We start from the raw sequence: 57,671 nt of genomic DNA on the forward strand, positions 1-57,671 counted from the left end.
TTCTGGCTAGAATCATCTTTTTGAGCTCGAGCTTTTACCATGACGCACGGCACGGCTGACGATATCGCGACAATTAACCGGATCAGTGCCGTACCTGCAATGTTGCAGGTGATTACGGAAATGACCGGTATGCGCTTTGCTGCCGTTGCCCGTGTCACCCAGACCACCTGGACCGCCTGCGCGGTACTCGACAAGCTGGGTTTCGGTTTGCAGTCCGGTGGCGAGCTGGACCTGGTCAGCACCCTGTGCTTTGAAAGCATGAACTCGCACCTGCCGATCATCATTGATAAAGCCAGCGCCGATCCGCTGTACCAACACCATCACACGCCGCGGATTTATCGCTTCGAAAGCTACATCACGATTCCGGTATGGCGCACTGACGGTAGTTTTTTCGGCACCCTGTGCGCACTCGACCCCGAGCCTGCAAGCCTCAGGAACAGTACGATCCAGTCCACAATGGAGTCATTCGCACGCCTGCTGTCGCTGCAAATTGACGCCGAAGAAAACCTGCAACGTACAGAAACCGCGTTGGAGCAGGAGCGTGAAACCGCAGAGCTGCGCGAGCAATTTATCGCTGTTATAGGCCATGACCTGCGCAACCCGTTATTCGCCATCACCACAGCCGCAGAGCGCTTGCTACGGGTGCACCCAGACCCCTCCACCGATGTCCTGGTCAAGCATATCCTGAGCTGCGGCAACCGTGCCTCGCAGCTGGTTGAGGACGTTATGGACTTTGCCCGCGGACGGCTCGGTAGCGGCATCCCGCTGACGCTGCGCGAGTGCCCCGATCTCGACCAGGTCTTCATCCATGTCATCTCGGAACTGCAAAACGTTCATGCACAACGTTCCATCCGCTCAGACATAGGGCCACTTGAGGGCATCCGCTGTGACAGCGGCCGCCTGGCCCAACTGCTCTCCAACCTGTTGACCAATGCCATCACCCATGGCTGCCCCGACGGGCCCGTTGACATCTCAGCCCTGGTACTCAATGGGGTATTCACCCTGAGGATCTGCAACCAGGGCGAGCCCATCCCGGCCGAACAACTGCCGCATTTGTTCAAACCCTACTCACGCCCGGCCACCGACACTCCCCAGGCCGGACTTGGCCTTGGGCTGTATATTGCCAGCCAGATCGCCCTGTCCCATGGCGGCCATATGGAAGTCGCCTCGGACCAAGACCAAGGCACAGTCTTCACCTTCAGCATGACGCTGCCCTGAAGCGCTAACATCAGCACATGGTATGTGGAATGACATCTTTCTACCGCCCGGCTGCGCCGCTGGCCATATGCTGTATCGGGGCTAAGGTAGTCGCTGCAGACGTTTAAATTGCAGTTTCGCCATGTTCGAAAGGAGTCGTTCATGCACACCCAAACTGAGCTGATAAAGGGCTCCACCAGCCGCACGAAAAAACTGGCAGCGCTGCTTTTCAGCCTGTTCAGCTATCTGTCGTTTCTACTGACGTTTGTTTACCTCATTGGCTTTCTAGGTAATGTCGTCGTCCCGAAAAGTATCGATTCGGGATCTGGCCTGGCATGGCCCTGGGCGCTTGTGGTCGATGTGCTGCTGATCACCGTATTTGCCCTGCAACACAGCATCATGGCGCGCAAAAGCTTCAAGCGCAGGTGGTGTCATGTCATACCGCCAGTTATTGAACGGGCCACTTATGTCCTGGCCTCCAGTGCGGTGCTGGCGCTTATATGCTGGCTGTGGCAGCCGATCGATATCAGTGTCTGGAGTGTACAGTCGCCCTTGTTTGCGGGGTTACTTGTCACGCTGTACTGGTTCGGATGGGGGTTGGTGCTGCTGGCCTCTTTCATGATCAGCCACTTCGAATTGTTTGGCGTCAAACAGCCCTTTGACACCCTGCGCCAACCAAAACCCGTAAACAACGCATTCAGAACCCCCGCGCTCTACAAGCTCGTGCGTCACCCGTTGTATCTGGGATTCCTGATCGCTTTCTGGGTAACGCCCGAGATGAGTGTCGGGCACCTGGTGTTTGCACTGACAAGCACCCTTTACATTCTGATCGGCACCCAACTGGAAGAGAAAGATCTGGTTGAGCTGTTTGGGGACAAGTACCGGGTTTATCAAAAAAACGTCGGCATGTTGCTGCCCTCTCTACGCCGCAAGTCCGGCACCGGGCGCTGACCCACGAATAAATCTGTATTTAGAACCGTGATGGGTAGAAACTGACGCGCTGTTCAGCGGCTACTGACACTGCCTGTCAGATGCCTCCTATTGCGCCTCGACAGAAACCCGACATGAACACCCGCCTATGCGCTTATGAAGACCTGACACCCCGCCAGCGCGAGCAACTGCGCGAGATAGAAGTTCGCCCTGAGCAGATTGCCTTTTGCGGCACCATCGAGTCTGCCCTGCACTCGTTGCCGGTCCAGCCGCAGGCGGGCATCAAAGGGCTGGTGCTGCTCAACGACGAGTTGCCAGTGGCATTTTTGCTTCTCAAGCGCGAGCCGCTTCTGGCCCACTGGGCTGAGCCGGGCTGCGCCACCTTGCACGCACTACAGGTCGACAGCCGTGCTCAGGGCCAGGGATTGGGCAAGGCCTGTTTGCGCGAGCTGGCCAGGGCCATTGAACAGATATGGCCCGAGATTCGCCAATTGATGCTCTCGGTCAGCCCGTTCAATACCAGCGCCATGGCTTTTTATCTGAGCCAGGGCTGGGTCGAGCAAGGCGAGGCCTATCGTGGTGAGCGACGGTTGGTGCTGTCGCTGGCCCCCATGCCGCCCCTGCAGTTGCAGGCAAGCTAAGCAGGCTTTTTGATCGGCAGCCAGATTTCCAGCAGCCCCGTACCGGTGTCCGCATTGAAGTCTGCGCTGTAGCGCTCGAACTCGGGCGCATCAGCGGCTTGGTAGCCCGAATTTGGCAACCAGTCTTTCCAGATCGCCTGAAAGGTCTGACCAAGCGTGTCCAATGCCCCGTGATGCTCAAAGACCGCGTAAGACTGCTCCTGCAGTTCAATCCAGCGATACCGCTCAGGCAGATCATCAAGCTTGCTGATAGCCACGCCAGCAATGTATTCAAAGCCACCCTCGCCATCAGGATTACAACAAACACCGTAGGTTTCCTCGCCAATTTGGCTTGGTACCTTGCCGATTTCCGGGATGAATTTTTCCCATAACAGCGGGATTCGATCAACGCTCTCCTCAGTGAAACGGCCACCCAAACCCGCGATCAATTGAAACTGGCCTTTGGCAAATCGCGGCGCTGACAGCTCGAACTTTTTTAGTTGGTCCATGGGGCATGCTCGATGGAGGAAGTAGGAAACCTAGCATCTGAGTATAGGAACAAAACCACATACAGGTCGGATCAGCGAAAAATAGACGCTGACAGCACCTAGACAAAAGGCCATCAGCGCCCGTATTGTTTCGTCCAGACCACCGCAGTGGTCAACGTCGCTCGGACGGTTCCGGGCGCTTACGTATCAGAGGCACACATGGCAGACCAAGGTTCGCCGCGACGTTTTGCGCGCATAGATCGACTCCCCCCCTACGTTTTCAATATCACTGCCGAGCTGAAGATGGCCGCCCGTCGTCGTGGCGAAGACATCATCGACTTCAGCATGGGTAACCCTGACGGCCCGACACCTCCCCACATCGTCGAAAAACTCTGCACCGTCGCGCAGCGTGAAGACACTCACGGCTACTCGACTTCGCGGGGAATTCCACGCCTGCGCCGGGCCATTTCGCGCTGGTATGCCGACCGTTATAACGTTGAGATCGATCCCGAGCACGAAGCCATTGTCACCATCGGCTCCAAGGAAGGCCTGGCGCACTTGATGCTTGCCACCCTGGATCAGGGCGACACCGTGCTGGTGCCCAACCCCAGCTACCCGATTCATATCTACGGTGCCGTGATTGCCGGTGCCCAGGTGCGTTCGGTACCGCTGATCCCCGGCGTGGACTTTTTTGCCGAGCTGGAAAAAGCTATCCGCGGCTCCATCCCCAAACCGAAAATGATGATCCTGGGCTTCCCGTCCAACCCGACGGCGCAGTGTGTCGAACTGGATTTCTTCGAGCGCGTGGTGGCCCTGGCCAAGCAATATGATGTGCTGGTTGTGCACGATCTGGCCTACGCCGATATCGTCTATGACGGCTGGAAAGCGCCTTCGATCATGCAAGTACCGGGCGCCAAGGACATCGCCGTGGAGTTCTTCACACTGTCCAAAAGCTACAACATGGCAGGCTGGCGTATCGGTTTTATGGTGGGCAATCCTGAGCTGGTCAATGCTCTGGCGCGAATCAAGAGTTACCACGACTACGGCACCTTTACCCCGCTGCAAGTGGCGGCAATTGCTGCACTTGAGGGTGACCAGCAATGTGTGAAGGATATTGCCGAACAGTATCGTCAGCGCCGTAACGTGATCGTCAAAGGGCTGCACGAACTGGGCTGGATGGTCGAAAACCCGAAAGCTTCGATGTATATCTGGGCCAAGATTCCCGAACACTACGCCCACCTGGGCTCACTGGAATTCGCCAAGAAGCTGCTGGCAGATGCCAAGGTCTGTGTTTCACCGGGGGTAGGCTTTGGGGAATACGGTGACGACCATGTGCGCTTTGCCCTGATTGAAAATCAGGATCGCATTCGTCAGGCGCTGCGTGGAATTCGCGCTATGTTCCGCGCTGATGGCTTTAACGCTGGCTAAAACGACTGTGGGAGCTGGTAAACCAGCTCCCACAGGTTTATTGGTGCTTTAAACCACCAACGACAGCAGCAGAATAAAGATCAAACCTACAACCGAGAGGATGGTTTCCATCGCGGTCCAGGTCTTGAAGGTTTCAGCCACGGTCATATTGAAGTACTGCTTCACCAGCCAGAAACCTGCGTCGTTGACGTGAGACAGGATCAACGAGCCTGCGCCGGTTGCCAATACCAGCAGCTCACGGTTCACACCCGGAATCATGTCCACCACCGGCAACACAATCCCCGCCCCGGTAATGGTCGCTACGGTCGCAGAACCCGTCGCGATACGAATCACTGCAGCCACCAGCCAGGCCAGCAAAATCGGCGAGATTTGCGCGTTTACCGCCATATGGCCGATCACGTCACCCACACCGCTGGCTACCAGCATCTGCTTGAAACCGCCGCCCGCACCAATGATCAGAATGATCGCTGCGGTAGGAGCCAGGCTCGCGTCCAGCAGCTTGAGGATGCGTTTGGAGTCGATACCCTGGCGGGCGCCAAAGGTGTACAGCGCCAGCAGCAATGCCAGCAACAGCGCACTGATCGGGTGGCCGATCATGTCCATCCACACACGGAAGAAGTTGCCATCGGGCAGCGCCACGTCGGCGAACGTCTTGAGCAGCATCAGGAATACCGGCAACAGCACGGTGATCAGGGTGATGGAAAAACTCGGCAAGGTGCTGGATTCCGGCTCACTGGCCAGTTGATCCATGAGGTCCTGGGATGCATGGCCCGGGATGTACTTGGCGATAAACGTACCGTAAATCGGTCCGGCAATGATCGCGGTAGGCAGAGCAACAATCAGGCCGTACAGAATGGTCTTGCCGATGTCGGCACCAAACACGCCAATGGCCAGCAGCGGGCCCGGGTGCGGCGGTACCAGCCCGTGAACAGCCGACAAGCCGGCGAGCAGCGGGATACCGATCTTGATGATCGACACGCCAGTACGTCGCGCAACGATAAACACCAGCGGAATCAGCAGTACAAAGCCGATTTCGAAGAACAATGGAATACCGACCAGAAAGGCGGCAAACATCATTGCCCACTGCACCTTGTCCTTGCCGAAGGCACGGATCAAGGTACGGGCGATCTGGTCAGCACCACCGGAGTCGGCCATCATTTTGCCAAGCATGGTGCCCAGCGCCAGGATGATCCCGACAAAGCCCAACACGCCGCCAAAACCATCCTGGAACGACTTGATGATCAGGTTGGCAGGCATGCCGGCCGTCAGCCCCAGAAACGCAGAGGCGATGATCAAGGCAATAAAGGGGTGCAGTTTGAATCGGGTGATCAGTACGATCAGGCCGATAATGGTCACCACTGCATCAAGCAGCAGAAACGTATTATGGGACATGCCTAGCATGGGGCGTCTCCTGCCTTTTTGTTGTTATCAAGTACGGGGGTGCCGCTACAGCCGAGGCAGATAGCGCTATCTGTTTGAAACAACATCATGAAGTTGCCATTACCGTCTGCTCGCACCACCAGTCTCGGGCGGCGCTTGCTAATTGCTTAACGTTCATCTGGGCTGCATTCAGAGTCAGCACCAAGGATTCATTGGTCGGTGATTCAAGCGCAGCGAACTGGCTGTCGATCAGGGTCTTGGGCATAAAGTGCCCCGGACGATCGGCCACCCGGGCAGCCGCCACCTCAGGGGTCAGCTCCAGAAATACAAAACCCAGACCATCTACCGCACTGCGTAAACGCTCGCGATAACGCAGCTTGAGTGCCGAACAGGTCAGCACCGGGCGCTGACCACTGGCAACCGCACGACGCAATTCGTCGCACAGGCTGTCAAGCCAGCCGGCACGGTCTTCATCGGTCAGGGGAATACCGGCACTCATCTTGGCAATGTTGGCCGCCGGGTGAAACGCATCGCCTTCAATCGGGGTCGCGCCATTGAGCTGGCACAATGCCTGGCTAACGCTGGATTTGCCGCAGCCGGCAACACCCATGATGACCAGAGCAGTGATAGGTTGACTCATGAAACACCTCAGTCCGTAGACAGCGCTGTCTTTGTTCATGCGTTCAATACTTGAAAGCAAAGCACAAAGCTTAGGCTACCGACGTCTATTTCTCATTTTTATGGGGAGACGCGGAGACGCTCTCGACATACAAAGCTGGGGTAACTGATTTACACGCAATCAGGCAATTGCGGGTCCGCCAGGACAGCGCTACCTTAGTGACTTGTTTTTTGTTTGGCAAGCCGCCCTGATGACCACCTCCAAAAACGATAAAAACACCCGGACCACGGGTCGCCCCACCCTTAACGAAGTTGCCCGCCTTGCGGGGGTCAGCCCCATCACCGCCTCGCGAGCCCTGCGCGGTATCAGCAGCGTTGCCACGGAGCTGGCCGAAAAGGTCCGTGTTGCTGCCGACGAGCTGAACTATGTGGTCAATCCCGCCGCCCGCGCGCTAGCTTCGGCGCAGAGTCATTCTGTCGTGGTGCTGGTACCTTCGCTGTCCAACCTGCTTTTTATAGACACCCTCGAAGCCATCCATGACGTGTTGCGCCCCCGTGGCTTTGAAGTATTGATCGGCAACTTCCACTATTCCCGTGACGAAGAAGAAAATTTGCTGCGCAACTATATGGCCTACCAACCCCGAGGCCTGCTGCTGACCGGTTTTGATCGTTCGGAAAGCTCACGGCGGATGATCGAGACCAGCAATGTACCCTGCGTGTACATGATGGAGCTGGATGCCGCCGAGGGCTTGAACTGCGTCGGCTTTTCACAGCTGCAGGCCGGTGAAACAGCTGCCCGGCACTTGATCTCCCGTGGCCGCAGACATCTGGCCTATATCGGCGCCCAGCTCGATCAACGCACGTTGCTGCGCGGTGAGGGTTATCGCCGCACTTTGCAGGAAGCCGGACTGTACAACCCTGATCTTGAAGTACTGACGCCACGTCCGTCTTCGGTTGGCCTGGGGGGCGAATTGTTCCTGCAATTGCTCGCCAGCCATCCACAAGTGGATGCGATCTTTTTCGGCAACGACGACCTGGCCCAGGGCGCCTTGCTTGAGGCTGCACGCATCGGCATCAAAATCCCGGAGCAAATCGCCGTACTGGGCTTTAACGACCTCCCGTCTTCAGAGTTTATGGTGCCTCGCCTGAGCAGTATTCGTACGCCCCGGGAAGCCATTGGCCGTCGCGCAGCCGAGCAGATGCTGACACTGATGGCAGGCAATAAAGTTGCCAACCCTGTTCAGGACATGGGCTTTGAACTCATGGTGCGTGAAAGCAGTTAAAGCCCCTCACCCTCATCATGTACACAGTACAGCTTTAATGCAGTTGCAACGTCGAGTTGAACTGGCTGATGGCATCGACCACATGCCGGGAGCCTTGCTGGATTTCCAGAATCGCTTCCCCGGCCTCATTTGCCAGCTCAACACCAAGCCCTGTGCGGCTAAGGCTCGACTGCATGCTGGTCACAGCGCTCAGCGACAGATCATGATTTCGACGCACCACTTCGACAATTTCCAGGGTGGCAGCACTGGTGCGCGCCGCAAGGCTTCTGACCTCATCGGCCACCACGGCAAAGCCGCGCCCGTGCTCCCCCGCCCGCGCTGCCTCGATCGCGGCATTGAGCGCCAGTAAATTGGTTTGATCCGCAATACCACGAATGGTCTGCACGATCTTGCCGATACTGTCCGACTGTTTGCTTACCGCATCAATGCTCTGCGCTGCTTCATTAAGGTCTTTGGAAATGGCCTCGATGATTTGCACGGTTTGCTGCACCACCTGCGAGCCCTTCTGCGCGCAGGCATCGTTTTGCACCGAAGTGCTGTGGGCCGATTCGGCGGCAGTCTGCAGGTTGGTGACCTGAGCAGTGATATCACTGGCGAATTTCACCACTTTGTACAGGCGCCCCCTGGCATCGAAGATGGGGTTATAGGAGGCCTCGAGAAACACCGTATGACCGTGTTTGTCGACCCGCTCAAATCGTCTGGAATGGTACTCGCCGCGATTGAGCGAGGCCCAGAAAGCCTTGTAGCCGGCTGACTCGGCCTCGCTTCGACGACAGAACATGCCGTGATGCTGGCCGACAATTTCGCTCAGCGAGTAATGCATGGTGTCGAGGAAGTTCTGGTTGGCATTGATTACCCGCCCATCCGGTGAAAACTCGATCACCGCCATCGACCGGCTCAGGGCGTTTACGATGCTCTGGGTTTCGTGTTCTTTATTGATTCGATCTGTGACATCCGAAGCCACCTTGATGACACGCACAACGTGCTGGTCAGCGCCGACGATGGGCATGTAGCTGGCTTCCAGCCACACCTCACGCCCCGCCTTGTCGAGCCGTGAAAAGGTGCCGCTCAAAGGTTCGCCTCGGGCCAGGTCCCGCCAGAAATTGTTGTACTCACTGGATTTAACGTAAGCCGCTTCGCAAAATAGCCGATGGTGCTTGCCCCGAATCTCGTCAGCGGAATAACCCACAACCCGACAAAAATTCTCGTTGGCATCCAGAATGGTGCCGTCAGGGGCGAACTCAATAATTGCCATGGAACGGCTGATAGCCTGCACTTTAGCGGCCATGTCATTTAATAAGCCGCTAAGACGTTGATTTTCGAGCAGATCGGCTTTGCGATGCGAATTAAACATGGCTCAATCCCTGGAGGTGCTGTCTATTGATAATTCAAAAGTTTCAAGACGCAGCCAATCAGCTGGGTATCTCACTCTTAACGTTAGAGCTGTACGCACTTCGAGGGTTTGAGCACTTATGGCTACGACCCCGTAAACATGGAGCATAGCTAGCCAAATGACGCGCGCAAGCAAATGGCCATCAACCTGCGACGGAACGCTCACGCTTTAAAAATTTACCAAATGGATGATGCAGTATTAAAAGTGACAGGGCCCCGAGGAGCGAGCCCCGGTAAATCCACTTAATGACCAAACAATCCGGTGTCAGTTTTTTTGGCTTTCTTGTCAGCGCGTTTTTCATCGGCTGTTTTAGCCGGCTTTTTCTTCGCTGCTTTCTTTGAATCCATACCTTTGGACATGTTATGCACTCCAGTAACCAGGGTTGTTCACTGAGGTATAGCACTGATCCATGGTGAACTTTCATTTAAAGTCGGTTATTTCGAAATGAATGCGTATGTGTACCCTTTAATTCCGAATACAGATCACCCACACTATTCAGATAACCCGCAGAAATCTGCCTTTTAGTTATTTATACTGCGCGCCCCTCCCCCGAGCCTGTGGACTTATGACTGCCATTATTTACGCCCCGCTTGAAGCGGCTTTATGGCCACTGATGAACAAGTTTTATCGCACACATCAATCATCGATGAAGGCGGTCAGGGAAGCGCAGTTATGGGTCGCCCGCAAAGAGGGGATTATTGCCGGTTTATGTTTGCGGCCAATGGCTCACGGCCACTGGCTGACCGGGCTTTTTGTCGCGCCAGCGCTACGCGGCCAAGGGGTGGCTGGCGATCTGGTCAGCCAGGCAATAGCTGCCGTCGATGGCCCGATCTGGTTGTTCTGCGACCCGCAGTTGCAGGGGTTTTATGAAAAGCTGGGGTTTAGCCTGGACGTGGAATTGCCCCATGCCCTGCATGAGCGGCTGGTTCGCTATCAACGCAACAAAGCGATGATAGCGATGGGCCTTACTCCTTGGTGTGCGGATCCAGATCAGGAAACAGCACCTCAATAAAACCGAACTTGCTGAAGTCCTTGATCCGTGACGGATACAGACGACCGATCAAGTGATCGCACTCATGCTGCACGACCCGCGCATGAAACCCCTCTGCAATCCGTACGATTGGCTCACCCTTGGGGGTGAAACCTTCGTAGCGGATCTTGTGGAAGCGCTCGACGGCCCCACGTAGACCCGGCACCGACAGGCAACCCTCCCAGTCCTCTTCAACTGCCGGGCTCAGCGGCGTGATCAGCGGGTTGATCAGAATGGTCTGCGGCACGGCTTCGGCATCCGGGTAACGCTCGCTGTGCTCGAAACCGAACACCACCAGTTGCAGGTCAACGCCAATCTGCGGCGCTGCCAGGCCCACGCCGCCAGCGTGTTCCATGGTCTGCAACATATCGTCGAGCAGTTGCCAGAGTTCTGGCGTGTCGAACATCTCATCCGGCACCGGTTGGGCCACACGTAATAAACGCTCATCACCCATTTTCAGGATTTCACGAATCATGGTCAGGTTTCATCAGAAGTGGATTTAAGGGAGTGGTCGCGGCCAAGGCCGGAGACATGCTGCTTTGGATCAGGGTCGGCAGACTCATCGAATGTCTTCTCGCCCGGATTTTTGCCTTCAGCCGACATATGTTCGATCACAGCATTCATTTCAGCGCCCAGCAACAGCACCGCGGCCGAAATGTAGAAGTAAAGCAACAGCACGATGATTGCACCGATACTGCCATACATGGCGTTGTAGTCCGCGAAGGTTTTGACATAAAAGGCAAACCCCAAGGAAGCCACAATCCAGACCACTACCGCCAGCACCGAGCCCGGGGTAATAAAACGGAATTTCTGCTCAACATCGGGCATCACGTAATACATCAACGCCACTGCCACCATCATCAGCAAAATAATCGCCGGCCAGCGCAGGATGGTCCACAGCGTGACCACAAAGTCTTCAAGCCCCACCTGCCCCGCCAGCCAGCTCATCACCTGCGGTCCGAGCACCATCAGTGCGGCGGCGACCAGCAGCATGCCGGCAATGCCGATCGTGTAGAAAATCGACAGCGGAAAACGTTTCCAGACAGGGCGCCCTTCAACCACGTCGTAGGCAGCATTCATTGCGCTCATCATCAGGCGCACACCCGCAGAAGCCGTCCATAGCGCAATGACGATACCTACCGAAAGCAATCCGCCCTTGGATTGCTGCAACTGGTCGATCACCGGGTTGACCTGCTCCAGCGCTTGCGGCGGCAGTACCAGTTCGGACTGCAGGCGCAACCAGGTAAAGAAGTCTGGCAGATGCAAAAAACCGATCAATGCAATCAGGAACAGAATGAAAGGGAATAACGAAAACAGCATTTGATAGGCCAGCGCCGAGGCGTAGGTCGACATTTCATCGTCGATAAATTCCTTGACCGTTCGGATCAAGACTTTGCCCAAAGGCAGGCCGTTCAAGCCTGGGAATAACATAGCGTCTCCTTTCGCCGCACCGTTAATGAGGTCAACACGCCTCCAAGCGAAGGGTTTTACCTAAAAGTAGCCCAATTGGCGACTTTGAAAATACCGGATCGCCAAACCCGTAAAAAGGCCAACCCAACATTGACCTTGTGGTCCGGCATCGAGTTTCATTTATTTTCTGCCCATCATTTCGTCGATCAGCGCAGGTTGGGCTTTATGTTTGCCCGCTAACCCCCGAGAATACGCGACGTATTCAGGCTATGGCGCTGAAGATCCGCAATTGTAGGAAGGTTATGAAACTCGATAAAAAGCTGGCTATTGCCCGCAGGAACCAGGAACTCGGCGGCGCGGTACTCGGCGTCAACAACTGCCATTTCGCCGCACTGAACACCAACAAGAACATCTGGTGGTTCGATATTCCGCTGGCGCGCCTGGCCGTCGGCCAGTACGAATGGGTGCATCTGCTCCTGCACACCCCAAGCACCGACGAACTGCTGCACCTGAAGGTAACGACTGCATTCCTGCGTGAAAAACGCGAAGGCATGGTAGTACGTGCAACGCACAAGCGTACGCCGACCATGAGCCTGGAGTTGAGTGCAGACAAGGACTCCTATCTGCAGGACGTGCGTCCTACAGGTACTGGCGTCAACTTCGCACAGTTTTTACAGAAATAAACCCAAAGGCCAAAACCTGTGGCCGACCTGTAGATACTCTGTTGCAGGTCAAGCCCTATTGTGGGAGCGAGCCTGCTCGCGAACGACCTTCGCGAGCAGGCTCGCTCCCACAGTTGCAGTGTTCCTTCGGCAGCTGCTACAACAGACCTTCACCGTATCAAAACGAAAAATCCCCGCATTGCGGGGATTTTTCGTATCCAGGCCTGTTACTTCTTGAGGCCCAGCTTTTTCAGTTCTTCGTCTCGCAACTCACGACGCAGGATCTTGCCCACGTTGGTGGTCGGCAAGCTGTCGCGGAACTCGACGAACTTGGGCGCCTTGTAAGCCGTCAGGTTGGCACGCATATGCGTCATGACCTGTTCCTTGGTCAGCGTCATACCCGGCTTGACCACGATAAACACCTTGATCAGCTCACCGGTCTTCTCGTCCGGAATACCGATTGCCGCACACTGCAATACGCCCGGCAAGGAGGCCATCACGTCTTCCAGCTCGTTGGGGTAAACATTGAAGCCCGACACCAGAATCATGTCTTTTTTGCGATCAACGATACGCATGTAGCCATCAGGCTGAATCACTGCGATATCACCGGATTTCAACCAGCCTTCGCTGTCCATGATCTCGGCGGTGGCGTCAGGACGCTCCCAGTAGCCTTTCATGACCTGCGGGCCCTTGATGCACAGCTCGCCGACTTCACCCAGCGGCAGCTCTTCGCCGGCATCGTTAATCACTTTGCACAGGGTCGAAGGCACCGGAATGCCAATGGTACCGATCTGAATGCTCTGGGCCGGGTTGACCGTGGCTACCGGACTGGTCTCGGTCATGCCATAACCTTCGCAGATCGGGCAACCGGTCACGGTCTTCCAGCGCTCGGCCACCGACAGTTGCAAGGCCATGCCACCCGAGAGCGTCACTTTGAGGGCCGAGAAATCCAGCTTGCGGAACGCCTCGCTGTTGCACAGCGCCACAAACAGGGTATTGAGGCCGACAAAACCGGTGAATTTCCACTTGGACAGCTCTTTGACCATCGCCGGTAAATCACGGGGGTTACTGATCAATACGTTGTGATTGCCCAGTAGCATCATCGCCATGCAGTGAAAGGTAAAGGCGTAGATGTGATACAGCGGCAAAGGCGTAATCAGGATTTCACAACCTTCATCGAGGTTGGAGGCCATCAATGCCTTGCACTGCAACATGTTGGCGATCAGGTTGCGATGGGTCAGCATCGCGCCCTTGGCCACACCGGTAGTGCCGCCCGTGTATTGCAGCACGGCAACATCACTGCTCACCGGGCTGGCTTCCTTGACCGGCTGGCCCTGGCCTTTGCTCAGCACGTCGTTGAACTTGACGGCCTGTGGCAAATGATAAGCAGGGACCATCTTTTTCACGTACTTGATGACGCTATTGATCAGCACCCGCTTGAAAGGCGACAGCATGTCAGCCACTTCGGTGACGATCACATACTTGACCGACGTCTGGGGCACGACTTTTTCAGCCAGATGCGCCATGTTCGCCAGGCACACCAGTGCCTTGGCACCGGAATCCTTGAACTGGTGTTCCATTTCCCGCGCGGTGTACAGCGGGTTGGTGTTGACCACAATCAAACCGGCGCGGATGGCTCCGAACACAGCAATCGGGTATTGCAACAGGTTGGGCAGCTGCACGGCGATGCGATCGCCCGGCTGCAAGTCGGTGTGCTGCTGCAACCAGGCTGCAAAAGCGCCCGACTGCTCATAGAGCTCACCGTAGGTAATGGTTTTGCCGAGGTTACTGAACGCCGGTTTATCGGCGAAACGCTGGCAAGATTCCCGCAGTACCGTCTGAATATTTGGATATTCATCTGGATTGATTTCAGCAGCAATCCCAGCTGGGTACTTATCCTTCCAAAAGCCTTCAATCATGGAAGCCCACTCCTCAGCGTCGCGAATTCTTCACCGCATCGGGTGCGGTTCTTATTTGTTTGATTTTTATAATGGACAGCTCTGACTTTCACTTACCCTGAAGTCACAAAGCGCGCCGAGAGTAGCAGCTTTGCCAAAGGCCGCCTAGAGCCAAAAACCGGGTTTAGAGTAACCAACCTGACTGTAGGACAATCCAAAGTCATCATTAGTGCAAACACTCTATTAACTAAGTAAGCCCTCTATCTCAAGCATTACAACCCCTTATCCTAGACATAAAAAAACGCTCGCGGCCTTTCGGCCAGCGAGCGTCTGTCGCCACAGTGAACGAATCAGGCGGTATCCCGTAACTCACGACGCAGGATTTTTCCAACCGGCGTCATGGGCAAGGCATCACGCAACACGATTTGCTTGGGCACCTTGTAACCGGTGAAATTGTCCTTGCAGTAAGCCGTGAGTTCCTCAACCGTCACCCCGCCTGCGCGCGGCACCACAAACAGTTTAACCGCCTCCCCCGTGCGCTCGTCGGGGACGCCGATAACCGCGCAATTGGCAACTTTGGGATGCGCCATCACGATGTCCTCGATTTCGTTGGGGTACACATTAAAGCCGGAGACAATAATCAGGTCTTTCTTGCGATCGACGATGCGGACAAAACCGTCCGGATCAATCACGGCAATATCACCGGTCTTGAACCAGCCCTCGGCATCCAGTACTTCGGCCGTGGCCTCGGGGTTTTGCCAGTAGCCCTTCATCACTTGCGGGCCTTTGACGCATAACTCGCCGCGCTCACCCAGCCCCAGATCAACCCCCTCATCGCTGATCACCTTCATGGCGGTGCCCGGCACCGGCATGCCCACCGTGCCCAGCCGTGCCAGCTGGCCGCAGGGGTTGGCGCTGGCCACCGGCGAGGTTTCCGTCAGGCCGTAACCTTCGACGATGCGGCACCCGGTGAGTTTCTCCCAGCGTTCAGCCGTCGCCTTGACCAGCGCAGTACCGCCCGAGTTGGTAATTTTGAGCCTGGAAAAATCCACGTCCTTGAAATCCGGGTGGTCCATCAGTGCAACAAACAAGGTGTTGAGCCCCAGGAAGCAGGTGAACTTCCAGTTTTTCAGTTCCTTGATAAAACCCTTGATGTCACGCGGGTTGGTGATCAGCACGTTATGGTTGCCGGTGACCATCATGCCCATGCAATTGGCCGTGAATGCATAGATATGGTACAGCGGCAGCGGGCCGATCATGATCTCGCGGCCGTCCTTGAGCATCGGCTGGCCGTCGGCGCCATGCTGGGACAGGCAGGCGCGCAACTGCTGCATATTGGCGACCAGATTGCCATGGGTGAGCATCGCACCCTTGGGCAGGCCGGTGGTGCCGCCGGTGTACTGCAGGACGGCGATATCATCCAGCGTTACCGTCAGCGGGCGGATCACCTGCCCCGCGCCCCGGCGCAAGACGCTCTTGAAGGAAATGGCCTGGGGCAACTGATAGGCAGGCACCAGTTTTTTCACCTTGTCGACCACCAGGTTGGTGATCCAGCCTTTGGCGGCCGGCATCATGTCGCCCATTCTGGCTTCGATCAGGTAGTCGATTTCGGTGTCTTGCAGCACTTCCTGTACCCGCTTGCCGAACATGTTCAGGTACACCAGCGCCCGAATCCCGGCGCTCTTGAACTGATGGCGCATCTCGCGCGAGGTGTAGAGCGGGTTGGTATTGACCACAATCAGGCCTGCACGCATGGCTCCGAACACGGCAATCGGATATTGCAGGGTGTTGGGCATTTGTACGGCAATACGGTCGCCCGGCTTGAGATCGGTGTACTCCTGCAGATAACCGGCAAACGCGGCACTGTGGCGCTCAAGCTCGGCATAGGTGATGGTCACTCCCAGATTGCTGAAGGCCGGGCGATCCGCAAACTTTTTGCAGGAGCGCTCAAACACGTCAACAACCGATTTAAAAGCCGTCATGTCGATATCCAGCGGTACACCGGCGGGACGTTTGTCATTCCAGAAATCAGGTTGCATTGTTTTTATCCTCGTACCTGAGTGTGCCTGGCCGCGTCTCGTGTCGAATGAAAAGCGGAGCTTGCGGACGTTAACAGTTATAAAGTTGTAGGCAAATACAGCGATCTTCGCCATTTACATCTTGAATCTTATTGCCGGGTAAACGCCCGTTAACTGGCCCCCTTGCAAATGCGCTATACACTGGTACGACAATAATTAAAGGAAATGCCATGACCCCTGAGACTTTCTGGCTGGAAGCGAATGACCGCAGCGGTCTTTTCGTTAACCAGTGGCTGCCGGACAGTACACCCAGGGCTGTTGTCCTGCTGGCTCATGGCATGGCTGAACACAGTGGCCGTTATACGCACCTGGGCCAGGCCCTGTGTGCTGCCGGCTTTGCCCTGTATGCCCATGATCAGCGCGGTCACGGTAAAACAGCCGAGCGCGGCACCCTGGGCTATTTTGCCGACAATGATGGCTGGTGCGCGGTGGTCAGCGACGTGGCCAGCCTGAGCCGGCATATCGGCCAGGCCCACCCTGGCATACCGGTTTTTTTGCTCGGGCACAGCATGGGCAGCTATATCGCGCAGGCGTATGTGATGCATCACAGTGCCAGCCTGCAAGGGGTGATTCTGAGTGCTTCGAATTTCCAGCCGGTGGCGCTCTATCGTGCAGCCAGCCTGATCGCCCGATTAGAGCGTTGGCGCCAGGGAGCCAAGGGCCGCAGTGCGCTGATCGAATGGTTGTCGTTCGGCTCGTTCAACAAGGCCTTCAAACCCAATCGCACGCCGTATGACTGGCTCAGCCGCGATCCGGCCCAGGTCGATGCCTACGCCAGCGACCCCCTGTGCGGCTTTCGGTGCACCAACCAACTGTGGATCGACCTGCTCGGCGGGTTGCAGCAAATCAGCAAAGCGTCCAATCTCGCTCAGATCGATCCGGGCCTGCCGCTGCTGATAATCGGCGGCGAATGTGATCCGGTGAGTGAAGGCAAGCGTCTCACTGATCTGGCCAGGGCATTGCGAAATGCCGGCAATCGTCAGTTGCAACTGAATCTGTATCCGCAAGCGCGGCATGAACTCTTCAACGAAACCAACCGCGATGAAGTCATGGCTGATGTAATTAAGTGGCTAAATCAGGCATTGAGCCACTCCCGCCCGTCGCGAAGCGAATGAGCGAAAAACAGATTTACACCTAAAAAGCTTTTAAAATCATAGCTTTAAAACCAAACACTCGTCACAGGACATGCGCTAGATGACTCAGGTTACCAACACCCCGTACGAAGCCCTCGAAGTCGGCCAGACAGCCAGCTACAGCAAAACCGTCGGAGAGCGTGACATTCAGCTTTTTGCGGCCATGTCCGGCGACCACAATCCGGTGCACCTCGACCCCGAGTTCGCCGCCGCCACCATGTTCAAGGAGCGTATTGCCCATGGCATGTTCAGTGGTGCGCTGATAAGTGCTGCCGTAGCCTGCGAGCTGCCTGGCCCGGGCACCATCTATGTCGGCCAGCAAATGAGCTTTCAGAAACCGGTGAAAATCGGTGACACCCTCACCGTGCGCCTGGAAATCCTGGAAAAACTGCCCAAGTTCCGCGTGCGTATTGCTACTCGCGTGTTCAACCAGCGCGATGAAATCGTTGTTGATGGCGAGGCCGAAATCATTGCGCCACGCAAGCAACAAACCGTGACCCTGCCGGTACTGCCTGCGATCAGCATTGGCTAAAACGCAATGTGGGAGCGGGCTCGCTCGCGATGCAAAAACTCGATCATTCTGATCAATCGAGTTTTTGCATCGCGAGCAAGCCCGCTCCCACATTTTTGGAACTACAGCCTCAAGCTAATCATGCACGGGCACGGGCCTGATTGCGCAGCGCCTTGACCTGATCGTGGTTGCGTTGCACGCCGTGGTACTGACGCTCTACCAGATCACGAATGCCGACCAAGTTGTGCTTGCTGATTTTTTCCAGCGCTTCTTTATAAGCCTTCAGCGCATGGTCTTCGCCGCGCTCGGCTTCGTTGAGCACCGCTTCTTCGTCTTTGCCGGTAAACACGGACTTCACATCCACCCAACGGCGATGCAAGTCACCGGCCACGCTGGTGCTGGTTTCCGGGTCACCACCCAGGGCTCGAACTTGAGCCTGAAGTTCGGCAGCTGCGGCAGCGCAATCGGCTGAACGCTTGGCAAACAGAGCCTTTAGCTCCGGGTGCTTGATATCTTCGGCACAGCTTTTAAACCCTTCCTGGCCGTCTTTGCTGGTTTCGATCAGATCGTTCAGGATGCTAATGGCTTCTTTATTAAGGTCAGTCATTGTTCAATTCCTTACAAGGTTGAGGATCGTGCAATAGAGGTTGCAGGGCTCGTGCCAGTTTTATAATTAAATAAAATCCTTAAATATCAATGAGTTAATAAATATCAAAAAATCTGTATCCGGTTTATATGCATGATCTGTCAATTGGCCTTCATGCAAATTGCCTGTATTTTGATTTCCACAGCTTTACCCATCTAAGGGCCGCTGCATGAACCCCGAAAAACTCGAACTGCTGGTCACTCGTGAAATGCCCTTCGGCAAATACAAGGGCCGAATCATCGCCGACCTGCCCGGCCAGTACCTCAACTGGTTCGCCCGTGAAGGTTTCCCCCACGGAGAACTGGGCGGCTTGCTGGCCCTGATGCAAGAGATTGATCATAACGGCCTGTCGGACCTGCTCGACCCGTTACGCGCCAAACACGGAAAACCCAAACCCCGCCATTGATAGAGCTGCCCCATGCCAAGGATTGAAGATAACGCCCGCGACGAACACTTCTGGCAAGCAATTGCCGAGCGCTACGACCTTGCGCCCGGCCCGATCAATCTGGAGAACGGCTACTTCGGGCGTATGACCCGCGACGTGGCACAGGACTACCAGCGTAATATCGACTTTATTAACCGCAACAACTCGGTGCCTGTGCGCCAGCACTTCGATACCACTCAGGGCCTGGAAATTCGCGACTCGCTGGCGGGGTTGCTTGGTGTAGCCCCTGCCGGCCTGGCGCTGACCTTTTGCGCGTCTGACGGCCTGCAATCATTGATCCGCAACTACAATGGCCTGCAAACGGGCGATCAATTGCTGATCAGCGACCTGGAATACCACAGCGTCGAATACGCCATGCGTGGAGTGGCACGCCAACGCGGCCTGGAAATTATCGAAATCTCCCACACGCACCCAGCCACGTTTGAAAGCCTGGTGGCCAGCTATCGCCAGGCATTTGAACGTAACCCGCGGATCAAGCTGATGGCGCTCACTCACGTTACCCATCGCACTGGCCTGGTCATGCCCGTGGAGGCCATTGTTGCGGCGGCAAAAGAGCATGGGGTTGACGTGATTCTGGACGGTGCCCATGCCCTGGGGCAGATCGAACTGGACCTGCCGGCACTGGGTGTGGCCTTTGCCGGATTCAACCTGCATAAATGGATTGGCGCGCCGCTGACCCTGGGCCTGATGTATATCGATCCCCAGCGCCTGGGCGACATTGACCCCGATATGGGCAATGAGCGCTACCCCGAGCCGGATGTGCGCAACCGCGCCGTTTATGGCACGGTCAACATCCCCGCCTGGCTAACCCTGACCAAGGTGCTGCAGGAACACCATGAGATGGGTGACGCCCGAGGCAAGGGTGCCCGACTCAACTACCTGCGCAACCTGTGGGTCAGCGAGGCGCGCAAGATCGAGGGCATTGAAGTGCTGGTCAACGATGATCCGCGCTTGTATTGCGCAATCACTTCGCTGCGCTTTACCCATGTGCAGGATCAACAACCGATGGTTGATCGCCTGCTCAAGGACTACAACCTGTTCACCGTAGCCCGCAACGGTTCGGCGTGTGGCAGTTGTATCCGGGTAACAGTGGGCTTTGCCACCACGCTGGATGACATCAACCAACTGGTGCGGGCGCTGCGCGAGCTTTCGCAAGCTCACACATAACCTTGTGGGAGCGGGTATTTTTCAGGCAAAAAAAAGGTGCGCCGACCAAGCGCACCAAAAACCGTAGAACACACAACACATTCGTAACTAAAACATCAATCCAGCAGGGCAAGCGCCTCAGCGGTGCATTCCTGGATTCGGGCCCAGTCGCCGTTCTTGATCCATTCGCTGTCCAGCATCCAGCTACCGCCCACGCACATCACGTTTTTCAAGGCCATGTAGTTGCGGATATTGGCCGGACCAACACCGCCGGTCGGGCAGAATTTCACTTCGCCAAAAGGACCGCCCAGGGCCTTGATCGCCGCTACACCGCCGCTGACTTCTGCAGGGAACAGTTTGAAACGGCGGTAACCCAAGCCATAGCCTTCCATGATCCCGGAAGCATTGCTGATGCCCGGCAGCAGCGGAATGTCGCTGGCAACACTGGCCTCGAGCAAGTCACGGGTAATGCCCGGCGTAACAATAAATTGCGAACCGGCGTCTTCCGCCGCCGCCAGCATATGGCGATCCAGTACGGTACCCGCACCTGTCACCAGCTCAGGGCGCTGGTCACGCAGGATACGAATGGCCTTGAGGCCGAACGCCGAACGCAGGGTCACTTCCAGCGCCGTCAGACCACCGGCCGCCAGCGCATCCGCCAAAGGCAGGATGTCTTGTTCGCGGGCAATGGTAATCACCGGCAGAATTCGTGCTCGCTCACACAGGCTGTCGATCAGGGCGACTTTATCCGCCATCGATACGTTCGCAATTGTTGTTGTCATGGCAGCTGATCCTTGGCTCATGGGCACCAGTAAATCTCTAACGTAGGTTGCAGGAAGGCACGAATCGGCAAGGCGGCAACATCTGTGCCCCCCAGCGCTTCGTTGAGGGTGTTCAATTTGGACTGGCCCTGGATCGACAGCACCTTGTGCTTCGCGCTCGCCAACAGGCTGCGACTCATGCTCAGACGCTGGTGCGGCACCGTTGGCGCCAGCATCGCCCAGCAACGACGCGGGTTGTCCAGTTGCAGGGCTTCACTCAGATTCGGGCTATTGGGGAACAGCGACGCGGTATGCCCGTCATCGCCCATACCCAGGATCAGCACATCGATCGGCGGCAACTCGGCCAGCCCCTGATCGGCCTCCAGCGCAGCCTTTTCTACCGTGGCTGCAGCGTTATACAAGCCGACAAAACGGGCTTTGGCCGCCGGGCCTTGGAGCAGATGCTTTTTAAGCAGGCCCGCGTTGCTGTCGGCATGCTCGACCGGCACCCAGCGTTCATCCGCCAGGCTGACAACCACTTTCGACCAATCGACCGGCTGCTTGATCAAGCTTTGGAAAAACGCCACCGGGCTGCGGCCGCCGGACACCACCAGAGTGGCAACGCCCTGCTCGGCGATAGCCTGGTTCAATTGCCCGGCAACTTTTGTTGCCAGCCCTTCGGCCAACAACGCCGGGTTCTTGAAGGTGTGCGAGCTCACACCTTCAGGCAGTTTCAAATCAGATATCGCCATACCAAGACCTCCCGTCCCGCGTAATCAGTGCAATGGAACTCATCGGCCCCCAGGACCCCGCCGCGTAAGGCTTGGGCGCATCACCGGACTTTTTCCAGCCGGCGATCAACTGGTCGCACCATTTCCATGCCGCTTCAATTTCATCTTTGCGTACAAACAGGTTCTGGTTGCCGCGCATGACTTCGAGCAACAGGCGCTCGTAAGCATCCGGAATCCGTGTGCTGCGATAAGTGTCAGAAAAATTCAATTGCAACGGGCCGCTGCGCAGTTGCATGCCTTTATCCAGGCCCTGGTCCTTGGTCATTACCCGCAAGGAAATACCTTCGTCCGGTTGCAGGCGAATAATCAGCTTGTTGCCGATTTGCAGGCGCTGCTCGGGAGCAAAGATGTAGTGCGACGGCTCCTTGAAGTGGATAACGATTTGCGAGAGCTTTTGTGGCATGCGCTTGCCGGTGCGCAGGTAGAACGGCACCCCTGCCCAACGCCAGTTACGAATATCGGCGCGCAGTGCCACAAAGGTCTCGGTGTCACTCTGGGTGTTGGAGTTTTCTTCCTCCAGATAACCCGGCACCGACTGACCTTCGCTGTAACCGGCAATGTACTGGCCGCGTACCACCTGGGTGGTCAGGCCTTCGGCGCTGATCGGGGCCAGGGCCTTGAGCACTTTGACCTTTTCGTCGCGAATGCTGTCGGCCGACAGGTCCGCAGGCGGGTCCATGGCAATCAGGCACAGCAACTGCAGCAGGTGGTTCTGGATCATGTCGCGCAGTTGGCCAGCCTTGTCGAAATAGCCCCAGCGGCCCTCGATGCCGACTTTCTCGGCCACGGTGATTTCAACGTGGGAGATGTAGCGCTGGTTCCATTGGGTCTCGAACAGGCTGTTGGCAAAACGCAGCGCAATCAGGTTTTGTACGGTCTCTTTGCCCAGGTAGTGGTCGATGCGGTAAGTGCGGTTCTCGGGGAAGAACTGCGCCACGGAATCGTTGACCTTGCGCGAAGACTCAAGATCCGAACCGATGGGCTTTTCCAGCACCACACGGGTGTTTTCAGCCAGGCCGACCGCGGACAGGTTCTCGCAAATGGCACCGTACACAGCCGCCGGAGTGGCGAAGTAAGCGATCAGGCGCTGCTCTGTGCCGGCCATTTCAGCCAGCGCCAGGTAATCTTCAGTCTTGAAAAAATCCACATGCAGGTAGCTCAAGCGAGCCAGGAAGCGGTTCAATGCTTCGACTTCGATTTCCTTCTCGCCCAGATACTGGCGCAACTGGCTGTCGATATGCGCCAGGTGCGTGGAAGCCTCGCCCGGCTCTCGGGCCAGCGCGAGAATGCGTGTGTCGGCATGCAGCAGACCGGCACGATCCAGTTGGTACAAGGCAGGAAACAGCTTGCGCAGGGCCAGATCGCCAAGGGCGCCGAACAAGGCAAAGGTGCACGGTTCAACCGTAATCGAAGGCATGATGTTTGTTCTTTTATCAAGTTAAGCTACAAATACCTTTTTTCAAGGTATCACTCAAGGAAAAATGTAGTAATAAACACAACATTTTCTCAAAATACAGATTCCTGCTAGTGGTCGTCACAGGCCACCAGTAGGATAGGCCACCTTCCAGAACCGCTTTAGTCCGGTTCTTGCATCGCTGACCCAAGGACCATAAATGGACCGCGTGCGAAATTTACTCGAACAGATCAAGGGCCGCCTCGAAGACCTGAACAAGGCCGAGCGCAAAGTGGCCGAAATCATTTTGCAGAACCCGCAGCAGGCGACCCGATTCAGCATCGCCGCCCTGGCGCAGGCAGCTTCTGTCAGCGAACCCACGGTTAACCGTTTCTGCCGTTCATTTGGTGTCAGCGGCTACCCCGAGTTAAAGCTGCAACTGGCACAAAGCCTGGCCAGCGGCGCAGCTTACGTGAGCCGCGCGGTAGAGGCAGACGATAATCCGGCCGCGTATACACAAAAAATCTTCGGCAGCGCCATCGCCTCGCTGGACAGTGCCTGCCAGGCACTGGACCCCAACCTTATCAGCCGCGCCGTCGACTTGCTGATCCAGGCCCGGCAGATCCACTTTTTTGGCTTGGGCGCTTCTGCACCGGTGGCACTGGATGCGCAACACAAGTTCTTCCGCTTCAACCTGGCCGTCACCGCCCACGCCGACGTGCTGATGCAGCGCATGATCGCCTCGGTGGCGCACACGGGTGAATTGTTCGTGATTATTTCCTACACCGGTCGCACCCGTGAACTGGTGGAAGTGGCTCGCATTGCGCGCGCCAACGGTGCCTCGGTACTGGGGCTAACTGCGGAAAACTCGCCACTGGCCAAGGCCAGCACCCTGAGCCTGAACATCCCGCTGCCCGAAGACACCGACATCTATATGCCGATGACCTCGCGCATCATCCAGCTGACCGTACTGGATGTACTGGCAACCGGCATGACCCTGCGCCGCGGCGTGGACTTCCAGCCACACCTGCGCAAAATCAAGGAAAGCCTCAACGCCAGCCGCTATCCGGTGGGCGATGAGTTCAACTAGGCAAGCGCTTGGTAATGCCCCATCAGACGCTGCAAAGCCCCGCCCTCGCCTGCAAGCTCAAATGAGCCTGCTCGCCCGGGGCAAGGGCCTGGTTATGGGTACCGCCACTCGTGGACTCCACACACACAAAGCCCATCACTTCGTTCCAGCTCACCCCCAGCAACGGCCGCTTGCCGGGATGCCAGACCACCGTGCTGCCCTGATCACCCGTGTCGATGCTCAAAGCCCGTTGCCAGGCATGGTCATTGAGCTGCATTTCGCCGTCATGCTGGAACACCCGCTGACAACCACCTCCCACCCGTAACTCGCCTTTCTGCTGGCATACCTCACGGTTCAACTGGTCGTAGCCGTGCGCTCCGTCCAGACCGGACAGCGCTACCTCAGCAACATCACCAATTCGCCAGTAAGCGCGCAACGCCTGGCTCACCTGGCAAGGCTCGTCGTCCTGATGTTCGGTGCTCAGGCGCAGCTCCATTTCTTCGCCCAATCGCGCATGCAAATCCACCTGCCAATCGCACAGCTGCAAGCGCCAGTGCAAGGTCACCCCTTCTTCGTCGCTGCTGCTGTCGAGCAGCTTCCAGTCGATCAGCCGCGCCCAGCCATGGGATGGCCAGGCGTTTTCACTGGGGTGACGGCCATACCAGGGCCAGAAGATCGGTACCCCACCACGTATCGCACCCACTTGCGGCCACTTGGCAGCGCACCACAGCCAGGGTTTTTGCCCGGTCGGCTGGAAGTGCAGCAACTGCGCGCCCTGACGGCTGAACACCGCCTGGCAATGCGGATGATCGATCACCAGTACGTCGCGCTGCTGAAAGCGCTCCCACTGGAAAACCGGCTGCTCGCGTCTGGATTTGAAAAAACGGTGAAGCGGATGCTCATGCATGTGCCGCAGTCCTGAAAATCATGCGCCGGGGGGTGCAGCCCCGAAAAAAAGCGGATAGCCAAGGCTATCCGCTGGAAAAACAAGGAGCTTAGCGCATTTAGAACGTCGACTGAATTTTCAGTCCGGCCACCAATGCGTTGTCTACCTGGTCCACACCACCCGGGTGAGTGATGTACTGCAGGTTTGGACGCACCGTCAGCCAGTTGGTCACGTGGAAGCCGTAGTTGAGTTCGTAGTTGTACTCGGTATTGCGCAGCGGCGTGTACAAGGGGTCGCTGTAGTCGGTGGCACCGATGGACGCATTGATCAGCTCGGCGCTTTTCTTCACGTCATCGTTGACATGAATACGGGCGGCGCCAATGCCGATGTCATCCTTGGGCCGGGCATCGAACGGCCCTTTGTACACAAACATCAGCGACTGATAGTTGTCGACGATGTTGGTCTGCTTGTCATGGAAAGTGGCGTTGGCCGCGATATGCAGGCCGCGCGAAGCGTCACCGTTGTGGCTAGTGAGCTGCTGCTGCACGACAAACCAGTAGCCGTGTTTGCTGTCACGTACGCGATAGTCCTGACCATCATTGGTGATATTGACCTTCACGTCATCGGCAGGCGCCGTGCTCTTGTAGTAACCCACACGGTATTCGCCCGGCAGGTCGTTGACCTTGGGCGACCACACCAACTCAACCGGCAACACAGTGCCCTTGGTACCGCTGCCGCTGAGCTTGAAGCCGTTGCCGTGCTCCAGTTGCGACGGGTTCTGGTTGTACGCACCGATTTGCGCGTACAACTCAGGCGTGATGTTGTACTTCACGCGCAGCGCCGCCTGGCTGACCGGCCAGTTGTACCAGAGGTTGGTGGCCCAGTTACCCACCTGCGAGCCACAGAACGCCAGGTTCTGGAATTCGCACGGGAAGGTGTTGAAGTCCTCGCCTTCACCGAAATAACCGGCCTTGACGTCCAGCTTGCCATCGAGGAACTGGTGCTGGATCCACAATTGGGTCAGACGCACCATATGGCCACGGCCATAGACTTCCTGGGAGGAACTCAAGGTCCCTGCACGCGGATCACCGACACGGTCATTGGAGATATTCTGACCATTACGGTTGGTCAGCTGGATCTTCGCCTGGGTGTTGTCCCAGCCCCACAGCTTTTGCAGGTCCAGCGCCACACCCAGACCAAACTGGTCGCTGTAGCGTGCGGTCTTGTCGTCGTTGTAGCCACCGTGCAGGTTGGCGCCCACTTCACCGACATAATCGGCCTTGATGTCGATACCCTGCTCGATCAGTCTGGTGCGCTCGCCGCCCCAGTCGCCCGTCATCCATTTCGAATCGGCACTGAAGGCTTCGTCGGCGTAGACACTGCTTGCACCCAGACCTAGCGCGACAATTGCCGATAGCTGGCAGGCCAGACGGGTGCGGGTCATTCTGTTAGTCATCCCTTTAATCCTCGTTGTCTTCTTATTGGCTTTGTTTAACGCGGCACAACTGCAAGGAGGCCCGGTAACAGGCTCCCTGTTGACTTAACGACCCTTGAATTGCGCCACGTTATCAGCCCGGCCTTGAGCCTGAGGCGAACTCATCGCCCCCAGACGCTCCCCCGTATTCGCATCAAACAGTAGCACTTTGGCAGGATCGAACTGCAAATTGAGGCTCTGACCGACCGCAGGGGCATCATCCGGAGCCATGCGGCAGCACACTTTGATGCCGTTGAGGCTGACAAAAACCAGGGTATCGGGGCCGGTGGGTTCGACAACCTGCACCTCGGCGCGAATAACCGGCAGGCCATTGGGTTCGGCTGGCGCCAGCACAATTTGCTCGGCGCGGATGCCCACGATCACATCGCGGTCTTCCAGCCCGGCGTCCTGCATGCCCAGCGGCAGCTCGCAACGCGCCTGGCCGCTGTCGAGCAAGGCCAGCAAGCGCCCGTCGCGACGCTGCAAACGCAGGGGGATAAAGTTCATCGGTGGCGAGCCAATAAAACTGGCGACAAACAGGTTGGCCGGGTCGTTGTAGATCTGTTTCGGCGTACCGAACTGCTGAATGATGCCGTCTTTCATCACCGCCACTTTGTCGCCCAGGGTCATGGCTTCGATCTGGTCGTGGGTAACGTAGACGGTGGTGGTTTTCAGGCGCTGGTGCATCAGCTTCATTTCGGTGCGCATCTCGACCCGCAGCTTGGCATCGAGGTTGGACAGCGGCTCGTCGAACAGGTAGATCTTCGGCCGCCGCGCCAGCGCCCGGCCCATGGCCACGCGCTGCTGCTGGCCACCGGACAGCTGGCCGGGCTTGCGCGTCAGCAGGTGCTCGATCTGCAGCAGTTTGGACACCCGCGCCACTTCTTCGTCAATGGCTGCCGCACTCATCTTGCGGATCTTCAGGCCGAAGGCAATGTTGTCGCGGACATTCATGGTCGGGTACAGCGCGTAGGACTGAAACACCATGGCGATGTCACGGTCCTTGGGGCTCATGCCGCTGATATCGGCATCGTCCACCAGAATCGCCCCGCCACTGATGCTCTCAAGACCGGCGATGCAGTTCATCAGGGTTGATTTGCCGCAGCCCGAAGGGCCCACCAGAATCAGGAACTCGCCGTCATCGATTTTCAGCTCGATGTTTTTCAGCGTGTCGGGCAAACCCTTGCCGTAGGATTTATTTACGTTGCGTAATTCTAGAGTCGCCATGCCTTACCCCTTGACCGCGCCGGACGTCAGCCCGCGCAGAAAATACTTGCCCGCAAAGATGTAGACCAGCAGCGTCGGCAGCCCCGCGATCATGGCCGCAGCCATGTCCACGTTGTATTCCTTGGCGCCGGTGCTGGTATTGACCAGGTTGTTGAGCGCCACCGTAATCGGCTGCGCATCGCCACTGGCAAACACCACACCAAACAGAAAGTCGTTCCAGATTTGAGTGAACTGCCAGATCAGGCAGACCATGACGATGGGCACCGACATCGGCAGCAGGATGCGCCCGAAAATAGTGAAAAAGCCCGCACCGTCCAGACGCGCAGCCTTGACCAGCGCATCCGGGATACTCACGTAGTAGTTGCGGAAAAACAGCGTGGTAAAGGCCAGACCGTAGACCACATGAACCAGCACCAGGCCGGTGGTGGTGTTGGCCAGCCCCAGTTTGCCGATGGTGAACGAGGCCGGCAGCAACACCGTCTGAAACGGCAGGAAGCAGCCAAACAACAGCAGGCCGAAAAACAGCTGCGAACCGCGAAAACGCCACATCGACAAGACATAACCGTTCATGGCGCCGATAAAGGTCGAAATCAGGACCGCTGGCACGGTGATTTTCACCGAGTTCCAGAAATACCCGCCCACCGTGTCCCAGGCCTTGATCCAGCCGATACCGTCGATCACTTGCGGCCAGCTCAGCAGGTTGCCGGTGCGGATGTCTTCCGGGGTTTTGAAACTGGTAAGCAGCATCACCACCAGCGGCACCAGATACACCGCCGCCGCAAGGATCAGGGTGGCGTAGATCGCCACACGGCTGAAGGTAAAACGCTGAGCATTAATCATGGCGTTTGTTCCTCAGCTCGGAATACAGATACGGCACGAGAATGGCCAGAATCGCGCCCAGCATCATGATCGCGCTGGCAGAACCGATGCCCATTTGCCCACGGCTGAAAGTAAAGGAGTACATGAACATCGCAGGCAGATCCGAGGAGTAGCCAGGGCCACCGGCAGTCATCGCTGACACCAGGTCGAAGCTCTTGATGGCAATGTGCGCCAGGATCATGAAGGCGCTGAAAAACACCGGTCGCAGGCTCGGCAGGACAATGCGCAAGTAGATGGTCGGCAAGTTTGCGCCGTCGACCTGAGCGGCACGAATGATCGACTGATCAACCCCGCGCAACCCGGCCAGAAACATCGCCATGACAAATCCGGAGGCCTGCCATACCGCCGCGATCACCAGGCAGTACACCACCCGGTCCTGATCCAGCAGCCAGTCAAAGCGAAAGCCTTCCCAGCCCCAGTCACGAAGCATTTTATCCAGCCCCAGGCCCGGGTTGAGCAGCCATTTCCAGGCCGTACCGGTGACGATCATGGAGAGCGCCATCGGGTACAGGTAGATGGTGCGGATAAAACCTTCCTTGCGAATCCGCTGGTCGAGCAGAATCGCCAGGAACACGCCAATCACCAGGCTGATGACGATAAACATGCCACCAAACACCGCCAGGTTCTTGCTCGCAACCCACCAGCGGTCATTGGCCATCAAGCGCGCATATTGCTGCAGGCCGACCCACTGGTAGCTGGGCATAAAACTGGAGTTGGTGAACGACAGCAGGAACGTCCAAAAAATGTAGCCATAAAAGCCCACCAATACGATCAGCATGCTCGGCGCCAAAACCAGCTTGGGCAACCAGCGCTGCAGCGCATCAAAGGGCGAGGCCTTGCTGAACACAGCCACGGAACTCATCGAAATACTCCCGGCAGGGTATGCCGGCATCCGCCAATGCAGATGCCGCACAACCAGGGACAAGGGGGGGGAGCCACGCACAAGGCGTGGCGGGTCAGCTCAACGAATTACTGTGCCGACTTGATGGCCGAATAGAGCTTTTTCCCGGCAGTGGCCGGATCAGCACTCTTGTCGCTCATAAAGTTGCTTACCGTGTCGAAAATAGCGCCCTGTACCGCCAGCGAGGTGGCCATGTTATGCGCCATGCTCGGCAACTGACCGTGGGTTTTGCCCGCTTCGGCAAAATCCTTGGCCGAGGCCTGGGCACAGCTGTCGAACTTGCTCATGTCCAGGTCACTGCGTACCGGGATCGAGCCTTTGTTCTGGTTGAACACGTACTGGAATTCGGGTTCAAGGGCGACTTTGGCCACGTCGTTTTGCGCGGCGATATTGCCCGGCGTGTTGTTTTTCGCCGAGAGCTTGAACATTGCCAGTGAGTCGATGTTGTAGGTAAAGCTGCCCTGGGTGCCCGGAAACGGCACGCATTCGAAATCAGTACCGGCCTTTTTGCCCGCAGCAGCCCATTCGCTTTTCGCCCAGTCACCCATGATCTGCATGCCGGCCTTGCCGTTGATCACCTTGGCCGCTTCCAGGTTCCAGTCCTGGCCGGTGCCATCAGGGTCCATATAGCCCTGGAGTTTTTTCAGTTTGCTGAACACTTCAGCCATCTGCGGGCCGGTGAGGGTTTTCTCATCAAGATCGACGAACGCTTTTTTATAGCCTTGCGGGCCCATGACGCTCAGCACCAGGTCTTCAAAGACCGTGCTGTCCTGCCACGGCTGGCCGCCGTGGGCCAGGGGAATAAAGCCCGCTGCCTTGAGCTTGTCGCCCGCAGCAAAGAGTTCGTCAAGGGTAGTGGGCGCCTTGTCGATACCGGCCTTTTTGAAGACTTCAGGGTTGATCCACAACCAGTTCACCCGGTGAATATTCACCGGTACCGCCACGTAATGGCCGTCGTACTTCATGGTGTCGGATACAGTCTTGGACAGCATGCCATCCCAGTTGTTGGCCTTGGACACCTCATCGAGGTTGGTCAACAAACCCAGTGCGCCCCACTCCTGCAAGTCCGGGCCCTTGATCTGCGCCGCTGATGGTGGGTTGCCGGAGACGGCGCGGGTTTTCAGCACGGTCATGGCCGCAGCACCGCCACCGCCTGCTACAGCGCTGTCCTGCCAGGTATAACCGTCTTTTTCGATCAGTTTTTTCAGCACATCAACCGCTTTGGCTTCACCGCCGGAGGTCCACCAATGCACCACTTCAACCGTGCCTTTGGAATCGGCAGGGGCGGCAGCATAAGCACCCAGGGGGAACAGTGTTGCAAGCGAAATGACAACGGCGAGGCGATTGAATGAATTCATGTCGAGACCTTTCTTGTTGTTATAGCTGTGCAAGTCTTTTGCTTGCGCTGCTAGAGAGTGTATCCATCGCAAACTGCCTGCACGTAACGAACAGACGCCGAAATGTCACAACCTGGTGACATGGCGGCCGAGGTGATTGTTCTGTTCCAAAGATCTTTCAACAGCGCTAAACCCCGTATTCCTCTGGGCACTTAAGCTGCGCCTATCGATACATAAGGTATTTTCTGCGTTGCATGTAGGACGGATCCCGAAGTCGTTTTCCCACGTTGAACCTGCAAAAAACTTCAGCGAGGCTGCAACACTTCGCCACAATTCAAGAACGGATGCCGGCCCCCCCATCAGGAGATGAGTTTCATGCCAAAACAGCGCGCAACGCCCCAGAATCACTGTTTTATCAGCCAGCTACTGGATCCGGACGGCACCCCCTGCGCCTGGAAGCTGGACATTCGGCGCTCGGGGAAAGTACATGTCCACTGTTTCAATTTCACCGACTACGCGGATCAGGCTGCTGCCCTGGAGGCCGCTGAGACCATGCGTAACCAATTGGTTCTCAAAATGCCCCTGGCGTTTTCTTATGAAAACCGTCAGCGCCTTATGCCGCACAACACCAGCGGTCATCCAGGGGTGTACCGGGTCCGCTCCAACCAGATCGACTACTGGCGTGCGACAACCCGCATTCACGGCTACAACCTGAGCAAGAGCTTTCGCGTTGACCGGCATGGCGATGACGAGGCCAAACGTCTGGCGCTACAAGAGCGTCAGAGGCAACTGACTCTGTGCAATGAGCCCTACGACGTGGCCATGGAAAAACTGCAACAGCACTTCGGCCAGACCAGCAGGCGCGTGCGTGAGAACCGTATCAACGCCGCCATGAACAGCGACCACCCGCCCAGCCCCACCCTTGCAAAGCCTTCGGACAGCAACCTGGAACCCCTGTTGCCCATCAGCCCCGAGCAGGCGACCCTGTCGATCAATCGCCATTTCGCGGCAAGTGCAAAGTAACCCGCAGGCCGCCGGCCCGCAGGTTCTGCAAACTGACTTCACCGCCATGGCTATGGGCGATGCTGCGTGCAATCCCCAATCCGAGCCCGTAGCCCTGCTGCTGCCCGGCCAGGCGAAAGTGCGGTTCGAATACCTGCTCAAGACGCTGCTCGGGTACGCCCGGCCCCTCATCGTCAACCGTGAGGACAAAGGCCTGCTCATTGTCATCAATACGCAAATGCGCGTAGTGGCCGTACTTGAGCGCGTTATCGATCAGGTTGCCCATGCAGCGCCGCAGCGCCAGGGGTTTACCATAGTAAGGTCTGACAGCCCGGCCCTGCAGCGTTACGCGGCCGTTACCCTGGGGCAGCAGGTAAGGCTCGATCAGGCAGTCAAGCAACTGGTTCAAGTCCACGGCTTCGATATTTTCGTGAATATCGGTGTCTTTCACACATTGCAGCGCCCCTTTGACCAGCATTTCCAGCTCGTCCAGATCACGGCCGAATTTGTATTGCAGTTGTTCGTCGTCGAGCAGCTCGACCCGCAGGCGCAAGCGGGTAATGGGCGTGCGCAAATCATGGGAGATGGCACTGAACAACTGGCCGCGCTCGGTCAGATAACGACTGATGCGGGCACGCATGGTATTGAGGGCGCGCGCCACCTCGACCACTTCACTGCCGCCGCCCACCTCGACCAGCTTGACCTCGTCCTCACCCAGCGACATGTCCCGGGCCGCTCGCGCCAGACGCTTGAGCGGACGGCTTTGCCAGTGCATCAACAGGCCGATGAACAACAACAGAAAAATACTGCTGAGCACGATAAACCACACCTGCAGGGCCGGCAGCCCCTCCTCTTCGAGACTGGTGTAGGGCTGGGGCAACAAGGAGGCGATATACAGCCATTCACCGGGCACCATCTGGATTTGTGTGACCAGGATCGGCGGATCGACCGGCTCCAGCGTCAGTGCAAAATGCGCCCAGGAGCGCGGTAGCTCGTCGAGTTTGAGACCGGCATTGAAAATACGCAGATCCTGGGGGCTGACAAACTGCACCGACATCTCGACATTGGGCCCCACGGCCTCGCGCAATACCTGATCCACGGCATCCAGTACCGCCTGCTTGCGCTGGGTGGGCGGCAATACCTGCATATCCAGTGGTTTGTCGTTGAGGCTCACGACAAAACGCGTACCGCCCATGCTGCGCAGTTGATCCAGTACCAATGGGCGATAGGCCAGCGGCAGGGAACGCAGGTAGGCGACGGTGGCGTTCATCGAGTGGGCCAGGCTACGCGCGCTGTTGACCAGGCCTTCGAGTTGCGTGGTACGCAACTGCGACAACCAGATAGCACTGGACAGGGTTTGCGCCAGCAGGATCGCGAGCAAGGTCAGCAACAACATGCGTCCCAGCAGCGAACGGGGCATATGCCATTTGCGCAGGCGCTTAAAGGTCATTGCCGGACATGACCTGAGCCGCCAGCTGATAACCGCTGCCGCGGATGGTGCGGATCAGCCGTGGCGGCTTGTCAGTGTCACGCAGGCGCTGGCGCAGGCGGCTGACCGCCATGTCGACAATGCGATCAAGCGGCATCAGCTCACGCCCGCGGGTTGCATTGCCAATAGTGTCGCGGTCGAGAATCTGCTGCGGGTTATCCAGAAACAATTTGAGCAAGGCAAAATCTGCCCCCGACAAAATCACCTCTTCTCCATCGGTATGAAACAGCCGATGAGTCACGGTGTTCAGCCGCCACTCTTCAAATGCCAGCACCTCGTTGCCCGAGGTGGTAGCGACAAATTGTGCCCTGCGTAACAACGCCTTGATCCGCGCCAGCAGCTCACGGGGGCTGAAGGGTTTACCCAGGTAATCGTCGGCGCCCAGCTCAAGACCAATGATGCGATCGGCCTCGTCGGAACTGGCAGTGAGCATGATGATCGGGATCTGGGCAAAGCGCGGATGCTGACGCACCCAGCGGCACAGGCTGAAGCCGTCTTCATCGGGCAACATGACATCGAGGATCAACAGATCACTCGCCGCGCTGTCCAGCGTTTCGCGAAAACCGGCGCCATCTCCCACGGCACGCACCTGGAAACCGGCGCGGGTGAGATACAGATCAAGCAGGTCGCGAATTTCCTGGTCGTCATCGACCAGCAAAATGGATTTGCCGGGTGTGCTCACAGTGGTGTTCCTTATTGTTTTTATACGGCGATCCAAACTCTGTGGGAGCGGGCTTGCTCGCTCCCACAACAAGCCCACTCACGGAGCTTTCAGCCAAACGCCTGCTGCAACGCCACCCCGGCACCGATCAAACCCGGGTACGGCGCCGTCACCAGCCACACCGGGATACCCTTGAGGTAGTCGCTCATGCAGCCTTTGTCGGCAAAGCTGCGGGCAAAGCCGCTGGCCAGGAAGATATCGGCAAAGCGCGGAATCACCCCGCCGACGATATACACCCCGCCACGGCCACCGATGGTCAGCACATTGTTGCCCGCCACACGGCCCAGCCAGCAACTGAAATGCTCCAGCACTTGCAGCGCCACAGGGTCGCCCGCCAAAGCAGCCGCGGTAATGGCCCGGTCGCTGTCCAGTACCGGTGCATGGCCATCCACCGCACAAATCGCCCGATAGACCCGCGGCAAACCGCTGCCGCTCAAAATGCTCTCGGCGCTCACATGGCCGATTTCATTGTAGATGTGCTGCCACAACTGCACTTCACGCGGGTTGCTCATGGGCAGGTCGACATGCCCGCCCTCCCCCGGCAAGGCCATGAATTGACCCTCGCCGAGATTGAGCAAAGTGCCCACACCCAGCCCGGTGCCCGGCCCGATAACCACCGCCGGGCGCGTCGGGTCAACAACCCCCGGGCAAACCTGGCGCACATCTTCGGGTTGCAGCCGGGTCATGCCCAAGGCCATCGCGCTGAAGTCGTTGATCAGCAGCAGATTGTCGACCTGCAGCGCATGGCAGAAAGCCGAGCGGCTCAAGCGCCAATGGTTGTTGGTAAAACGAAATTCATCGCCACTCACCGGCCCGGCCACTGACAGACATACCGAGCCTACAGAGCCCGGAGCCAGTTCCAGCCTATCCAGGTAAAGCTTGATGGCATCTTCCGGGCAGGCGAAGTCTGCTGTGGGCAACACGCTGACCGAACGCAACTGGTCGTTTTCCCACAACGCAAAACGTGCGTTGGTACCGCCTATATCACCGACCAGTGCGAGCTTCATTTCAGATTTTCCAGAGACGAGGTAAAGGTGCTCGCGCCCTGCTCGGCCGAACTGAAGGCCTGACGCATAAACGCAAACAACTCACGCCCGGTGCCGACGGCATTATCCAGAGTGCCGACAGCCGGGGTGCGCGCGGCAAATTCTGCCTCATCCACCAGCAGTTGCAACGTACCTTTTACCCCATCGACACGAATTATGTCGCCGTCCTGCACCCGCGCCAGGGCGCCGCCAATCGAAGCCTCGGGGCTCACATGAATTGCTGCCGGGATCTTCCCCGACGCGCCTGACATCCGCCCGTCGGTAATCAGCGCCACCTTGAAGCCCCGATCCTGCAACACACCCAGAAACGGCGTCATCTTGTGCAGCTCGGGCATACCGTTGGAGCGCGGCCCCTGAAAACGCATCACGGCCACGAAGTCGTGTTCCAGCTCACCGGCCTTGAACGCATCGGCCAGTTGTTGCTGGTCCTGGAACACCCGCGCCGGGGCTTCGACGATCTGATGTTCGGGGGCTACCGCCGATACCTTCATCACGCCACGGCCCAGGTTGCCTTCCATCACCCGCAGGCCACCCTCGCCGGAGAATGCACGGGCAACCGGGCGCAGGATCGACTCGTCGAGGCTTTCAATCGGACCTTCACGCCATACCAGCTCGCCATCCACCAGGAACGGTTCGCGGGTGTAGCGGCTCAGGCCATAGCCCGCCACGGTGTTGACGTTTTCGTGAAGCAGACCGGCTTCCAGCAGCTCCCGAATCAGGAACGCCATACCACCGGCGGCCTGGAAGTGGTTGATATCGGCCTTGCCGTTTGGATACACGTGGGACAGGGTCGGTACCACCTCGGAGAGGTCGGCCATGTCTTGCCAGGTCAGCTGGATACCCGCCGACATGGCAATCGCCGGCATGTGCAAGGTGTGGTTGGTCGAACCGCCGGTGGCGTGCAGCGCAACGATGGAGTTGACCAGCGAACGCTCGTCAACGATCTCGCCCAGCGGCATGAAATCGCCGTTTTGCTTGGTCAGACGAGTGACTTGATGAGCCGCTTCGCGAGTCAGGGCATCGCGCAAAGGCGTGTAGGGGTTAACGAAAGAGGCGCCTGGCAAATGCAGGCCCATCACTTCCATCAGCAACTGGTTGGTGTTCGCGGTGCCGTAGAACGTGCAGGTGCCAGGGCTGTGGTAGGACTTCATCTCCGATTCCAGCAACTCTTCGCGGCTGGCCTTGCCTTCGGCGTAGCGCTGGCGCACATCGGCTTTTTCCTTGTTGGAAATGCCCGACGGCATCGGCCCACCCGGTACAAAGATGGTCGGCAAGTGACCAAAACGCAGCGCCCCCATCAGCAGGCCCGGCACGATCTTGTCGCAAATGCCCAGCATCAGCGCCGCGTCGAACATATTGTGGGACAGCGCCACGGCTGTGGACAAGGCAATCACTTCGCGGCTCAGCAAACTGAGTTCCATGCCCGGCTCGCCCTGGGTCACGCCGTCACACATGGCTGGAGTGCCACCGGCGAACTGGCCTACCGAGCCAATTTCACGCAATGCTTTTTTGATTTGTTCAGGAAAGTGCTCGTACGGCTGGTGCGCCGAGAGCATGTCGTTATATGACGAAACAATTGCCACGTTGGCCGCGTTCATCATCCGCAGGCTGTTTTTATCTTCAGTGCCACACCCTGCCACGCCGTGGGCGAAGTTCGCGCATTGCAGCTTGCCGCGTTGCGGGCCGTCGCCGGCAGCGCCACGAATAAGCGTCAGATACGCCTCGCGGGTTGCACGACTGCGGGCAATAAGACGCTCGGTGACTTCAAGAACGCGGGGATGCATGTGTTGAACTCCAGGCTAACGGATGTGGCGACCTGTGCGTGTCCTATGCTGACCGAAGGGCTCCGGGGAGCGACTTCAATCATTCGGACCCGTTGATTCAGGTCACTCGTTGTAGATAAAACAAAATATTGCCACTTAAATGGCTTGTTTTCTATTTTTATGCGAATAATCTTGTAATTCCAACAACAAATCGATGGCAGGCGCTTTCCATGACTCTACGAATCGCAATCAATGGTTTTGGCCGTATCGGCCGTAACGTCCTGCGCGCACTGTATACCCAAGGCTACCGTCAGGACCTGCAGATCGTCGCCATCAACGATCTGGGTGACAGTTCGATCAATGCCCATCTGCTCAAGTACGACACGGTTCACGGCACGTTCGACGCCAATGTCGAACACGATCAGGAAAGCCTGACCGTCAATGGTGACCGCATCAGCGTGACCGCCATTCGCAATCCGGCCGAACTGCCGTGGGCGGCACTGAACATCGATGTGGTGTTTGAATGCACAGGTTTGTTCACCGAGCGCAGCAAGGCACAAGCACATATTACTGCTGGCGCCCGCAAGGTGATTATCTCTGCTCCCGGCAAAAATGCCGATGCGACGGTGGTCTACGGTGTCAACCACGACATTTTGCGTCAATCCCACAACATTATTTCCAATGCTTCCTGCACGACCAACTGCCTGGCACCCGTGGCGCAGATCCTGCACCGCGAATTCGGCATTGAAAACGGCCTGATGACCACCATCCACGCCTACACCAATGACCAGAACCTGACCGACGTTTACCACTCGGACCCCTACCGCGCACGTTCGGCCACCCAGAACATGATCCCGAGCAAAACCGGCGCCGCCGAAGCCGTGGGCCTGGTATTGCCAGAACTCGCCGGCAAGCTCACCGGCATGGCCGTGCGGGTACCGGTGATCAACGTATCGCTGGTTGACCTGACCATTGAGCTCAAGCGCGAAACCACCGCAGCTGAAGTCAACGCGCTGTTCAAGGAAGCCAGCCAGCACTCCAAAGTACTGGGTTACAACACCCTGCCGCTGGTATCGAGCGACTTCAACCACAACCCGCTTTCGTCGATCTTCGATGCCAATCACACCAAAGTCAGCGGCAAACTGCTAAAAGTGCTGGCCTGGTACGACAACGAGTGGGGCTTCTCCAACCGCATGCTCGATAACTGCCTGGCGCTGCACAACGCGGAGTAACGCGATGATCGGTATCAGCTTCACCACGGCCACCCTGGCGGCGCGCAAGCGTATCGCCCTGGTGGCCCACGATCATTGCAAGGGCTTTTTGCTGGACTGGGCCGAACGCCACAAGGCAGCCCTCAGCCAGCATGACCTGTGCGCCACCGGCACCACCGGGCTGCTGCTGAGCCAGCGCCTGGGCCTGCCGATCGAAAGCATGATCAGCGGGCCGTTGGGCGGCGATCAACAGGTGGGGGCACGGATCGCCGAGCAACGGGTCGACATGCTGGTGTTCTTCTGGGACCCGTTCGAGCCCCAGCCCCACGACCCGGACATCAAGGCACTGCTGCGGGTTGCGGCAGTATGGAACATCCCCGTGGCGTGCAATGAATGCAGCGCCGACTACCTGCTCAGCAGCCCGCTGATGAGCCAGCCCCATGAACACCGCATTCCTGATTACAGTGCGTATTTGAAGGGTCGGGTTTAGGTTTATGGTGGGAGCGAGCCTGCTCGCGAAGACGCACTATCGTCTACGACCTTCGCGAGCAGGCTCACTCCCACCAGAACGATTTCAAACCATTTCAAAACAGCACTTGACCAATAGCACAGATGATAAGCATTATCATTCGCTCAAAATCGGTCGGGTAGCACTGTGAGTCAGTCCCACTTCAATCAAGTCTTCCTTACCCAACGGGTAACCCTGCTGCGCACCCTGGAGCGGATGGTCAACAACCACAGCACCGCCGAAGACCTGCTGCAGGAGACCTACCTGCGCGTAACCCGCGCCTTGAGCGAACGCAGCGTCGAGCACCTTGAGCCCTTTGTGTTCCAGACCGCACGCAATCTGGCGCTTGACCACCTGCGCGCCCGGCGGATCCAGTCACGCACCGTGGTCGAAGATGTGCCCACTGAAGTGATCGAAGGCGTTGCCTCCCCTCTCAGCACCCCTGAAGAAGCCCATCAAGCCGCGCAACTACTGGAGCGTCTGAGTGTGAGCCTGAGCCAGTTAAGTGCCCGTCAACAACGGATTTTCATCCTCAGCCGCCTGCATGGCTGCAGTTATCAGGAGATTGCCGAAGAGCTTGACGTTTCCTTGAGCACCGTTCAAAAGGAACTCAAATTGATCATGGCAATCTGCATCGGGGTAGCCGACAGACTCAATCGCCCTTAACCTTGACCGGCGATGCCTGCTAGAACGCTCTGAAACTGCCAAGGAACATCCGTGACGGACACTCACAAATCTGCCGTGCCAGAACTGGCGCAAGACGTGCTGCAGGACAGCGCCATGGATCAGGCACTGGAATGGCTGATTACTCTTGAGTGTGCGAGCGACGAACAAAAAGCCGCTTTCGAAAACTGGCTCAATGCCGACCCCGCCCATGCCCAGGCCTTTGCCAAGGCCAATGCGATCTGGAACGGCGAACCGCTGCTGGCCGCCGCGCAAACCCTGCAAGCCCGCCGTAGCCCCGGCCTGTTGCGGCGCATAGGACGACACTGGAAACACCTGGCAACTGCGGCGGTGGTGATTATCAGCGTCGGCAGCTACAGCAATGTACCGTTACGCCTGCAAGCCGATCACCTGACCGTGGTGGGCGAGCGCCAGCGCCTGCAACTCGAGGACGGCTCAAAAGTGCTGCTTAACACCAACTCGGCGTTTTCCAGCAAGGTGGTCAATGCCCAAAGCAGCGCCCGCCTGTATCAGGGCGAAGCGTATTTCGAAATTCCCGCCGACCTGGAGTTCCCGCTGGTGCTTGATGCTGGCCCCGTGCGCGTCAGCGTGCGCGACACCGCCTTCGCCGTGAGCTACCTCAATGGTGAAACACAGGTGCGGGTGCAGCGCGGCGACGTCGACTTGCGGGTCAACAGTGCCGGTGCGCAAATGCGCCTGTCGGCTGGCAACAGCGTGCGCATTGGCCCTGACGGCTTTAGCAAGACCGCCCGGCTCAACCCCCAGACCGACCTGGCCTGGGTGCAGGGGCGCCTGGTGTTCGAAAACTGCCCGATGGGCAAGGTGCTGGATGAAGTACGCCGCTACTACCCAGGCTGGATCGTCAACAACAACGACAAACTCGCCAACGTGGCAGTGACCGGCAACTACCGGCTGGATCAGCCTCTGGATATCGTCCGCTCACTGGCCCATATCACCTCAAGTAGCCTTTCAGAATTCCCGGCGTTGGTAATTCTCAATTAAAAGTAGGTTTTTTTACTCGATAGCCTAAGGTCATACGTCTCGTTGTAGTCAATGCAACTGATTCGCATTTTGAGTCAGCTTCGCAACTATAAGATTCGTTCACCACGGAGCGCTATCAATGCCCACTCGTTTCAACAGCCGGTCCTCATCCAACGCCCGCAAGGGTGGTTTGCAGCAGTGCACGTTGTCGTTGTTGACCGCCGCCATGCTTTTGGCCGGTGTGCAGGCGGCTCCAGCCCTGGCGGCGACCGATGAGCAGCCGGCGACCCGCTCCGTGGGCAATTACAAGTTTGCGATCTCCCAGCAGCCATTGGCCTCCGCGCTTAACGATTTCAGCACGGTGACCGGCTGGCAGGTCGGCCTGCCGGCAGAGCTGGCGCAGAATGTGTCCTCGCCCGGCGTGCGCGGTTCACTCACCCCGGAAAAAGCCCTGGAGCGCCTGTTGATCGGCACCAACCTGGGCTACCGCAAGCTGGCCAGCAACAATATCGTGCTGGAAAAGCGCAGCAGCTCCACCGGCACCCTGGCCCTGCAACAAGTCACCATCAGCGCCACTCGCCAGGAGCAGGACGTGAACTCGGTGCCCAGCACCATTACCGTCCATGACCGCCAGGATATGGACCGCGATAACGTCAATACCATCAAGGACCTGGTGCGCTATGAGCCGGGTGTCTCGGTAGGCGGCGCCGGCCAGCGTGGCGGCATCAGCAACTACAACATCCGCGGCATCGACGGCGACCGGATCCTGACCCAGGTGGACGGCGTTGAGATCCCCAACTCGTTCTTCAACGGCCCGTACGCCAAGACCCAGCGCAACTACGTCGACCCGGAAATCATCAAGCGCGTCGAAATCCTCCGTGGCCCGGCGTCGGTACTTTATGGCAGCAACGCCATTGGCGGTGCCGTCAGCTACTTCACCCTCGACCCCAATGACATCATCAAGCCGGGCCAGGATGTTGGCGCCCGCCTCAAGGCCGGCTACAGCTCGGCCGATCGCAGTTGGTTGAAATCCGGCACCGTCGCCGGCCGCTCGGGCGACTTCGACGGCTTGTTGCACCTGAGCCAGCGCGACGGTCACGAAACCGAATCCTACGGTGACCACGGCGGCACCGGGCTGTCCCGTACCGCGGCCAACCCTGAAGATACCAAAACCACCAACGTACTGGCCAAGCTGGGCTGGAACTACAACGATGACGACCGTCTTGGCTTCACTTATGAGAAGTACAAGGACCGCCTCGACATCAATGAAAAAAGCGCGGTCGGCGGACCGTTCAACAACGGCCAGCCGCTGGGCATGTACCTGTCGCGTAACGGCAAGGACACCATCAGCCGCGAGCGTTTCGGCCTGGAAAACAGCATGGCGCTGGATACCGCCGTGGCTGACCACTTCAAGTGGAGCCTGAACTACCAGATCGCCAAAACCGACCAGAACACCCTGGAAGACTACTTCCCCTACAGCCGTCATGTGATGCGTTCGCGCAACACCACCTACGAAGAAAAAACCTGGGTACTGGACGCCCAGGCAGACAAAGCCTTCCATATTGCTGACACCGATCACCTGCTGACCTACGGTGCCACTATCAAGCACCAGAAAGTCACCGGTTCGCGCAGTGGCTCGGGCACCTGCCTGGCAGTAGGCAATGGTTGCACCGCCGTGGGCGCCGACAGCCCGAAAGATTACCTGGTCAAATCCAGCGACTTCCCCGACCCGACCATCAACACCTACAGCCTGTTCGCCCAGGACCAGATCAGCTGGAATGACTGGACCTTCATGCCCGGCCTGCGCTACGACTACACCAAGCTGACGCCGCATATCACCCAGGAATTCCTCAACACCGTCAACAGCGACCAGAAAGGCACCGTAAGCGATGCAGACAAGGTCTGGCACCGCCTGTCGCCAAAACTGGGCGTCACTTACGCGTTCAACGACAACTACACCTGGTACGGCCAGTACGCCGAAGGCTTCCGCACCCCGACCGCCAAGGCGCTGTACGGTCGATTTGACAACCTGCAGGCAGGCTACTCGGTAGAGCCGAACCCGGATCTGGAACCGGAAAAAAGCAAAAGCTACGAGACCGGCCTGCGCGGCAACTTTGACGCTGGCTCATTCGACGTGGCGGTGTTCTATAACAAGTACCGCGACTTCATTAACGAAGATGCCATCACCCCCGGCTACGACGACCTCAAGTTCCAGGCCAATAACATTAAGCACGCCACCATCAAGGGTGCCGAGGTCAAAGGCCGCCTGAACCTGGACGCTTTCGGCGCGCCACAGGGCCTCTATACCCGTGGTTCCGTGGCATATGCCCACGGTCGCAACGAAGACACCGGCCAGCCGATCAACAGCGTCAACCCGCTGACCGCCGTGATGGGCCTGGGCTACGAGCAGCAGAACTATGGCGCCCTGGTGAGCTGGACCCTGGTCAAGAGCAAGGACCAGGTCGACGACACCAGCTACTTCGCCCCCGATGGCACCAGCAAGCAGTTCAAGTCGCCTGGCTATGGTGTGCTCGACCTGACCGGTTTCTACAAGGTCACCAAGGACGTCACCGTCAATGCCGGCCTGTACAACCTGACCGACAAGAAATACTGGAACTGGGATGACGTGCGCGGCTACGACAGCGTGGGTGAGGCCGGCGTGCTGAACCCGGCCAATATGGAGCGACTGACCGCGCCGGGCCGCAACTTCTCGATCAATCTGGTCTGGGATATCTGATCAGCCACGCTCACTGCGCAGAATTTTGCTCTGCGCAGTGAGGATTTTTTACTGTGATGCGTCTTCCTGATCGTCTAGTTACAAAGCGCATCTCATTCTCAAGGATTTTTTCATGACCACTGCTGATTCCGCATCACGTCCGGCCTTGCGTTCCCAACGTCTGAACCAGATCACCAACGAGCCGCATCAAAAGCTCGACGCTTTGGTCAAGGCGCACAAGCCATTTGATGACGTGGCCAGCTTCGCCCGCTTTGTCGTCGCCCAGTACCTGTTCCAGTCGGAGCTCAAGGCGCTGTACACCGACCCGGCCCTGAAAGAAATCGTCCCTGACCTGCCAGAGCGCTGCCGCGCCGAGCAAGCCAAGGCCGACCTGGCCGACCTCAACACCGAAGTGCCTGCCCCGGTTGCCGGCGCGGTCAACTCGCCAAGCAAGGCTGAAGCACTGGGCTGGATCTTCGTTTCCGAAGGCTCCAAGCTGGGCGCTGCATTCCTGATCAAGCGTGCTGTGGGCCTGGGCCTGAGCGACAGCTTCGGCGCCCGCCACCTGGGCGAGCCTGCCGGTGGCCGTGCCGAAGGCTGGAAAAGCTTTATCCGCACCCTCGACGGCCTGGAACTGACGGCTGAAGAAGAAGCCGACCTCGACAAAGGTGCAGTAGCGGCCTTTGAGCGTTTTACCGTATTACTGGAACACGCCTACGCTGCTCAGCCAGAACTGGCTTAAGCTGACAGGCCCGACCAGCGCACGCTGGTCGGGTGTCCTTTTATGCGTCCTGAGCTTATGACCCGCCAAACCCGATCCACGTCGAAAATCGCCCGAATCCTGTTCGGCTTGCTGGCCTATGTGAGCCTGGGCATTGGCCTGATTGCGATTGTGATTCCTGGCCTGCCGACCACCGAATTTATTTTGCTCGCCGCCTGGGCCGCGACCAAAAGCTCCCCGCGCTTGAGTGCCTGGCTGGAAAACCACCGGTTGTTTGGTCCGATCCTGAGCAACTGGCGCAACGGCAAGATCATCAAGCGCAACGCCAAAATCAGCGCCACTGTCAGCATGTTGTTGTGCGCAGGGCTGATGCTGTATGTGCTGGATCACAACTGGCCGGTGTTTCTGGCGATAGCCGGCATGAGCATGGGCAATCTGTGGATCTGGTCGCGACCGGAGCGCTTGCCAAGCCCTTCGTAGCAGCTGACGAGCGGAGCACTCATAAGGCTTTTTACAGGAACTGGCCCCCCTCGGAATTTATGAGCGCCGCACACCTGTGGGAGCTGGCTTGCCTGCGATACTGACACCCCGGTGTATCAGGCAAACGGCGGCGATGCCATCGCGAGCAAGCCCGCTCCCACAAATCGCCACTTACAACGCCAACGCCCCGCTATACAGCGCATAAGCTGCCGCCAGTGCCGTTATCACCACCATCGCGAATATCACCTTCTCCCAGGGCTTGAACAGCAGCTCACCCTGCTCGCGCTTGGCCTTGGCGAAAAAGAACACCCCCGGTGCATACAGCAACGCCGAGAGCAGCAGGTATTTGGGCCCCGCCGCATATAACAGCCACATCGCATAAATCAGCGCCACCGCCCCTACCAGCAGGTCCTTGACCCTCCGCCGCCCCGCCCGCTCGTAAGTCTCGCCCCTCACGCACAGCAGCACCGCGTAAGCTGCCGACCACAGGTAAGGCACCAGGATCATCGATGACGCCAGATAGATAAGACTGGTGTAAGTACCGGCGGACACCAGGGTGATCGCCAGGAAAATCTGGATCATCGAGTTGGTCAGCCACAGGGCATTGACCGGCACATGGTTGGCGTTTTCCTTTTTCAGGAACGCCGGCATGGTGTTGTCCCGGGCTGTGGCATAGAGGATCTCGGCGCACAGCAACGCCCACGACAGCAGCGCCCCCAGCAGCGAGATCGCCAGCCCGATACTGATCAGTATCGCACCCCACTCTCCCACCACATGCTTGAGCACCCCGGCCATCGACGGGTTTTGCAGACTGGCCAGTTCCGGCTGGCTCATGATCCCCAGCGACAGCACGTTCACTAGCACCAGCAGGGCCAGCACGCCGAGAAAGCCAATAACCGTAGCCTTGCCCACATCCGAACGTTTCTCGGCACGGCCCGAGTAGACACTGGCACCTTCAATACCGATAAACACGAAAACCGTCACCAGCATCATGTTGCGCACCTGGTCCATCACGCTGCCCAGGCTGGGTGTTTGTGTGCCCCAAAAATCCCGGGTGAAAATATCGGCCTTGAACGCCACGGCGGTGAGCACGATAAACATCACAATGGGGACGATTTTGGCCACGGTGGTCAGCTGGTTGATAAACGCCGCTTCCTTGATCCCGCGCAGCACCAGGAAATGCACCCCCCACAGCAGCAACGATGCGCAACCTATGGCGATCGGCGTGTTGCCCTGGCCAAACACCGGGAAAAAATAGCCCAGGGTGCTGAACAGCAATACGAAGTAACCGACGTTGCCCATCCAGGCGCTGATCCAGTAGCCCCAGGCTGACGAGAAACCCATGTAGTCGCCAAACCCGGCCTTGGCGTAGGCATACACCCCCGAATCCAGCTGCGGCTTGCGATTGGCCAGGGTCTGGAACACAAAGGCCAGCGCCAGCATGCCCACTGCCGTGATTGCCCAGCCGATCAACACGGCACCACCGGCAGCATGCTCGGGGATATTTTGTGGCAACGAAAAAATCCCGCCTCCAATCATCGAGCCGACAACCAACGCGATCAGGGCGTTGAGCCTAAGCTTTTGCGTCTGTTGCGACATCGTCACCTCGCTGTACTACTTGGTTAAAACTTATGAATATCAGGCTACAGACGTTCACTGACTAAATATATGCAGTGCCCAAACGTTTAATAGATCCCCGCAATAAGCCGTGCTTCCCTGATAACCATTGCGCCTATTGAAACCTAAAAAACCGTTCATATATAGATGACGATTTAATTTCATGGAGGGGTTCATGAAACTTGAAGATGACATTTGCAAATCTGGAAATACTGGCTAGCTTCAATCCCCACGACACCGTGGGTAACGAACGTATTAATACCTGAAAACATCTCTGGAGTAAGGCTTTCAGGAAGCGTCATAAAAATGCGTGATCGCGACCTTCCCCGCTCTATCAACAATGGAATGTAGTAATGCCCTGATCTATGTCAAACGGCTTGAATATCAATGGACTTAACTTTGAAGCCTCACTTCTCCTAGATTGGAGTCACTACAAATGTCTGATACTCCTGGAAAACTGCGACTGGGTGCGTTGGTTGCTCTGGTAGTCGGCTCAATGATTGGCGGCGGGATTTTTTCGCTGCCTCAAAACATGGCCGCCAGCGCTGATGTCGGCGCAATCCTGATCGGTTGGGCAATTACCGCTGTCGGTATGTTGACCCTCGCTTTTGTGTTCCAGACCCTCGCCAATCGCAAACCTGACCTTGACGGCGGCGTGTATGCCTACGCCAAAGCAGGCTTCGGCGATTACATGGGTTTCTCGTCAGCCTGGGGCTACTGGATCAGCGCCTGGCTGGGTAACGTCGGCTACTTCGTGTTGCTGTTCAGCACCCTGGGTTACTTCTTCCCGATCTTCGGCGAAGGCAATACCCCCGCCGCCATCATCGGCGCCTCGATCCTGCTCTGGGCCGTGCATTTCCTGGTACTGCGCGGGATCAAGGAAGCAGCGTTCATCAACCTGGTAACCACCGTTGCCAAGGTCGTACCGCTGGTTCTGTTTATCCTGATTGCCCTCTTCGCGTTCAAACTGGACATCTTTACCAGTGACATCTGGGGCGTAAAAAACCCGGACCTGGGCAGCGTGATGGATCAGGTGCGCAACATGATGCTGGTCACCGTTTGGGTGTTCATCGGTATCGAAGGCGCAAGCATCTTCTCTTCCCGTGCCGAAAAACGTTCGGACGTGGGTCGGGCCACCGTGATCGGCTTTATCACCGTGCTGCTGTTGCTGGTACTGGTAAACGTGCTGTCGCTGGGCATCATGACTCAGCCTGAACTGGCAAAACTGCAAAACCCTTCGATGGCGGCCGTGCTAGAGCATGTGGTCGGTCACTGGGGTGCAGTACTGATCAGCGTCGGCTTGATCATCTCGCTGCTGGGTGCCCTGCTCTCCTGGGTACTGCTGTGCGCAGAGATCATGTTCTCGGCGGCCAAGGACCACACCATGCCGGCCTTCCTGAAAAAGGAAAACGCCAACCATGTACCGGTCAACGCCCTGTGGCTGACCAACGCCATGGTGCAACTGTTCCTGATCATCACCCTGTTCTCGGCCAGTACTTATCTGTCGCTGATCTACCTGGCGACCTCGATGATCCTGGTGCCTTACCTCTGGTCTGCAGCCTACGGCTTCCTGCTGGCGGTACGTGCCGAGACTTACGAGAACGCCCTGGCAGAACGCAAGAAAGATCTGATCATCGGCGGTATCGCCCTGATCTACGCGATCTGGCTGATCTATGCCGGCGGCCTCAAGTACCTGCTGTTGTCGGCCCTGCTCTATGCACCTGGCGCCATTCTGTTCGCCAAGGCCAAGCGTGAAAGCGGCCAGCCCGTGTTCACCAACATCGAGAAAGTGATTTTTGCCGCAGTAGTGATCGGCGCCCTGGTGGCTGCCTATGGTCTCTACGACGGTTTCCTGACCCTGTAACAACCTGTTTGTGTACTTTGGAGGATGACTGTAATGACCACGGAAAAAGTGAAATACGGCGTGCATTCCGAAGCCGGTAAGCTACATAAGGTTATGGTGTGTTCCCCAGGCCTGGCTCACCAGCGCCTGACCCCAAGCAACTGCGATGAATTGCTGTTCGATGACGTACTGTGGGTCAACCAGGCCAAGCGTGACCACTTCGACTTCGTCACCAAAATGCGCGACCGCGGCATTGATGTGCTGGAAATGCACAACCTGCTGACCGATATCGTTGCCATCCCGGAAGCCCTGGACTGGATTCTGGACCACAAAGTGACCCCCAATCAGGTGGGTGTGGGCCTGGTCAACGAAGTCAAATCCTGGCTTAAAAGCCTTGAGCCACGCCAAATTGCCGAGTACCTGATCGGCGGCGTGTCGGCAGACGATCTGCCAGACAGCTTTGGTGGCAAGACCATCCAGATGTTCCGTGACTTCCTCGGTCACACCAGCTTTATCCTGCCACCGCTGCCCAACACCCAGTTCACCCGTGACACCACTTGCTGGATCTACGGTGGCGTGACGCTGAACCCTATGTACTGGCCGGCGCGTCGTCAGGAAACCCTGCTGACCACCGCGATCTACAAGTTCCACCCTGAGTTCACCAACGCCGACTTCCAGATCTGGTACGGCGACCCGACAGTCGACCATGGCAACGCCAGCCTTGAAGGCGGCGACGTGATGCCAATCGGCAACGGCGTAGTCCTGATCGGTATGGGCGAGCGCACGTCACGTCAGGCCATTGGCCAACTGGCACAAAACCTGTTCAAGAACGGCGCTGTAGAACGAGTGATCGTTGCCGGTATGCCCAAGTCCCGCGCGGCGATGCACCTGGACACCGTGTTCAGCTTCTGCGACCGCGACCTGGTAACCATCTTCCCTGAAGTCGTGAACCAGATCGTTGCGTTCTCGGTGTACCCGGACGACAAGAAACAAGGCGGCGTGGACGTACGACGCGAAGAAGGCCACTTCCTCGACGTAGTGGCCAAGGCCCTGGGCGTGAAAAAACTGCGTGTGGTCGAAACCGGCGGCAACTCGTTCGCAGCAGAACGCGAGCAGTGGGATGACGGTAACAACGTGGTGGCCCTGGAGCCTGGCGTGGTGATCGGTTACGACCGCAACACCTACACCAACACCCTGCTGCGCAAGGCTGGCGTTGAAGTCATCACCATCAGCGCCTCCGAACTGGGCCGCGGCCGTGGCGGCGGTCACTGCATGACCTGCCCGATCGTGCGTGACCCTGTCGACTATTAATCTACCCATTTGATTGCTTGCCCCGGCCCCAACACGGGGCCGGTGCAAGCCGGTTAACCCGAAACCAAGGAGATCACCATGGCTTTTAACATGAAAAACCGCAGCCTTCTGAGCCTGATGCACCACACTCCACGTGAGTTGCATTTCCTGCTCGATCTGTCCCGCGATCTCAAGCGCGCCAAGTACACCGGTACTGAAGAGCCGCACTTGAAAGGCAAAAACATCGCCCTGATCTTCGAAAAAACGTCGACCCGCACCCGTTGCGCATTTGAAGTAGCAGCCCACGACCAGGGCGCGCACGTTACCTACATCGACCCGGTTTCTTCACAGATCGGTCACAAAGAAAGCATGAAAGACACCGCCCGCGTTCTGGGCCGCATGTTTGACGCCATCGAATACCGTGGCTTTGAACAGGCTGTTGTCGAAGAGCTGGCCAAATACGCAGGCGTGCCGGTGTTCAACGGCCTGACCGCTGAGTTCCACCCGACGCAAATGATCGCCGACGTGCTGACCATGCGCGAACACAGCGACAAGCCGCTGCACAACATCAGCTACGCGTACCTGGGCGACGCCCGCAACAACATGGGTAACTCGCTGCTGCTGATCGGTGCCAAACTGGGCATGGACGTGCGTATTGCCGCACCAAAAAGCCTGTGGCCGGAAGAGTCGTTCGTTAAACAGTGCCAGGAATTCGCCAAGGAAAGCGGTGCCAAAATCACCCTGACCGAAGACCCTAAAGCTGCCGTCAAAGGCGTGGACTTTATCCACACCGACGTCTGGGTATCGATGGGCGAGCCGGTTGAAGCCTGGAACGACCGTATCAAGCTGCTGCTGCCTTACCAGGTCAACAGCGACATGATCAAGGCGGCAGAAAATCCACGCGTGAAGTTCATGCACTGTCTGCCTGCGTTCCACAACTGTGAAACCAAGGTCGGCAAAGACGTGGCCGAGCACCATCCAAACCTGAAAAACGGCATTGAAGTGACCGAGGAAGTGTTCGAGTCCCCTGTCAACATCGCCTTTGAGCAAGCTGAAAACCGCATGCACACCATCAAGGCGATTTTGGTCGCGGCATTGGCTGATATCTAAGCCTGGCTCACAGTCGTTATGTGAATGCATAACGACTGTGGGAGCGAGCCTGCTCGCGAACGAGCTTCGCGAGCAGGCTCGCTCCCACACAAGGCGCTCTCATATTTCTAAAAGGACATCTTCTATGCGTATCGTCGTTGCACTGGGCGGTAACGCCCTCTTGCGTCGCGGCCAGCCCATGACCGCCGAGAACCAGCGCGAAAACATCCAGACCGCTACCGCCCAAATCGCCCGCATTGCCCATGGCAACGAGCTGGTAGTGGCCCACGGTAACGGTCCGCAAGTCGGCCTGCTGTCCCTGCAAGCCGCCGCCTACACTGCAGTCGCCCCTTACCCGCTGGACGTGCTCGGTGCTGAAACCGAAGGCATGATCGGCTACATGATCGAGCAGGAACTGGGCAACCTGCTGCCACAGGAGGCCGCGTTTGCCACCCTGCTGACTCAGGTTGAAGTCGACCCCAAGGACCCCGCGTTCCAGAAGCCGACCAAGCCGATCGGCCCGGTCTACACCGAAAGCGAAGCCAAGAGCCTGGCCGCCGAAAAAGGCTGGAGCATTGCTCCGGACGGCGACAAGTTCCGTCGCGTAGTGCCTAGCCCGAAACCCAAACGCATCTTCGAAATTCGCCCGATCAAGTGGCTGCTGGAAAAAGGCACCATCGTGATCTGTGCGGGCGGCGGCGGCATTCCCACCATGTACGGCGAAGACGGCAAGCTGCGCGGCATCGAAGCGGTGATCGACAAGGACCTGGCGTCCTCGCTGCTGGCCCAGCAACTGGACAGCGACCTGCTGGTGATCGCCACTGACGTGAATGCGGCCTTTATCGACTGGGGCAAGCCAACCCAGAAGGGCATTGCTCAGGCCCACCCGGACGAGCTGGAAAAACTCGGCTTTGCCTCGGGCTCCATGGGCCCTAAAGTGGAAGCGGCCTGCGAGTTTGCCCGCAAAACCGGCAAGACTGCCGTGATCGGCGCACTGGCGGATATCGAAGCAATCGTTCAAGGTAAGGCCGGTACTCGGGTCAGCACCGAAAAACCGGGTATCACCTACTTCTGAACCTCGGGGCAGGCCCCGGGGCCTGCCCTTTCCCATAGCCTCAAGGAGTACCCTATGGCCTCGTTCGAACCCGGTCACCTGCATATCCACCGCGAACCGCTGCAACCGAGCGACTTTGGGTATGACATCAAGATCGATTACCAGGTCGTTCAGGATCCCAAGGAAGGCAAGTCGATGCAGTTCGACATGCACGGTCAGATCAACAAGAAGGAGTTCAAGGAGTCCTTCACACTGCCCAAGGACATGGCCTACAACTTTGCCCATGACGCTTTCCAGATTGCCGTGAAGCACGGCATTCCCAAAACCGCCGACATCCGCTCGATGCACGGTTACTACGACAAGATGTTCGCCGACGTGATGGCCCAGCTCAACCACAAGCCGGGCGACCCGATCAAGCTCGACCATCTGGACTGATTCAGCCACTGGCCGAGGGCTGCATTTTTGTGGGAGCGGGCTTGCTCGCGATGCAGGCAACACGGTTTAACGACTAGACCGCGCTGATGCCATCGCGAGCAAGCCCGCTCCCACGGAATTTCACCTATCCCCCCCGCCAAGGCATACTGGCCGTCCCTGCTGGCCAGAAGTGTTTGCCGTTCCCATGCGTATCCATGTCAGTTTTATCGACCGAGTTGGCATCACCCAGGAAGTCCTGGCATTGCTGGGCGGGCGCAACCTCAATCTGGATGCGGTGGAAATGGTTCCGCCCAACGTTTACATCGACGCCCCGACCCTCAGCCCGCAAGTGCTCGACGAGCTGCGCGAGGCCCTGTTTGGTGTCCGCGGTGTGCAAACGGTAACGGTCGTCGATATCCTTCCCGGCCAGCGCCGTCACCTGCAACTGGACGCCTTGCTCGCCGCCATGACCGACCCGGTACTGGCGCTCGACAGCGAAGGCCATGTGCTGCTGGCCAACCCGGCGCTGGTTGCACTGTACGGCCACGAGCCGACCGGCGAAAGTATCGGCCAACTGTTCAGCGACCCCGGGCTGCTCGACGTGCTGCTGGAAAACGGCTTTCGCCTGCCACTGCGCGAAGTCACGCTCAACGGCCATCCGCTGATGCTCGACGCTACGCCGATCACCGATGCCGGCGCCCTGCTTACCCTGTACCAGCCAAGCCGCATCGGCGAGCGCCTGGCAGCCCTGCATCACGATCACGCAGAAGGCTTTGACGCCCTGCTCGGCGACTCACCTGCCATCCGCACGCTGAAAGCCCGGGCGCAGCGCGTGGCGGCCCTGGACGCGCCCTTGCTGATCCAGGGGGAGACCGGCACCGGCAAAGAACTGGTGGCCCGCGCCTGCCATGCCATCAGCGATCGGTTTGGCGCACCGTTCCTGGCCCTGAACTGCGCTGCGCTCCCGGAGAACCTGGCTGAAAGCGAACTGTTCGGCTATGCCCCCGGCGCTTTTACCGGCGCCCAGCGTGGCGGCAAGCCGGGGCTGATGGAACTGGCCAACAACGGCACGGTATTTCTCGACGAAATCGCCGAAATGTCACCCTACCTGCAAGCCAAGCTGCTGCGCTTTCTCAACGACGGCAGCTTTCGCCGGGTGGGCGGCGAACGCGAGGTCAAGGTCAATGTGCGCATCCTCAGCGCCACGCACCGCAACCTCGAAAAAATGGTCAACGAAGGCAGCTTTCGCGAAGACCTGTTCTACCGTCTGAACGTGCTCAATATCGAAGTGCCGCCCCTGCGTGAACGTGGCCAGGATATTTTGTTGCTGGCACGCGCGTTCATGCAGCAGGCCTGTACCCAGATCCAGCGTCCGGCGTGTCGCCTGGCACCCGGTACCTACCCGGCCCTGCTGGGCAACCGCTGGCCCGGCAACGTACGCCAGTTGCAGAACGTGATTTTTCGCGCAGCGGCCATCTGCGAGGGTTCGCTGGTGGACATTGGCGACCTGGATATCGCCGGCACCTCGGTGGCACGCCAAAACGACAGCGAGATCGAGACCCTCGAGCACGCTGTCGAAACATTCGAGAAGGCGCTGCTGGAGAAGCTCTACGTCAGCTACCCCTCCACCCGCCAACTGGCCAGCCGCCTGCAAACCAGTCACACCGCCATCGCCCATCGACTGCGCAAATACGGCATCCCGGGCAAGGCCTGACGGACACAGAGCCCTGTAGATACTCTGTTGCCTGTCAACCCTCCCTGTGGGAGCGAGCCTGCTCGCGAAAGTCGTTCGCGAGCAGGCTCGCTCCCACAGTTAAAATTCCCTTCAGACCTTGCAGCTGCCGAAGGCTGAGTTCGGCAGCCGCCACAGAGTTTGTGCTCCCGCTCATTGGCAACCCAAGCCTTGTATCGAATTCAATCCACCGGAACGAATTCGATACACACCCTCTCTACCCATGCCACGCAAGGCTTTGATCCCCTTGGATTTTTTTATGGCCTTCAGGCTGTATCGAATTCGCTACAGTCTTGCTCTTCGAATACCTCTTTTAAAATCTTAACTCATTGATAAATAAGGATATTTTCAAACTGGCAACCATCTTGCAGAGAACTCCTCATAAGCTCGACCTGCACGAGCATTTACCTGTGACCACCAGACCTGTCTGGCCTTGAGGAGTTTCCATGAGCGAATTGCGTTTTACTGAAGACCACGAATGGCTGCGCGCCGAAGCTGACGGCAGCGTAACCGTGGGGATTACCGCGTTTGCGCAAAACGCTCTGGGTGACGTGGTGTTTGTGCAATTGCCCGAGCTGCAGGCCTACGACAAGGGCGCCGAAGCCGCGACTGTCGAGTCGGTCAAGGCGGCCAGCGGCGTGTATATGCCCCTGGACGGCGAAGTGATCGCAGTCAACCCGGCGCTCGACAGCAGCCCGGAACTGGTCAACGAAGACCCGCTGGGCGAAGGCTGGTTCTTCCGCTTCAAGCCCGCCGACGCCAACGCTGTTGGCCAACTGCTCGATCAGGACGCCTATGACCGCCTGATCAAAGCCCAAGACGACAACTGAGAGCCCAGCCATGACCATCAATCTCAGCACCGCCAATGAATTTATCGCGCGCCATATCGGCCCGCGTCAGGCCGATGAACAGGCCATGCTCGCCACCCTGGGCTTTGATTCCCTTGAAGGTCTCAGCGCCAGCGTGATCCCGGAAAGCATCAAGGGCACCAGCGTGCTCAACTTGCCGGCCGGGCAAAGTGAAGCCGACGCCCTGGCCTCTATCAAGGCCATCGCAACCAAAAACCAGCTATGCAAAACCTATATCGGCCAAGGCTATTACAACTGCCACACGCCTTCGCCAATCCTGCGCAACCTGCTGGAAAACCCGGCCTGGTACACCGCCTACACACCGTACCAGCCAGAAATTTCCCAGGGCCGTCTCGAAGCGCTGCTCAACTTCCAGACCCTGATCAGCGACCTTAGCGGCCTGCCGATTGCCAACGCTTCGCTGCTCGACGAAGCCACCGCTGCTGCAGAAGCCATGACCTTCTGCAAACGCCTGAGCAAGAACAAAACCAGCCACCGCTTTTTCGCCTCCAGCCACTGCCACCCGCAAACCCTCGACGTGCTGCGCACCCGTGCCGAGCCGCTGGGCATTGAAGTGTTTGTGGCCGACGAGCGCGAACTGACTGACGTGACAGCCTTCTTCGGCGCGTTGCTGCAATACCCGGCCAGCAACGGCGATGTATTCGACTATCGCGAACTGGTCGAGCGTTTCCACGCCGCCAACGCCCTGGTGGCTGTTGCCGCCGACCTGCTGGCGCTGACCCTGCTGACCCCGCCGGGCGAGTTCGGCGCGGACGTCGCCATCGGCAGCGCCCAGCGCTTTGGCGTACCACTGGGCTTCGGCGGCCCGCACGCGGCCTACTTCGCCACCCGCGATGCGTTCAAACGCGACATGCCGGGCCGCTTGGTCGGTGTTTCGGTTGACCGTCACGGTAAACCGGCGCTGCGCCTGGCCATGCAAACCCGCGAGCAGCATATCCGCCGCGAGAAGGCCACGAGCAACATCTGTACCGCTCAGGTGCTGCTGGCCAACATCGCCAGCATGTATGCCGTTTACCACGGCCCTAAAGGCCTGACGCAAATCGCCCAACGCACTCACCAGTTGACCGCGATCCTGGCCCGTGGCCTCAGCGATCTGGGGCTGAAGGTCGAGCAGGAACAGTTCTTCGACACCCTGACCCTCAACACCGGCACCCACACCGCCGCGCTGCACGCCAAGGCCCATGCGCAGAACATCAATCTGCGCGTGATCGACGACCAGCGCCTGGGCCTGTCGCTGGATGAAACCAGCAGCCAGTCCGACGTCACTGCACTGTGGGCATTGCTCGCCACAGACGGCCAGGCCCTGCCTGACTTCGACGCACTGGCCACCAGCGTAACGGGCACCCTGCCCGCCGCCCTGCTGCGCCAGTCGCCGATCCTCAGCCACCCGGTGTTCAACCGCTACCACTCTGAAACCGAGCTGATGCGCTACCTGCGTCGCCTGGCCGACAAGGACCTGGCGCTGGACCGCACCATGATCCCGCTGGGCTCGTGCACCATGAAGCTCAACGCCGCCAGCGAAATGATCCCGGTTACCTGGGCCGAGTTCGGCAACCTGCACCCGTTTGCACCTGCCGAACAAAGCCTGGGCTACCAGCAATTGACCACCGAACTGGAAGCCATGCTCTGCGCGGCTACCGGCTACGATGCTATTTCCCTTCAACCAAACGCCGGTTCCCAGGGCGAATACGCCGGCTTGCTGGCCATTCGTGCCTACCACCAGAGCCGTGGCGACGAGCGCCGCGATATCTGCCTGATCCCGTCCTCGGCCCACGGCACCAACCCGGCCACCGCCAACATGGCCGGCATGCGCGTGGTGGTCACCGCCTGTGACGCCCGCGGCAACGTTGATATCGAAGACCTGCGTGCCAAGGCCATCGAGCACCGCGACCACCTCGCCGCGCTGATGATCACCTACCCCTCCACCCACGGCGTGTTCGAAGAAGGCATCCGCGAAATCTGCGGCATCATTCATGACAACGGCGGCCAGGTGTACATCGACGGCGCCAACATGAACGCGATGGTGGGCCTGTGCGCTCCGGGCAAGTTCGGCGGCGACGTGTCCCACCTCAACCTGCACAAAACCTTCTGCATCCCTCACGGCGGTGGCGGCCCGGGTGTAGGCCCGATTGGCGTCAAATCGCACCTGACGCCGTTCCTGCCGGGTCACGCGGCCATGGAACGCAAGGAAGGCGCGGTCTGCGCGGCGCCGTTTGGCAGCGCCAGCATCCTGCCGATCACCTGGATGTACATCCGCATGATGGGCGGTGAAGGCCTCAAGCGTGCATCGCAACTGGCCATCCTCAACGCCAACTACATCGCCCGCCGTCTCGAAGAGCACTACCCGGTGCTGTACTCGGGCAGCAACGGCCTGGTCGCCCACGAATGCATCCTCGACCTGCGCCCGCTCAAGGAAACCAGCGGTATCAGCGTCGATGACGTGGCCAAGCGCCTGATCGATTTTGGCTTCCACGCCCCGACCATGTCGTTCCCGGTGGCCGGCACGTTGATGATCGAACCGACCGAAAGCGAGTCCAAGGAAGAGCTGGATCGCTTCTGTGACGCGATGATCTGCATCCGCGAAGAAATCCGCGAAGTCGAGAGCGGTGGTCTGGACAAGGAAGACAACCCGCTGAAAAACGCCCCGCACACCGCCGCTGAAATGGTCGGCGAATGGACTCACCCCTACAGCCGCGAACAGGCGGTGTACCCGGTTGCGTCCTTGATCGAAGGCAAGTACTGGCCACCGGTCGGTCGTGTCGACAACGTATTTGGCGACCGCAACCTGGTGTGTGCGTGCCCGTCGATCGAGAACTATCAGGAGGCATAAGTCAAAAACTGTAGCCGCTGCCGAAGGCTGCGATGGGCTGCGAGGCGGCCCCGCTTTCGGGCACAACGGCGAAGGCCCTGCGGGCTTTATCGCAGCCTGCGGCAGCGGCTACAGATGATTTGCCTACCCACACAATAAGAAACCGGAGAACCCCATGTCGTTAAGCGTGTTCGACCTGTTCAAGATTGGCATCGGCCCCTCCAGTTCCCATACCGTCGGCCCCATGCGTGCTGCTGCGCGTTTTGTCGAAGGTCTGCGCCGTGATGAGCTGTTGCAACAAACAGCCTGCGTAAAAGTTGAACTCTACGGTTCCCTCGGCGCCACCGGCAAAGGCCACGGCAGCGACAAAGCCGTGCTGCTGGGGCTGGAAGGTGAACATCCGGATACCGTCAACACCGAAACCGTGGCCGAACGACTGGCCGCGATTCGCAGCAGCGGGCGCCTGAACCTGCTGGGTGAACACCCCATCGAATTCATCGAAAAATCACACCTGGCGATGATTCGCAAACCCCTGCCCTATCACCCCAACGGCATGATTTTTCGGGCACTGGATGCCGCCGGCATTCAGATCCGCAGCCGCGAGTATTACTCGATCGG

At 58.0% G+C, this 57,671-nt stretch carries 52 protein-coding genes (1 of these 52 only partly in view); 29 read left to right on the forward strand and 23 right to left on the reverse strand.

The features are described 5' to 3' along the window. Positions 1-39: 39 nt before the first annotated feature. From HBN79_RS16705 to HBN79_RS16715, 3 genes are all read left to right on the forward strand, one after another. A complete protein-coding gene (locus HBN79_RS16705) occupies positions 40-1,218 on the forward strand; it encodes a GAF domain-containing sensor histidine kinase (protein WP_169916914.1) in 1,179 nt (392 codons plus the stop codon). A 141-nt stretch (positions 1,219-1,359) separates the two neighbouring features. Then, positions 1,360-2,148 (forward strand): methanethiol S-methyltransferase, encoded by a 789-nt coding sequence (mddA, locus tag HBN79_RS16710; protein ID WP_169916949.1) that lies wholly within the window; start codon positions 1,360-1,362, stop codon positions 2,146-2,148. 113 nt (positions 2,149-2,261) lie between these two features. Continuing rightward, positions 2,262-2,768 carry a GNAT family N-acetyltransferase gene (locus HBN79_RS16715; protein ID WP_153327079.1) on the forward strand — a complete coding sequence of 169 codons (507 nt, stop codon included), beginning with the start codon at positions 2,262-2,264 and terminating at the stop codon, positions 2,766-2,768. Here HBN79_RS16715 and HBN79_RS16720 read toward each other — a convergent pair. Continuing rightward, positions 2,765-3,256 (reverse strand): GyrI-like domain-containing protein, encoded by a 492-nt coding sequence (locus HBN79_RS16720; RefSeq protein ID WP_095003255.1) that lies wholly within the window; start codon positions 3,254-3,256, stop codon positions 2,765-2,767. The two genes, HBN79_RS16715 and HBN79_RS16720, sit on opposite strands and share 4 nt — an antisense overlap. 198 nt (positions 3,257-3,454) lie before the next feature. Between HBN79_RS16720 and alaC the strand changes: the two genes are divergently transcribed. Then, a complete protein-coding gene (gene alaC / locus HBN79_RS16725) occupies positions 3,455-4,663 on the forward strand; it encodes an alanine transaminase (protein ID WP_095003256.1) in 1,209 nt (402 codons plus the stop codon). Between the two features lie 48 nt (positions 4,664-4,711). Here the strand turns inward: alaC and HBN79_RS16730 are convergent, their stop codons facing one another. Both HBN79_RS16730 and HBN79_RS16735 read right to left on the reverse strand, forming a co-directional pair. Continuing rightward, positions 4,712-6,064, reverse strand: coding sequence for a GntP family permease (locus HBN79_RS16730; RefSeq protein ID WP_095003257.1), 1,353 nt, complete (start codon positions 6,062-6,064; stop codon positions 4,712-4,714). Between the two features lie 85 nt (positions 6,065-6,149). Further along, positions 6,150-6,683 carry a gluconokinase, GntK/IdnK-type gene (locus HBN79_RS16735; RefSeq protein ID WP_095003258.1) on the reverse strand — a complete coding sequence of 178 codons (534 nt, stop codon included), beginning with the start codon at positions 6,681-6,683 and terminating at the stop codon, positions 6,150-6,152. Positions 6,684-6,912: 229 nt separating this feature from the next. On the opposite strand from HBN79_RS16735, the gene HBN79_RS16740 reads away from it, so the two are divergent. Then, on the forward strand, positions 6,913-7,944 hold the full coding sequence (locus HBN79_RS16740; protein ID WP_095003278.1) for a LacI family DNA-binding transcriptional regulator: 1,032 nt from the start codon (positions 6,913-6,915) through the stop codon (positions 7,942-7,944). 34 nt (positions 7,945-7,978) lie between these two features. Here HBN79_RS16740 and HBN79_RS16745 read toward each other — a convergent pair whose 3' ends face one another. After that, the gene (locus HBN79_RS16745; protein ID WP_095003259.1) at positions 7,979-9,298 is read right to left on the reverse strand and encodes a PAS domain-containing methyl-accepting chemotaxis protein; all 1,320 of its coding nucleotides are present in this window, start codon (positions 9,296-9,298) and stop codon (positions 7,979-7,981) included. Between the two features lie 604 nt (positions 9,299-9,902). On the opposite strand from HBN79_RS16745, the gene HBN79_RS16750 reads away from it, so the two are divergent. After that, positions 9,903-10,349 (forward strand): GNAT family N-acetyltransferase, encoded by a 447-nt coding sequence (locus HBN79_RS16750; RefSeq protein ID WP_095003260.1) that lies wholly within the window; start codon positions 9,903-9,905, stop codon positions 10,347-10,349. Here HBN79_RS16750 and def read toward each other — a convergent pair. Together def and HBN79_RS16760 are read right to left on the reverse strand one after the other, a co-directional pair. Next, entirely contained in the window at positions 10,303-10,842 is a 540-nt protein-coding gene (gene def / locus HBN79_RS16755; protein WP_169916915.1) for a peptide deformylase, read from the reverse strand. The genes HBN79_RS16750 and def overlap by 47 nt on opposite strands. Before the next feature lie 2 nt (positions 10,843-10,844). Then, positions 10,845-11,798, reverse strand: a complete 954-nt coding sequence (locus HBN79_RS16760; protein ID WP_095003262.1) for a YihY/virulence factor BrkB family protein — start codon at positions 11,796-11,798, stop codon at positions 10,845-10,847. A gap of 281 nt (positions 11,799-12,079) precedes the next feature. On the opposite strand from HBN79_RS16760, the gene HBN79_RS16765 reads away from it, so the two are divergent. Then, positions 12,080-12,460 (forward strand): hypothetical protein, encoded by a 381-nt coding sequence (locus HBN79_RS16765; protein ID WP_016782092.1) that lies wholly within the window; start codon positions 12,080-12,082, stop codon positions 12,458-12,460. A 206-nt stretch (positions 12,461-12,666) separates the two neighbouring features. Here the strand turns inward: HBN79_RS16765 and fadD1 are convergent, their stop codons facing one another. Both fadD1 and fadD2 read right to left on the reverse strand, forming a co-directional pair. After that, positions 12,667-14,358 carry a long-chain-fatty-acid--CoA ligase FadD1 gene (gene fadD1, locus HBN79_RS16770; protein ID WP_095003263.1) on the reverse strand — a complete coding sequence of 564 codons (1,692 nt, stop codon included), beginning with the start codon at positions 14,356-14,358 and terminating at the stop codon, positions 12,667-12,669. Between the two features lie 329 nt (positions 14,359-14,687). Beyond that, positions 14,688-16,376: a long-chain-fatty-acid--CoA ligase FadD2 gene (gene fadD2 / locus HBN79_RS16775; protein ID WP_095032563.1), complete on the reverse strand. Its 1,689-nt coding sequence runs from the start codon at positions 16,374-16,376 to the stop codon at positions 14,688-14,690. 209 nt (positions 16,377-16,585) lie between these two features. Between fadD2 and HBN79_RS16780 the strand changes: the two genes are divergently transcribed. After that, positions 16,586-17,530 (forward strand): alpha/beta hydrolase, encoded by a 945-nt coding sequence (locus tag HBN79_RS16780; RefSeq protein WP_095025547.1) that lies wholly within the window; start codon positions 16,586-16,588, stop codon positions 17,528-17,530. A gap of 79 nt (positions 17,531-17,609) precedes the next feature. Beyond that, a complete protein-coding gene (locus tag HBN79_RS16785) occupies positions 17,610-18,080 on the forward strand; it encodes a MaoC family dehydratase (RefSeq protein ID WP_019829146.1) in 471 nt (156 codons plus the stop codon). Between the two features lie 118 nt (positions 18,081-18,198). On the opposite strand, the gene HBN79_RS16790 is transcribed toward HBN79_RS16785, so the two are convergent. Continuing rightward, the gene (locus tag HBN79_RS16790) at positions 18,199-18,666 is read right to left on the reverse strand and encodes a PA2169 family four-helix-bundle protein (RefSeq protein ID WP_095003266.1); all 468 of its coding nucleotides are present in this window, start codon (positions 18,664-18,666) and stop codon (positions 18,199-18,201) included. Positions 18,667-18,874: 208 nt separating this feature from the next. Here HBN79_RS16790 and HBN79_RS16795 point away from each other — a divergent pair, with 208 nt between their 5' ends. Together HBN79_RS16795 and HBN79_RS16800 are read left to right on the forward strand one after the other, a co-directional pair. After that, entirely contained in the window at positions 18,875-19,111 is a 237-nt protein-coding gene (locus HBN79_RS16795; RefSeq protein ID WP_019693207.1) for a DUF3820 family protein, read from the forward strand. A gap of 12 nt (positions 19,112-19,123) precedes the next feature. Beyond that, positions 19,124-20,317 (forward strand): aminotransferase class V-fold PLP-dependent enzyme, encoded by a 1,194-nt coding sequence (locus HBN79_RS16800; RefSeq protein WP_095019696.1) that lies wholly within the window; start codon positions 19,124-19,126, stop codon positions 20,315-20,317. A 95-nt stretch (positions 20,318-20,412) separates the two neighbouring features. Here the strand turns inward: HBN79_RS16800 and HBN79_RS16805 are convergent, their stop codons facing one another. Genes HBN79_RS16805 through zwf form a run of 3 tightly spaced genes read right to left on the reverse strand, consistent with a single transcriptional unit; the run spans position 20,413 to position 23,265 of the window. After that, entirely contained in the window at positions 20,413-21,099 is a 687-nt protein-coding gene (locus HBN79_RS16805; protein WP_169916916.1) for a bifunctional 4-hydroxy-2-oxoglutarate aldolase/2-dehydro-3-deoxy-phosphogluconate aldolase, read from the reverse strand. Continuing rightward, on the reverse strand, positions 21,096-21,809 hold the full coding sequence (pgl, locus tag HBN79_RS16810; protein ID WP_095019695.1) for a 6-phosphogluconolactonase: 714 nt from the start codon (positions 21,807-21,809) through the stop codon (positions 21,096-21,098). Before pgl ends, HBN79_RS16805 begins: the two co-directional genes overlap by 4 nt. Further along, entirely contained in the window at positions 21,796-23,265 is a 1,470-nt protein-coding gene (gene zwf / locus HBN79_RS16815; RefSeq protein WP_095003270.1) for a glucose-6-phosphate dehydrogenase, read from the reverse strand. The genes pgl and zwf overlap by 14 nt, the downstream gene beginning before the upstream one ends. A 205-nt stretch (positions 23,266-23,470) precedes the next feature. On the opposite strand from zwf, the gene HBN79_RS16820 reads away from it, so the two are divergent. Further along, entirely contained in the window at positions 23,471-24,331 is an 861-nt protein-coding gene (locus HBN79_RS16820) for a MurR/RpiR family transcriptional regulator (RefSeq protein WP_169845242.1), read from the forward strand. A gap of 22 nt (positions 24,332-24,353) precedes the next feature. Here the strand turns inward: HBN79_RS16820 and HBN79_RS16825 are convergent, their stop codons facing one another. The 6 genes from HBN79_RS16825 to HBN79_RS16850 form a co-directional block, all read right to left on the reverse strand. After that, positions 24,354-25,217, reverse strand: a complete 864-nt coding sequence (locus tag HBN79_RS16825; RefSeq protein WP_095003271.1) for a D-hexose-6-phosphate mutarotase — start codon at positions 25,215-25,217, stop codon at positions 24,354-24,356. A 97-nt stretch (positions 25,218-25,314) separates the two neighbouring features. Next, the gene (locus HBN79_RS16830) at positions 25,315-26,652 is read right to left on the reverse strand and encodes a carbohydrate porin (protein ID WP_095003272.1); all 1,338 of its coding nucleotides are present in this window, start codon (positions 26,650-26,652) and stop codon (positions 25,315-25,317) included. A gap of 84 nt (positions 26,653-26,736) precedes the next feature. After that, positions 26,737-27,897: an ABC transporter ATP-binding protein gene (locus HBN79_RS16835; protein WP_095003273.1), complete on the reverse strand. Its 1,161-nt coding sequence runs from the start codon at positions 27,895-27,897 to the stop codon at positions 26,737-26,739. Positions 27,898-27,900: 3 nt separating this feature from the next. Next, on the reverse strand, positions 27,901-28,737 hold the full coding sequence (locus HBN79_RS16840; protein WP_095003274.1) for a carbohydrate ABC transporter permease: 837 nt from the start codon (positions 28,735-28,737) through the stop codon (positions 27,901-27,903). After that, positions 28,730-29,638, reverse strand: coding sequence for a sugar ABC transporter permease (locus HBN79_RS16845; RefSeq protein WP_095003275.1), 909 nt, complete (start codon positions 29,636-29,638; stop codon positions 28,730-28,732). Before HBN79_RS16845 ends, HBN79_RS16840 begins: the two co-directional genes overlap by 8 nt. Positions 29,639-29,745: 107 nt before the next feature. After that, positions 29,746-31,035, reverse strand: coding sequence for an ABC transporter substrate-binding protein (locus HBN79_RS16850; protein ID WP_095019694.1), 1,290 nt, complete (start codon positions 31,033-31,035; stop codon positions 29,746-29,748). Positions 31,036-31,389: 354 nt separating this feature from the next. Here HBN79_RS16850 and HBN79_RS16855 point away from each other — a divergent pair, with 354 nt between their 5' ends. After that, on the forward strand, positions 31,390-32,037 hold the full coding sequence (locus HBN79_RS16855) for an AP2 domain-containing protein (protein ID WP_095020852.1): 648 nt from the start codon (positions 31,390-31,392) through the stop codon (positions 32,035-32,037). Here the strand turns inward: HBN79_RS16855 and HBN79_RS16860 are convergent. The 4 genes from HBN79_RS16860 to edd form a co-directional block, all read right to left on the reverse strand. Then, positions 32,006-33,466 (reverse strand): HAMP domain-containing sensor histidine kinase, encoded by a 1,461-nt coding sequence (locus tag HBN79_RS16860; RefSeq protein ID WP_169916917.1) that lies wholly within the window; start codon positions 33,464-33,466, stop codon positions 32,006-32,008. The two genes, HBN79_RS16855 and HBN79_RS16860, sit on opposite strands and share 32 nt — an antisense overlap. Then, positions 33,456-34,187, reverse strand: a complete 732-nt coding sequence (locus tag HBN79_RS16865) for a response regulator transcription factor (RefSeq protein ID WP_095019828.1) — start codon at positions 34,185-34,187, stop codon at positions 33,456-33,458. The genes HBN79_RS16860 and HBN79_RS16865 overlap by 11 nt, the downstream gene beginning before the upstream one ends. A gap of 89 nt (positions 34,188-34,276) precedes the next feature. Further along, positions 34,277-35,233 (reverse strand): glucokinase, encoded by a 957-nt coding sequence (locus tag HBN79_RS16870; RefSeq protein ID WP_095020850.1) that lies wholly within the window; start codon positions 35,231-35,233, stop codon positions 34,277-34,279. Next, positions 35,230-37,056, reverse strand: a complete 1,827-nt coding sequence (gene edd / locus HBN79_RS16875; protein WP_095001384.1) for a phosphogluconate dehydratase — start codon at positions 37,054-37,056, stop codon at positions 35,230-35,232. Before edd ends, HBN79_RS16870 begins: the two co-directional genes overlap by 4 nt. Before the next feature lie 209 nt (positions 37,057-37,265). Between edd and gap the strand changes: the two genes are divergently transcribed. From gap to HBN79_RS16910, 7 genes are all read left to right on the forward strand, one after another. Next, complete coding sequence (gene gap, locus HBN79_RS16880) at positions 37,266-38,267, forward strand: type I glyceraldehyde-3-phosphate dehydrogenase (RefSeq protein ID WP_169916918.1); 1,002 nt, start codon at positions 37,266-37,268, stop codon at positions 38,265-38,267. 4 nt (positions 38,268-38,271) lie between these two features. After that, complete coding sequence (locus HBN79_RS16885; RefSeq protein WP_095001382.1) at positions 38,272-38,736, forward strand: methylglyoxal synthase; 465 nt, start codon at positions 38,272-38,274, stop codon at positions 38,734-38,736. Between the two features lie 165 nt (positions 38,737-38,901). Then, positions 38,902-39,420, forward strand: coding sequence for an RNA polymerase sigma factor (locus HBN79_RS16890; protein WP_095001381.1), 519 nt, complete (start codon positions 38,902-38,904; stop codon positions 39,418-39,420). Between the two features lie 51 nt (positions 39,421-39,471). Beyond that, a complete protein-coding gene (locus HBN79_RS16895; RefSeq protein ID WP_095001380.1) occupies positions 39,472-40,440 on the forward strand; it encodes a FecR domain-containing protein in 969 nt (322 codons plus the stop codon). Between the two features lie 118 nt (positions 40,441-40,558). Further along, positions 40,559-43,156 carry a TonB-dependent receptor gene (locus tag HBN79_RS16900; RefSeq protein ID WP_095001379.1) on the forward strand — a complete coding sequence of 866 codons (2,598 nt, stop codon included), beginning with the start codon at positions 40,559-40,561 and terminating at the stop codon, positions 43,154-43,156. A 112-nt stretch (positions 43,157-43,268) separates the two neighbouring features. Beyond that, on the forward strand, positions 43,269-43,877 hold the full coding sequence (locus HBN79_RS16905) for a biliverdin-producing heme oxygenase (protein ID WP_095001378.1): 609 nt from the start codon (positions 43,269-43,271) through the stop codon (positions 43,875-43,877). Positions 43,878-43,934: 57 nt separating this feature from the next. Continuing rightward, positions 43,935-44,336, forward strand: a complete 402-nt coding sequence (locus HBN79_RS16910) for a YbaN family protein (RefSeq protein WP_095001397.1) — start codon at positions 43,935-43,937, stop codon at positions 44,334-44,336. Positions 44,337-44,507: 171 nt separating this feature from the next. Here the strand turns inward: HBN79_RS16910 and arcD (HBN79_RS16915) are convergent, their stop codons facing one another. Beyond that, entirely contained in the window at positions 44,508-45,935 is a 1,428-nt protein-coding gene (gene arcD, locus HBN79_RS16915) for an arginine-ornithine antiporter (protein ID WP_169916919.1), read from the reverse strand. Positions 45,936-46,389: 454 nt separating this feature from the next. Here arcD (HBN79_RS16915) and arcD (HBN79_RS16920) point away from each other — a divergent pair, with 454 nt between their 5' ends. The 9 genes from arcD (HBN79_RS16920) to HBN79_RS16960 form a co-directional block, all read left to right on the forward strand. Beyond that, positions 46,390-47,817 (forward strand): arginine-ornithine antiporter, encoded by a 1,428-nt coding sequence (gene arcD / locus HBN79_RS16920; RefSeq protein ID WP_029611554.1) that lies wholly within the window; start codon positions 46,390-46,392, stop codon positions 47,815-47,817. A 33-nt stretch (positions 47,818-47,850) separates the two neighbouring features. Beyond that, on the forward strand, positions 47,851-49,107 hold the full coding sequence (gene arcA / locus HBN79_RS16925; RefSeq protein ID WP_088377977.1) for an arginine deiminase: 1,257 nt from the start codon (positions 47,851-47,853) through the stop codon (positions 49,105-49,107). A gap of 78 nt (positions 49,108-49,185) precedes the next feature. Beyond that, positions 49,186-50,196, forward strand: coding sequence for an ornithine carbamoyltransferase (locus tag HBN79_RS16930; protein ID WP_095001376.1), 1,011 nt, complete (start codon positions 49,186-49,188; stop codon positions 50,194-50,196). 124 nt (positions 50,197-50,320) lie between these two features. Further along, on the forward strand, positions 50,321-51,250 hold the full coding sequence (arcC, locus tag HBN79_RS16935; protein WP_095001375.1) for a carbamate kinase: 930 nt from the start codon (positions 50,321-50,323) through the stop codon (positions 51,248-51,250). A gap of 54 nt (positions 51,251-51,304) precedes the next feature. Continuing rightward, a complete protein-coding gene (locus tag HBN79_RS16940) occupies positions 51,305-51,664 on the forward strand; it encodes a DUF5064 family protein (RefSeq protein ID WP_095001374.1) in 360 nt (119 codons plus the stop codon). A gap of 184 nt (positions 51,665-51,848) precedes the next feature. Next, the gene (locus tag HBN79_RS16945; protein ID WP_095019742.1) at positions 51,849-53,357 is read left to right on the forward strand and encodes a sigma-54-dependent transcriptional regulator; all 1,509 of its coding nucleotides are present in this window, start codon (positions 51,849-51,851) and stop codon (positions 53,355-53,357) included. 464 nt (positions 53,358-53,821) lie between these two features. Next, positions 53,822-54,205 carry a glycine cleavage system protein GcvH gene (gene gcvH / locus HBN79_RS16950; RefSeq protein WP_095001372.1) on the forward strand — a complete coding sequence of 128 codons (384 nt, stop codon included), beginning with the start codon at positions 53,822-53,824 and terminating at the stop codon, positions 54,203-54,205. Between the two features lie 10 nt (positions 54,206-54,215). Continuing rightward, complete coding sequence (gene gcvP / locus HBN79_RS16955) at positions 54,216-57,074, forward strand: aminomethyl-transferring glycine dehydrogenase (RefSeq protein ID WP_095019741.1); 2,859 nt, start codon at positions 54,216-54,218, stop codon at positions 57,072-57,074. Between the two features lie 154 nt (positions 57,075-57,228). Beyond that, positions 57,229-57,671, forward strand: partial view of an L-serine ammonia-lyase gene (locus tag HBN79_RS16960; protein WP_095001370.1) — the start only. 934 nt of this gene lie beyond the right edge of the window; the window shows 443 of its 1,377 coding nt (coding positions 1-443); its start codon is at positions 57,229-57,231; its stop codon lies beyond the right edge, outside the window.

Source organism: Pseudomonas sp. WS 5051 (genome assembly GCF_012985715.1).
Taxonomy (GTDB): domain Bacteria; phylum Pseudomonadota; class Gammaproteobacteria; order Pseudomonadales; family Pseudomonadaceae; genus Aquipseudomonas; species Aquipseudomonas bubulae.

Coding starts and splice junctions, on each gene's coding strand:
- HBN79_RS16705 (WP_169916914.1), top strand. CDS start 40: ATGACGCACGGCACGGCTGACGATATCGCGACAATTAACCGGATCAGT.
- mddA (WP_169916949.1), top strand. CDS start 1,360: ATGCACACCCAAACTGAGCTGATAAAGGGCTCCACCAGCCGCACGAAA.
- HBN79_RS16715 (WP_153327079.1), top strand. CDS start 2,262: ATGAACACCCGCCTATGCGCTTATGAAGACCTGACACCCCGCCAGCGC.
- HBN79_RS16720 (WP_095003255.1), bottom strand. CDS start 3,256: ATGGACCAACTAAAAAAGTTCGAGCTGTCAGCGCCGCGATTTGCCAAA.
- alaC (WP_095003256.1), top strand. CDS start 3,455: ATGGCAGACCAAGGTTCGCCGCGACGTTTTGCGCGCATAGATCGACTC.
- HBN79_RS16730 (WP_095003257.1), bottom strand. CDS start 6,064: ATGCTAGGCATGTCCCATAATACGTTTCTGCTGCTTGATGCAGTGGTG.
- HBN79_RS16735 (WP_095003258.1), bottom strand. CDS start 6,683: ATGAGTCAACCTATCACTGCTCTGGTCATCATGGGTGTTGCCGGCTGC.
- HBN79_RS16740 (WP_095003278.1), top strand. CDS start 6,913: ATGACCACCTCCAAAAACGATAAAAACACCCGGACCACGGGTCGCCCC.
- HBN79_RS16745 (WP_095003259.1), bottom strand. CDS start 9,298: ATGTTTAATTCGCATCGCAAAGCCGATCTGCTCGAAAATCAACGTCTT.
- HBN79_RS16750 (WP_095003260.1), top strand. CDS start 9,903: ATGACTGCCATTATTTACGCCCCGCTTGAAGCGGCTTTATGGCCACTG.
- def (WP_169916915.1), bottom strand. CDS start 10,842: ATGATTCGTGAAATCCTGAAAATGGGTGATGAGCGTTTATTACGTGTG.
- HBN79_RS16760 (WP_095003262.1), bottom strand. CDS start 11,798: ATGTTATTCCCAGGCTTGAACGGCCTGCCTTTGGGCAAAGTCTTGATC.
- HBN79_RS16765 (WP_016782092.1), top strand. CDS start 12,080: ATGAAACTCGATAAAAAGCTGGCTATTGCCCGCAGGAACCAGGAACTC.
- fadD1 (WP_095003263.1), bottom strand. CDS start 14,358: ATGATTGAAGGCTTTTGGAAGGATAAGTACCCAGCTGGGATTGCTGCT.
- fadD2 (WP_095032563.1), bottom strand. CDS start 16,376: ATGCAACCTGATTTCTGGAATGACAAACGTCCCGCCGGTGTACCGCTG.
- HBN79_RS16780 (WP_095025547.1), top strand. CDS start 16,586: ATGACCCCTGAGACTTTCTGGCTGGAAGCGAATGACCGCAGCGGTCTT.
- HBN79_RS16785 (WP_019829146.1), top strand. CDS start 17,610: ATGACTCAGGTTACCAACACCCCGTACGAAGCCCTCGAAGTCGGCCAG.
- HBN79_RS16790 (WP_095003266.1), bottom strand. CDS start 18,666: ATGACTGACCTTAATAAAGAAGCCATTAGCATCCTGAACGATCTGATC.
- HBN79_RS16795 (WP_019693207.1), top strand. CDS start 18,875: ATGAACCCCGAAAAACTCGAACTGCTGGTCACTCGTGAAATGCCCTTC.
- HBN79_RS16800 (WP_095019696.1), top strand. CDS start 19,124: ATGCCAAGGATTGAAGATAACGCCCGCGACGAACACTTCTGGCAAGCA.
- HBN79_RS16805 (WP_169916916.1), bottom strand. CDS start 21,099: ATGAGCCAAGGATCAGCTGCCATGACAACAACAATTGCGAACGTATCG.
- pgl (WP_095019695.1), bottom strand. CDS start 21,809: ATGGCGATATCTGATTTGAAACTGCCTGAAGGTGTGAGCTCGCACACC.
- zwf (WP_095003270.1), bottom strand. CDS start 23,265: ATGCCTTCGATTACGGTTGAACCGTGCACCTTTGCCTTGTTCGGCGCC.
- HBN79_RS16825 (WP_095003271.1), bottom strand. CDS start 25,217: ATGCATGAGCATCCGCTTCACCGTTTTTTCAAATCCAGACGCGAGCAG.
- HBN79_RS16830 (WP_095003272.1), bottom strand. CDS start 26,652: ATGACTAACAGAATGACCCGCACCCGTCTGGCCTGCCAGCTATCGGCA.
- HBN79_RS16835 (WP_095003273.1), bottom strand. CDS start 27,897: ATGGCGACTCTAGAATTACGCAACGTAAATAAATCCTACGGCAAGGGT.
- HBN79_RS16840 (WP_095003274.1), bottom strand. CDS start 28,737: ATGATTAATGCTCAGCGTTTTACCTTCAGCCGTGTGGCGATCTACGCC.
- HBN79_RS16845 (WP_095003275.1), bottom strand. CDS start 29,638: ATGAGTTCCGTGGCTGTGTTCAGCAAGGCCTCGCCCTTTGATGCGCTG.
- HBN79_RS16850 (WP_095019694.1), bottom strand. CDS start 31,035: ATGAATTCATTCAATCGCCTCGCCGTTGTCATTTCGCTTGCAACACTG.
- HBN79_RS16855 (WP_095020852.1), top strand. CDS start 31,390: ATGCCAAAACAGCGCGCAACGCCCCAGAATCACTGTTTTATCAGCCAG.
- HBN79_RS16860 (WP_169916917.1), bottom strand. CDS start 33,466: ATGACCTTTAAGCGCCTGCGCAAATGGCATATGCCCCGTTCGCTGCTG.
- HBN79_RS16870 (WP_095020850.1), bottom strand. CDS start 35,233: ATGAAGCTCGCACTGGTCGGTGATATAGGCGGTACCAACGCACGTTTT.
- edd (WP_095001384.1), bottom strand. CDS start 37,056: ATGCATCCCCGCGTTCTTGAAGTCACCGAGCGTCTTATTGCCCGCAGT.
- gap (WP_169916918.1), top strand. CDS start 37,266: ATGACTCTACGAATCGCAATCAATGGTTTTGGCCGTATCGGCCGTAAC.
- HBN79_RS16885 (WP_095001382.1), top strand. CDS start 38,272: ATGATCGGTATCAGCTTCACCACGGCCACCCTGGCGGCGCGCAAGCGT.
- HBN79_RS16900 (WP_095001379.1), top strand. CDS start 40,559: ATGCCCACTCGTTTCAACAGCCGGTCCTCATCCAACGCCCGCAAGGGT.
- HBN79_RS16905 (WP_095001378.1), top strand. CDS start 43,269: ATGACCACTGCTGATTCCGCATCACGTCCGGCCTTGCGTTCCCAACGT.
- HBN79_RS16910 (WP_095001397.1), top strand. CDS start 43,935: ATGACCCGCCAAACCCGATCCACGTCGAAAATCGCCCGAATCCTGTTC.
- arcD (WP_169916919.1), bottom strand. CDS start 45,935: ATGTCGCAACAGACGCAAAAGCTTAGGCTCAACGCCCTGATCGCGTTG.
- arcD (WP_029611554.1), top strand. CDS start 46,390: ATGTCTGATACTCCTGGAAAACTGCGACTGGGTGCGTTGGTTGCTCTG.
- arcA (WP_088377977.1), top strand. CDS start 47,851: ATGACCACGGAAAAAGTGAAATACGGCGTGCATTCCGAAGCCGGTAAG.
- HBN79_RS16930 (WP_095001376.1), top strand. CDS start 49,186: ATGGCTTTTAACATGAAAAACCGCAGCCTTCTGAGCCTGATGCACCAC.
- arcC (WP_095001375.1), top strand. CDS start 50,321: ATGCGTATCGTCGTTGCACTGGGCGGTAACGCCCTCTTGCGTCGCGGC.
- HBN79_RS16940 (WP_095001374.1), top strand. CDS start 51,305: ATGGCCTCGTTCGAACCCGGTCACCTGCATATCCACCGCGAACCGCTG.
- HBN79_RS16945 (WP_095019742.1), top strand. CDS start 51,849: ATGCGTATCCATGTCAGTTTTATCGACCGAGTTGGCATCACCCAGGAA.
- gcvH (WP_095001372.1), top strand. CDS start 53,822: ATGAGCGAATTGCGTTTTACTGAAGACCACGAATGGCTGCGCGCCGAA.
- gcvP (WP_095019741.1), top strand. CDS start 54,216: ATGACCATCAATCTCAGCACCGCCAATGAATTTATCGCGCGCCATATC.